This window comes from Guptibacillus hwajinpoensis (genome assembly GCF_020171785.1).
GTDB classification, from domain to species: domain Bacteria; phylum Bacillota; class Bacilli; order Bacillales; family Guptibacillaceae; genus Guptibacillus; species Guptibacillus sedimenti.
This window is the reverse complement of record NZ_JAIVAE010000018.1, coordinates 1-56,042: the sequence shown is the minus strand read 5'-3', so window position 1 is coordinate 56,042 and position 56,042 is coordinate 1. Positions and strand designations below refer to the sequence as shown.

Here is a 56,042-nt window from a genome sequence, read left to right as displayed (position 1 = left end):
TACTTGGCTTGATTCGCGAAGGGGAAGGCATTGCAGCTAAAGCTTTAACAGCTCTTGGGCTGGGCTCAGAAAAGATTCAAAAAGAAGTAGAGAAGTTGATTGGGCGAGGACAGGATTCTGTTCAATCTATTCACTATACACCAAGAGCTAAGAAAGTTATCGAGCTATCAATGGATGAAGCACGTAAGCTAAGCCATTCCTATGTTGGAACTGAGCATATCTTACTTGGTCTTATTCGTGAAGGAGAAGGTGTTGCAGCTCGTGTTCTTAACAACCTTGGTGTCAGCTTGAATAAAGCACGTCAACAGGTTCTTCAGTTGCTTGGAAGCAATGAAAGTTCTTCTTCTAGTCATCAGGGTGGTGGAGCAAGTGCCAATACGCCAACGCTCGATAGCCTAGCAAGAGACCTTACTGTCATAGCACGAGACAATGGTTTAGACCCTGTTATTGGCCGAAGCAAAGAAATTGAGCGAGTGATTGAAGTGCTTAGCCGACGTACGAAAAACAATCCGGTTCTTATTGGTGAGCCCGGTGTAGGTAAGACAGCAATTGCTGAGGGCCTTGCGCAGCAAATTATTAATAATGAAGTACCTGAGACTCTCCGTGATAAGCGTGTCATGACGCTTGATATGGGTACTGTAGTAGCCGGAACGAAATACCGTGGTGAATTCGAAGATCGTTTAAAGAAAGTAATGGATGAAATTCGTCAGGCAGGCAATATCATTTTATTCATTGATGAACTTCATACGCTAATTGGAGCTGGTGGGGCAGAAGGTGCAATTGATGCATCGAACATCCTCAAGCCGGCACTAGCAAGAGGGGAGCTTCAGTGTATTGGTGCGACAACACTTGACGAGTATCGTAAATATATTGAGAAGGATGCGGCACTTGAAAGACGTTTCCAACCAATACAGGTAAATGAACCGACAAGTGATGAATCGGCGCTTATCTTAAAAGGTCTACGTGATCGTTATGAAGCCCACCACCGCGTTACAATTACAGATGATGCTATAGAGGCTGCTGTAAAGCTTTCAGATCGTTACATTTCAGATCGTTTTCTACCAGATAAAGCGATTGACCTAATTGACGAAGCTGCTTCGAAAGTTCGTCTACGTTCTTATACAGCACCACCGAATTTGAAAGAGCTTGATAAGAAGCTGGAAGAAGTTCGAAAAGAAAAAGATGCTGCTGTTCAAAGTCAAGAATTTGAGAAAGCCGCTTCTCTTCGGGACTCCGAGCAACGCTTACGTGAGCAGCTTGAGCAAACGAAGAAAGAGTGGAAAGAAAAGCAAGGCAAAGAGAATCAAGAAGTTACGCCAGAAGATATTGCGATTGTCGTGGCCAATTGGACCGGAATCCCGGTTTCCAAACTAGAAGAGCAGGAAACAGAGCGACTATTGAAGATGGAAGAAATTCTTCATAATCGTCTGATCGGTCAAGAAGAAGCAGTTAAATCTATTTCAAAAGCAGTTCGACGTGCTCGTGCTGGGCTTAAGGATCCTAAACGCCCAATTGGTTCATTCATCTTCCTTGGACCAACTGGTGTAGGTAAGACGGAACTCGCTCGTGCAGTTGCTGAAACGCTATTCGGTGAAGAAGATTCTGTAATCCGCATTGATATGTCTGAGTACATGGAGAAACACTCAACGTCACGCCTTGTTGGTTCACCTCCAGGATATGTTGGATATGAAGAAGGTGGTCAGTTAACTGAGAAGGTAAGACGCAAACCTTATTCTGTTATCTTGCTAGATGAGATTGAAAAAGCACATCCAGATGTGTTTAATATTCTATTACAAGTGCTAGAAGATGGACGATTGACTGATTCTAAAGGGCGCGTAGTTGATTTCCGCAATACAGTAGTCATTATGACGTCAAACGTTGGGGCTAGCACGCTTAAGCGCAATAAATATGTTGGGTTCTCAACAGGATCTGAAGGTCAAGAATATAGTGATATGAAAGGTAAAGTGATGGATGATCTTAAGAAGACTTTCCGTCCGGAGTTCTTGAATCGTATTGATGAGACGATCGTATTCCATTCCCTTGAAAAGAAACACTTGAAAGAAATTATAGTCCTAATGGCCAACCAACTTAAGGCTCGGCTATCTGACCATGGAATTGATTTTGAACTAACTGACCCTGCCCTTGAGAAAATTTCTGAAGAAGGCTATGATCCAGAATATGGAGCTCGACCGCTTAGAAGAGCTCTACAGCGCCATATTGAAGATCGTCTTTCTGAAGAATTGTTAAAAGGAAATATTGAAAAAGGTCAGCGAGTGAAGATTGATTACAAAGAGAATGATTTTGTTGTCGAAACGCTCTCTGAAGCAACATCATCATAAGAAATTCAACCGGAAGTTTTATCTTCCGGTTTTTTTCTATTTGAGGAGTGGTTTGCTTCACTTAAGGGAAAGGTAATGTGATTAGAATTTTATTGATCTTTTTTGAGGAGTTCATACTCTTCAATTTAAGAGTGATTCACTGAATCGATGGAACTTTTGTAAACGGCTGATCGTTATGAGTTCATAGGAACTTATAAGGTGTGATAAAATAAATGTAGGGAATTTGTTCGGTTAATTGAAAGTGAGGATATTAGATGGCGAAGAAAAAAACGAAATTTATGTGTCAGGATTGCGGCTATGAATCTCCAAAATGGATGGGGAAATGTCCAGGATGTCATCAATGGAACACGATGGTAGAAGAAATGGTTCCAGGGGATAACGATCGTAGACGTTTTGTTACTTCAAGCAATGAAACGGCGAGCAAACCGACATCTATTAGAAGTATCCAAAAAGAAATGGAGCCTAGAATACTAACCCACATCACGGAACTTGATCGTGTATTAGGCGGTGGTGTCGTTCCAGGTTCACTCGTTCTTGTTGGGGGTGACCCGGGGATTGGTAAATCAACGCTCTTGTTACAAACATCTTCGAAGTTGGCTGATCAGGATCACCCCGTTCTGTACATCTCTGGTGAGGAGTCGGTAAAGCAAACGAAGCTTCGTGCAGATCGCTTAGGTGTTGATGCGGAAAAATTATTTGTATTAGCGGAGACGGATCTTGAGTATATTAGTAAAGCGATTGAAGAAATAAACCCGCAACTTGTCATTATCGACTCAATCCAAACGATTTTCAGATCAGAAGTTACATCTGCTCCGGGTAGTGTTTCTCAAGTTCGCGAATGTACTTCACAACTTATGCGTATAGCTAAAACAAAGGGAATTGCAGTTTTTATTGTGGGGCATGTAACAAAAGAAGGGTCGATTGCGGGTCCGAGACTTTTAGAACATATGGTAGATGCGGTGCTTTACTTTGAGGGAGAGCGTCACCACACCTTTCGGATTCTTCGCGGCGTAAAAAACCGCTTTGGATCGACAAATGAAATAGGTGTTTTTGAGATGAAGGAAGAGGGTCTTGAAGAAGTACTTAATCCTTCTGAAATTTTTCTAGAAGAACGATCTTCTGGTTCTGCAGGATCAACGGTTGTTGCATCTATGGAGGGAACGCGAACTGTTCTTGTTGAAATACAAGCACTTATATCACCTACTAGCTTTGGAAATCCACGTAGAACGGCAACAGGTATTGATCATAACCGAGTATCGTTACTAATGGCAGTTCTTGAGAAAAGAGTAGGTCTTCTTTTGCAAAACCAGGATGCTTATTTGAATGTGGCTGGTGGTGTAAGACTTGATGAGCCTGCAATTGACCTTGCTATAGCTGTTTCCATTGCTTCAAGTTTTAGAGACAAACCAACACGTCCTTCTGACATAGTAGTAGGTGAAATTGGATTGACTGGAGAAATTAGACGAGTCTCTCGTATTGAACAACGAGTCATCGAAGCCGCCAAACTAGGTTTTGAACGGGCTATTATTCCAAAGAAGAACATAGGTGGATGGACTTTTCCCGAAGGTATTCAGGTAATCGGTGTTCAAACAGTAGACGAAGCATTAAATGAAGCGCTAGGAGGGTAGAAGATGGAGATCGATAAGCAGCAGGAAATTATAAATGGCATATTAAAAATCGTTGCGCCAGGTACGCAATTAAGGCATGGGATCGATAATATTCTACGCGCGAATACCGGTGGCCTTATTGTTGTAGGATATGATGGTAAGTTGCAAGAAATTGTTGATGGAGGCTTCTCAATTGAGTGTCGCTTCACCCCTGCGTATTTATATGAATTAGCAAAAATGGACGGGGCGATTATATTAAACAAAGAAGCCTCCAAAATATTATATGCAAATACACAATTAATTCCAGAAACCTCTATTCCATCAACGGAGACCGGAATTCGTCATCGAACTGCAGAGCGGGTTGCCAAGCAAACAGGTAATCTAGTGATTTCGATCTCCCAGCGTCGTAACGTCATTACGCTTTATCAGGGAAATATTCGCTATTCATTAAAAGAAATTGGCGTTATTCTGACAAAAGCCAATCAAGCGATGCAAACGTTAGAGAAATACAAATCAGTTCTAGATCAGGGGATTACAGACCTCGGTGCGCTTGAGTTTGAAGAACTTGTCACGCTTCAAGAAGTAGCACAGGTAATTCACCGGATTGAAATGGTGTTACGCATTAAGAAAGAGATTCTTAATTACATTAACGAGCTAGGGACAGAAGGACGATTAATTAGCATGCAGATGGAAGAGCTTGTATCTAATCTTGAGTCAGAGGCAAAGTGGCTGATTGGCGATTATGTGAAGGACGTTGATGAATCTCCTGCTGATGTAATGAAACGTTTGAAGAGGCTCTCAAGTGATGATTTGCTAGAAGAAAACGCGATAATGAAGATACTTGGTTACCAGGATCAGAATGAGAATGTTACTCCAAGAGGTTACCGGATTCTGCATAAAATTCCAAGGTTACCATCTAACATTATTGAAAATTTGGTCGATAGTTTTGATAACCTAAATGCGATTTCGAAAGCTTCGATCGAGGAATTGGATCATGTCGATGGAATCGGGGCTATTCGAGCCAAGAAAATAAAAGATGGACTAAAGCGAATTCAAGAACAACTCTTTGTAGATCGCCATATATAGGGCTGTGAAATAGACATTCCATAGGGGGTGTGCTACTCTATAATTAATTTATAGTCATGCAAGCCAACCTATAATCATACTATAAAATTCGTAAACTTCAAGGAATGACGTTTCAATTTTGAGAAATTGTTTATAATGTTAAAAGGAGGTGAAAACGTCAATGATAAAGTGGATTGTACAGTTGTTTTTTATCATTTTAGGCGGAGCGCTGGGATTAGTATACTTACCAGATTTAATACAATTACTCAATATAGGGGATCTTCCATCAGTTTTTAGCAACTCTTATGCAGGTGCTGTCATTGGAGCGGTACTGTTCTTTCTAGCAACATTTTGGATAACAGATTATATTGTGGATTTTATTCGAATTATTGAAGAAAAGGTAGTTAAAGCACCTGTTGGAGACGTACTATTTGGGGCAATTGGACTGATTATTGGACTTATAATTGCATTTTTACTAACTGTACCTCTGGCTGAGATTAACTTTCCGGTTGTTAGTAACATTCTGCCGATTTTCATTACGATCCTTTTAGGATATTTTGGATTCCAGGTTGGGTTTAAAAAGCGCGATGAGCTTATTAACCTTTTCTCTAACACCAAAGGCAAGGAAAAGAAAAAAGATTCGGATGAAGATGAGATTGATTCCGGATCATCTAAATTAAAGATCCTTGATACAAGTGTCATTATTGATGGTAGAATTGCGGACATATGTCAGACTGGGTTTCTTGAAGGCACGTTAGTTATTCCCCAATTTGTCCTTGAAGAACTCCAGCATATTGCTGACTCATCTGACGTATTGAAACGTAACCGTGGTCGTCGGGGACTCGATATTCTTAATAAGATACAAAAAGAGCTTGAAATAAACGTTGAAATCTATGAAGGTGATTTTGAAGAAATTCAAGAAGTAGATAGCAAACTTGTGAAGCTCGCCAAGCTTGTCAATGGCATGGTTGTTACAAACGATTTTAACTTAAACAAAGTATGTGAACTGCAAAAAGTTCAAGTTTTGAATATCAATGATTTAGCCAATGCGGTTAAGCCGGTAGTTCTTCCTGGGGAAGAGCTTAATGTGCAAGTTATAAAAGACGGGAAAGAATACAATCAGGGCGTTGCGTATCTAGATGATGGTACAATGATTGTTGTAGAAGAAGGTAGAAACTATATAGGCAAAACGATTGATGTTCTTGTAACGAGCGTGTTGCAAACATCAGCAGGGCGGATGATATTTGCGAAGCCCAAGCTACTTGAGAAAGCACTTTAAGCGATAGACAACGGGGGTTCTAGCTTTGAAGTATTCAGTAGTCATTCCTGCGGCCGGTCAAGGTAAACGGATGAACGCGGGAAAAAACAAACAATTTATTATGCTTGAAGGAAAACCGATTATCGTTCATACGATGTCGGTTTTTCAAAGTGATCCACATTGTGAAGAAATAGTGCTTGCTATTAATGAGCGGGAGCACGACGACTTTCGGTCACTTATCGAAGAATATGGTTTAACGAAAGTAAGTCACGTAGTAACTGGTGGGCGTGAGCGGCAACAAAGTGTTTATGAAGGGCTAAAAGCCTTACAGGGAGAAAAGATCGTGTTAATTCACGACGGAGCGCGACCGTTCTTTTCACATGAAGTTGCAAACAAAGTGGCGCTGGCAGCAGCGAATTATGACGGAGCTATTGTCGCTGTTCCGGTTAAAGATACAGTGAAGCAGGTAGATCAATTACAAGTAAAGAGAACAATTGATCGCTCAAGCTTGTGGGCTGTTCAAACGCCACAGGCTTTTCGTCTATCTGTGATTAAGGATGTCCATCAATGGGCGGAAGAGAATGACGTGATTGGAACCGATGATGCAAGTCTAGTAGAAATGAATGGACAAGCGGTGCATGTTATTGAGGGTGACTATTGGAACGTGAAATTAACAACACCTGAAGACTTAATCTTTGCTAGAGCGATATTGCGAGAGAAGAAGGAGAGTGGCATTTGATGCGAGTAGGGCATGGTTTTGATGTACATAAATTAGTAGAAGGACGTCCATGTATTATTGGAGGAGTGACAATTCCGTTTGAGAAGGGTTTACTTGGACATTCCGATGCCGACGTTCTTCTTCATTCCGTTGCAGATGCTTGTCTGGGTGCAATTGGAGAAGGCGATATAGGGAAGCATTTTCCGGATACAGATGAGGCATTTAAAGATGCTGATTCCAAGGAACTCCTTCGTCATGTGTATGGCATTGTAAAAGAAAAGGGATTTGTACTAGGAAACGTGGATGGTACGATTATTGCTCAGCTTCCGAAAATGGCGCCTCACATTTCAGCGATGCGTGAAGTGATTGCTGAATTACTTGAGGCAGACATAAGTCAGGTGAATGTGAAGGCAACTACTTCTGAGAAGCTAGGCTTTACGGGTAGAGGAGAAGGAATTGCGGCTGAAGTAGTTGTGTTGCTTCAAAAAGCTTGACCGATAATTTGACTCTAATGGTAAAATAATAAGACAGTTGAAGATAATAACTAATGGTGGTGGAACAAATGGGAAATGAAGTACGTGTACGTTATGCCCCGAGCCCAACGGGTTATTTACATATTGGGAATGCCAGAACGGCGTTATTTAATTATTTATTTGCTAGAAATCAAGGCGGTAAGTTTATTATTCGCATTGAAGATACGGACCAATCTCGCAATGTAGAAGGCGGCGTTGAGAATCAGCTTGATTACTTAAAGTGGCTTGGCATGGATTGGGATGAAAGTATTGATAAAGAGGGCGAGTACGGTCCATATACTCAAATGGAGCGTCTTGACATTTATACAGAGCACACGAAAGAGCTATTGGAAAAAGATCTCGCATATAAATGTTATTGTACAGAAGATGAGCTAGAAGCGGAGCGTGAAGCACAGCGCGCACGTGGAGAAATGCCTCGATACTCTGGGAAATGCCGACACCTAACTCAAGATCAGCGTGAGAAACTAGAAGCAGAAGGTAGAGAGCCGAGCATCCGTTTTGCTGTTCCGCGCGACAAAGAATATGCATTTGATGATATTGTAAAAGACCGCGTATCTTTTGAATCTAATGGAATTGGCGACTTTGTTATTGTTAAGAAAAATGGTATTCCTACTTACAACTATGCGGTGGCGCTAGATGACTATCATATGAAAATTTCTCACGTTTTACGTGGAGATGATCACATTTCAAACACACCGAAACAGCTGATGATTTACGAAGCATTTGGCTTTGAACCACCTAAATTCGGCCACATGACCCTGATCGTTAATGATCAAAAGAAAAAACTTAGTAAGCGAGATAAGTCAATTGTGCAATACATTGAACAGTATCATGACTTAGGTTTCCTTCCAGAAGCGTTATTTAACTTTGTTACTCTTCTTGGTTGGTCTCCTAAAGGAGAAGAGGAACTATTTACAAAAGAACAGCTGGTTGAGATCTTTGATCCAGAACGCTTATCTACTTCTCCAGCGGTTTTTGATTCACAAAAACTTTACTGGATGAATAATCAATATATTAAACAGTCGAGTCTTGAGCGAGTAGTGGAACTTGCGCTTCCACACCTTGTTGAAGCAGGAAGATTCCCGCTTGAAATGACAGATGAGCAAAAAGAATGGGCTAAAGAATTGATTGCTCTCTATCAAGAGCAGCTTCATTACGGCAGAGAAATTGTTGAGCTTACTGAGTTGTTCTTTAAGCAAGAAATTCAGTATAATGAAGAAGCAATGACAGTGTTGAATGAAGAACAAATTCCTGAAGTGATGCAAGGCTTTTTAGATCAACTGAAGGAAGTTGAAGAATTCGAGCCAGCGGCTATTAAAGCAGCGATCAAGGCTACTCAAAAGGCAACTGGTCACAAAGGAAAAAAACTATTTATGCCGATCCGTGTTGCTACGACAGGTGAAACGCACGGTCCTGAACTTCCGCAGGCGATTGCCTTGCTTGGAAGAGATGCAGTTAATGCCCGTTTGAATCAAGTTCTTGCGATGAGTAAAGCATAAACGATATAGATGTCTACTAACGTTGAAGAGGAAAAGTAAATCAGTGTAATTCTTTATAGAGAGAGCTGTCTGCGGCTGAAAGCAGCTTAAGAATTCACTCATTGAAATGCCCCTCTGAGTCTTCTTTCGAAAGCCAGTATGGTGATTAGTTAGGAGCGGTGCCCCCGTTATCGGTGATAGGAGCATTTCTTGGAAATGTTCGAAGCAGAGTGGAACCACGCGAATGGCGTCTCTGTGTGATGAAAACATCACACAGAGACGCCTTTTTTAGTCCGCGGACTTACCTAGACGGTGGAAATTTCAATTTAACCTTATGGGAGTATGAGGAGAGGGGTGAACACATGTGGAAGACGTTGAAGCAGGATATTGATGTTGTATTTGATCAAGATCCTGCAGCGAGAAGTTATTTTGAAGTTATTTTAACTTATGCTGGGCTTCATGCGATCTGGTCTCATCGCGTTGCACACTGGTTTTGGAAAAAGAAATTCTTCTTCCTTGCAAGAGCTGTTTCGCAAATAAGTCGCTTTTTCACGGGTATTGAAATTCATCCAGGCGCAACAATTGGGGAACGTTGTTTTATCGACCATGGTATGGGCGTAGTAATAGGAGAAACGTGTGAAATTGGAAATAATGTAACGCTGTTTCAAGGAGTTACCCTCGGTGGGACTGGAAAAGAAAAAGGTAAACGTCATCCAACCCTTGAAGATAATACGCTTGTTGCCACTGGAGCAAAAATACTTGGATCGATAACGATTGGAGAAAATTCAAAAGTAGGTGCCGGATCGGTTGTACTTCAGGATGTTCCAGTCAATTCTACGGTTGTTGGTATTCCTGGAAAAGTCGTTATCCAAAATGGTGTTAAAGTACCTCATCATTTAGATCATCATAAAATGCCTGACCCTGTAGCTGATAAATTTAAACAAATGGAACAAGTAATGCGTGACTTACAAGAAGAAGTTCGAACGTTACGAAAGAGGAGTGAAAACGATGGCGATTAAGCTATATAACACATTGACGCAGAAGAAAGAAACATTTCAACCCATTGAAGAAGGAAAAGTAAGGATGTACGTGTGCGGTCCTACTGTTTATAACTATATACACATTGGCAACGCCCGACCTGCTATCGTCTTTGATGTTGTTCGTCGTTATCTTGAGTATCGAGATTATGACGTCCAGTATGTTTCCAACTTTACGGATGTCGATGATAAGTTAATCCGCGCAGCTAAGGAATTAGGCGACGACGTGCCAAATGTCGCTGAGCGTTTCATCACAGCTTATCATGAGGATACGGGAGCACTAGGTGTTAAAAAAGCGGATGAACATCCAAGGGTAACGGAAAACATGCAAGAAATTATCGATTTTATCACGGCTCTAATTGAGAAGAATTACGCTTACGAATCTGAAGGTGATGTGTATTTTAGAACACGTCAATTTGAAGGGTATGGAAAATTATCTCACCAATCCATTGATGAACTTAAGTTGGGCTCCCGTATTGTAGTTGGTGAAAAGAAAGAAGATCCGCTTGATTTTACTTTGTGGAAAGCAGCTAAAGAAGGCGAGATCTCCTGGGCAAGTCCGTGGGGAGAGGGACGACCAGGCTGGCATATTGAATGCTCTGCAATGGCGAAGAAATATTTAGGCGATACGATTGATATACATGCCGGCGGAAAAGACCTTGCATTCCCACATCATGAGAACGAGGTAGCGCAAACAGAAGCCTTAACGGGTCATCCTTTTGCAAATTACTGGCTGCATAATGGGTATATCAATATTAATAACGAGAAAATGTCCAAATCACTTGGGAATTTTGTGCTCGTTCATGATTTGATAAAACAACATGATCCTGAAGCCATTCGATTCTTTATGTTGTCTGTTCATTATCGCAATCCCATTAACTTCGATCATGAACTTTTAGCAAGTGCAAAAACAGGGTTGGATCGCATTAAGGATACAGTGGAGAACTTAGAGCACCGCCTGTTAAATAGCGCAGATCTTGCTGAAGATATTCAGGACTGGAAAGAGAAAATTGAGGACTATCGGAAGCGCTTTGTAACAGAGATGGACGATGATTTTAATACAGCTAATGCGATTTCCATTTTATTTGAACTCTCAAAAGAAGCAAATCTATACCTCCAAGGAACGAATTCTTCTAAAGAAGTACTTGAACAATTTATAGAACGTTTTGCTGATTTTGGGTCAGTTCTAGGTATTACCTTTAAACAGGAAAAGGCACTTCTAGATGAAGATATTGACCAGCTGATTGAAGAACGAAATGAAGCTAGAAAACAGCGTAATTTCAGTAGAGCAGACGAAATTCGCGATGAATTGAAAGAGCAGGGAATACTTCTTGAGGATACTCCTCAGGGCGTTCGCTGGAAAAGGATGTAGCCTATGAAGGAAATTGATGTAAAGCAACTAAATTCTCTTGCACTTGCGTATATGGGTGACTCTGTTATTGAGATTAATGTGCGGAAGCGATTGTTATCTCTTGGGCACATTCGCCCGAATCAGCTGCACCGCACAGCAACAACATACGTTTCTGCTAAAGCGCAAGCTGCTTTTCTTCACCACGTACTGAAGCAAGAGTGGCTATCGGAAGAGGAAGCTGGTGTTGTTCGCAGAGGTCGTAATGCAAAATCGGGAACGGTACCTAAGAATACGAGTGTAAGTACGTACAAATATTCAACTGCTCTTGAAGCGTTGTTTGGTTATCACTACTTACAGGGAAATGAACAAAGAGTCGATGAACTTTTGGAGAAGCTTTTTGAATTTGTAGAACAACCGAAGAAAGAAGTGAAGTGAGATGGAAAAAGAATTCATTGTAGGACGGAACTCTGTTCTTGAAGCGCTGCGATCAGGACATGAAATCAACAAGATTTGGATTAATGAAGGGTCCCAAAAAGGCCCCCTTCAAAATTTGATCCAAAAAGCTAAAGAGCAAAATGTACTCGTTCAGTTTGTACCTAAGCGAAAGCTTGAACAGTTATCTGGCGAAAGTAACCACCAGGGCGTAGTCGCTTCTATCGCCGCTTATGAATACGCTGACCTGGACGATTTATTCAAAAAAGCTGAAGAGTCAGGAGAAGCCCCTTTTTTTCTACTATTAGATGAGATTGAAGATCCTCATAACCTCGGCTCTATCTTAAGAACAGCTGATTCAGCAGGAGCGCATGGCGTTATTATTCCGAAAAGGAGAGCGGTTGGCTTAACATCTACAGTGGCTAAATCCTCAACGGGAGCTATAGAGTATATTCCTGTTGCACGCGTAACGAACCTTGCTAGAACGATGGATGATTTGAAGGAGCGGGGGATCTGGTTTGTGGGGACAGACGCGCAAGGTGGACAAGATTATCGTCAGGCGGATTATGACATGGGAATTGGACTTGTTATTGGAAGTGAAGGAAAGGGAATGGGTCGTCTGATTAAAGATAAATGCGACTTCCTAGTAAGCCTTCCAATGGCTGGAAAAGTAACCTCGCTCAATGCTTCGGTTGCCGCAGGATTAATGATGTATGAGGTTTATCGACAACGTCATCCTCTGGGGGAGTAAAACATGGACGTGCTGTTAGTTGATGGATACAACATAATCGGGGCATGGCCGGAATTGAGATCGTTAAAAGAAAGTGACTTTAGTAAGGCTCGTGAGCTATTGATTGAGAAAATGGCCGAGTATCAAGCTTATACCGGATATCGGGTGATCGTCGTTTTTGACGCTCACCTCTCCCACGGTATTGAAAAACGTCATAGTCAGTATCGAGTCGAAGTGATCTATACGAGGGAAAATGAGACAGCGGATGAGCGGATTGAGAAGATGGCAAGAGAACTCAAAGGAATACGAACGCAAATTCATGTTGCAACGTCAGATTATACCGAGCAATGGGCTATTTTTGGACAAGGAGCCTTAAGGAAATCAGCCCGTGAGCTTTACAATGAAATGCAGGGAATCGAAAAAGGCATCGAAAAAAGTGTCCACACTGAAAATCGGAGAAACCGTTCGCCAGGCCTGCATTTATCAGAAGAAATTAGCGAAATATTTGAAAAATGGCGAAGAGGCGGTAAATAAGCGGTTGACGATTTTTCGACACGTACTGTATAATATTTCTATATAGCGTACTGGTCGGGGGGAACGCATATTGAGTACAGTAGACCTCAAAGAAAGCACGGTAAATCAAGAACAACAGTCAGTAGACCCAAGACACCTGGAACACGTAGCATTCGATCAACTTGATGATGAACTGCTCGTCATCATGGTTCATGAAGGTCACAGTAGAGCGTTGGAACATTTGATTACGAAATACAAAAATTTCGTACGAGCTAAAGCGAGGTCGTATTTTCTCATTGGAGCAGATCGCGAAGACATCATTCAAGAAGGAATGATCGGTCTGTACAAAGCCATTCGTGATTTTAGAGGGGACAAGTTCTCATCTTTTAAAGCGTTTGCCGAACTGTGCATCACCCGGCAGATGATTACAGCTATTAAAACCGCCACAAGACAAAAGCATATTCCGCTGAATTCTTACGTATCACTTGATAAGCCAATCTATGATGAAGAGTCAGATCGGACATTGCTAGACGTCATATGCGGAACCAAAGTGACAGATCCTGAAGAATTAATTATTAATCAGGAAGAATTTGATGACATCGAACTTAAAATGTCTGAAATTTTAAGCGATTTAGAGAGAAAAGTGCTTATGCTTTATCTCGATGGACGTTCTTATCAAGAAATATCGGTTGATTTAAATCGACACGTTAAGTCAATTGATAACGCTCTACAGCGGGTGAAACGTAAGTTAGAACGTTATCTAGAACTTCGGGAAGTCAGCCTTTAATATGGACAAACCTATTAGAAATATTGGGAGAGAGTAGGGCGACGTCCCTACTCTCTTTCTATATTAGGCTCTCTTGGCCTTTATTGACATGCCGAAACGGGCTATGATAAAGTGATAAAAGTAAGAATGTCAATTTTTTGTTAGGTTTGTAAGAACGTCACAGGGTAGCTGAACGTTTTTTTATTTTGCTCTTTTTTTGATATAAGAAAGCTAATATAAATACAAACTTCACTACTGCGCGGCTTAGGAAGGTGTCATTATGCGTAAGAAGGCAGTACTAGCATGTGTTCAATGCAATAGCCGAAACTATACAACTATGAAAAACTCACAGACAAGCCCGGCCCGCATCGAAGTTAAGAAGTATTGCAAATACTGCGATGCTCATACTGTGCATCGTGAAACAAAGTAATGCCTCGCAGGGTGTTTGCTATTAGAGGCAAACGACAAAATAGATTCTCGGGGGAGTTTTCCGCCAGATTAATTGGGGGTAACAAGTAATGGCAAGTATTGTTCAACGTTCTGGTAAGTTCTTTCGTAATGTCGCAAGTGAAATGAAGCGGGTAAGCTGGCCAACGCGTAAGGAATTGACTCGCTATACAATCGTAACTGTTACAACAGTTATTTTTATAGCTGTATTCTTTGCGTTGATTGATCAGGGTATTTCCTCAATAATCCGCCTCATTTTAGGATAGAACGTTATAAAAATTCATTCTCAAGGTTAGAATGAGAGAGTAAATGAGTTGGGGAGGGAAGGACACAGTCCTGCATATATGGAAAAAAGATGGTATGTTGTTCATACGTATTCTGGGTATGAAAACAAAGTAAAGACCAACCTCGAAAAAAGGGTTGAGACAATGGGCATGACGGATAAGATCTTTCGTGTTCTCGTCCCTGTAGAAGAAGAGACAGAAGAGAAAAATGGTAAGAAAAAGACTGTTATGAAAAAGGTTTTTCCTGGCTATGTTATTACAGAAATGGTCATGACGGATGATTCATGGTATGTAGTCCGAAATACGCCTGGTGTTACTGGATTCGTAGGATCAAGTGGCGCTGGATCTAAACCGACTGCTTTGCTACCGGAAGAAGTAGAATCCCTTCTTAAGCAAATGGGAATGGAGCAGCCGAAAGCTGATGTAGACTTTGAACTTAAAGAGAAAGTCAAAGTTAAAGAAGGTCCGTTTGCTGATTTCGTAGGTTCTGTTGAAGGAATCGACATGGATAAGGGTAAAGTAAAAGTTCACGTCAATATGTTTGGTAGAGAAACTCCTGTAGAACTTAATTTCGGGCAAGTTGAAAAGTTCTAATCGAAAAGTCCTTGCTTAACTTTTCGATTAATGATAGAATTTTAATGTTTCATGAGTCTCATACTAATCGAGACATTCAATTGATATATAAGGTGGGAGGGTGTAAACACCCAAATACCACATCACGGACTTAAGGAGGTGTGTCGCGTGGCTAAAAAGGTAATCAAGGTTGTTAAATTGCAAATCCCGGCTGGGAAGGCGAATCCTGCACCACCAGTAGGACCTGCACTAGGTCAAGCTGGAGTTAACATTATGGGATTCTGTAAAGAGTTTAATGCTCGTACTTCTGACCAGGCTGGTATGATCATTCCAGTAGAAATCACGGTTTTTGAAGACCGTTCATTTACATTTATCACTAAAACTCCACCAGCTGCAGTTCTTCTTAAGAAAGCAGCAGGAATTGAGTCAGGTTCTGGTGAACCAAATCGCAACAAAGTTGCGACTGTGAAGCGTGATAAAGTGCGTGAAATCGCTGAAACAAAAATGCCAGACCTTAACGCAGCGAATGTAGATTCTGCAATGCGTATGGTTGAAGGTACTGCACGTAGCATGGGAATTACGATCGAAGATTAATGTTACACAAGCCGTTGCGATTAAAAGGGATTCCTGCCTGTGTTATACAGGTTCGCAACTTTTATTATGATGTCACATTTTGACATCATAAATAGTGGGAGGTTAATCCGCTAAACCACATTCAAGGAGGAACACAAAATGGCAAAAAGAGGTAAGAGATACCAGGAGGCTGCCAAGTTAGTTGAACGTACAACTTTCTATGAGCCTCAAGAAGCAGTTGAACTTGTGAAAAAGACTTCTGTAGGAAACTTTGATGGAACAGTTGAAGCAGCAATTCGTCTTGGAGTAGACCCTAAGAAAAACGACCAGCAGGTTCGTGGCGCGGTTGTACTTCCAAACGGAACTGGTAAAACTCAACGCGTTCTTGTTTTCGCAAAAGGCGAAAAAGCGAAAGCGGCTGAAGCGGCTGGTGCTGACTATGTTGGAGAAGCTGATTATATCGCTAAAATCAATGAAGGTTGGTTTGAGTTTGACGTAATCGTTGCAACTCCAGATATGATGGGCGAAGTTGGTAAGCTTGGTCGTGTTCTTGGACCAAAAGGCTTAATGCCAAACCCGAAAACTGGAACGGTAACGTTCGACGTTGAAAAGGCAGTTAACGAAATCAAAGCTGGTAAAGTAGAGTACCGTGTTGACCGTGCTGGTAACGTCCATGCACCGATCGGTAAAGTATCATTCGAAGCTGACAAGCTTGTAGAAAACTTAAACACACTTGTAGAAACACTTGTGAAAGTTAAGCCTGCAGCAGCAAAAGGTACGTACCTTAAAAACATTTCGGTTACATCTACTATGGGACCTGGTGTTAAAGTTAACGCATCAACTTACCGCTAATAAAATTAGCTGTTGACATTTGCGTAGCTATTAAATATACTTGTAAATGTTGTTTGATAAATTAATACTTTCTGTACCGTAGACAGCAGGGGTGCGATTGCACTTAATATCCTGCCGAGGTGTGAAGTGATTCGATACGTATGTAATCGTAAAGCCTTCATGTCTTCGGATGTGAAGGCTTTTTATATGACCTCATATTCCAGGGCGGTATAGATACATTTCTTTAGGAGGTGGAACTATGAGCAGTATAGTTGAACAGAAGAAGCAACTAGTTACAGAAATCGCAGACAAACTACGTGATAGCCAATCAACAATCTTTGTTGATTATCGCGGACTTGATGTTTCTGAAGTAACTGAGCTTCGTAAGCAATTGCGTGATGCAAACGTTGAGTTCCGTGTTTACAAGAACACAATGACTCGTCGCGCTGCAGAAGAGCTTGAACTTACTGATTTGAATGAACACCTTGTCGGTCCTACGGCAATCGCGTTCAGCAATGAAGATGTTGTTGCTCCTGCTAAAATTTTGAACAACTTCGCTAAGAATCACGAAGCTCTTGAAATCAAGACTGGTGTAATCGAAGGTGGCGTTGTATCAGTAGAAAAGATCAAAGAACTTGCGGACCTACCAAACCGCGACGGACTACTTTCTATGTTGCTATCTGTGCTACAAGCACCGATGCGCAATATGGCACTTGCTACAAAAGCTGTGGCTGATCAAAAGGAAGAACAAGGCGCGTAACATTACCGTCTATCAATTGGTATAAATAAAACAAAAATTAAGGAGGATTTACTCATGGGTAACGAGCAAATCATTGAAGCAATCAAAGAAATGACAGTTCTTGAGCTTAACGACCTAGTTAAAGCAATCGAAGAAGAATTTGGTGTAACTGCAGCAGCTCCAGTAGCAGCAGCAGGTGGCGCAGCAGAAGGTGCTGCTGAAGAGCAAACTGAATTTGATGTAGTTCTTGAAAGTGCTGGAAGCAGCAAGATCAAGGTTATCAAAGTAGTTCGCGAAATCACTGGTCTTGGCTTGAAAGAAGCTAAAGAACTAGTTGACGGCGCTCCAAGCTCTATTAAAGAAGGCGTTGCTAAAGAAGAAGCTGAAGAGCTTAAAGGCAAGCTTGAAGAAGTTGGCGCAGTAGTAGAAGTTAAGTAGTCATTTGTCTGAAACAAAAGCTCGCTTTTAAAAGCGAGCTTTTTGTTATTTGGGCTAATGATTAAGTTGCTAGTAAGGTTGGGTAAGCTGATAGAAATGGCGATAGAAAGAGGGAAAATGATGAGTGAACATTATTATACAAAAAACCCTGGCGTGAAAAGCAATCCAAACAAAATTGTAGCGGAATTGCGAGGGGAACAGTTCCAGTTCACGACCGATTCTGGTGTTTTTTCAAAAAAAGAGATCGATTTTGGGAGTAAGCTTCTAATTGAATCATTTGAAGAACCTGAAGTTGAAGGGGATATTGTAGATGCTGGATGTGGCTATGGGCCAATTGGCATTTCACTTGCTTCTGAATTTCCGAATCGCCGTTTTTATATGCTGGACGTAAATGAGCGGGCTACTGAGCTTGCGACGAAGAACGCAATTAAAAATCGGGTTCATAATGTAATCGTTATGGAGAGTGATCAGTTAAGTGCGGTGAAGGGCAGCATGTTCGCATCCGTCCTTACAAATCCACCTATACGAGCAGGGAAAGATATAGTCCATGGCATACTTGAAGATGCTTATGAAGTATTGAAAGAACAGGGTACGCTTTGGGTTGTGATTCAAAAGAAACAGGGAGCTCCCTCAGCAATTACTAAGCTAGAAGAAATGTTCCAACAAGTTGAAACTGTCGTCAAAAAGAAAGGATACTATATTCTTAAAGCAGTCAAGTAAATTATGAAATTATCCTTTGACTTCATGGACGGCCTATGCTAATATAATATAATGCCAATGATGGATTTTCCAGGCCTTTTTCGCATTCGTGTGCAAAGAGGTATAAAATGCCGTCGTCTGGAAAAACTAATATAATCGTTTATAGTTAAGGGGAAATTTTTATCAATGCCCTTTTTCTTTTTTTGTCCAACGATAGATTCGAATTAACAGAATCTAATTGGACTAAGAAAATAAATACGCTGGATTTGAGGGGTGAATCATTTGACAGGCCAACTAGTTCAGTATGGACGCCACCGCCAAAGAAGAAGCTACGCGCGAATCAAAGAAGTGTTGGATTTGCCAAATCTAATTGAGATTCAAACGGCTTCTTATCAATGGTTTCTTGATGAGGGTTTACGAGAAATGTTCCAGGATATTTCTCCAATCGAAGATTTCACAGGTAATCTTGTGCTGGAATTTATTGATTACAGCCTCGGTGAACCTAAGTATCCCGTGGAAGAAACCAAAGAGCGAGATGTAACCTATTCTGCACCTTTACGAGTAAAAGTACGCTTGATCAATAAAGAAACAGGCGAAGTAAAGGAACAGGAAGTGTTCATGGGTGACTTCCCATTAATGACTGAAACAGGTACGTTTGTAATTAATGGGGCAGAACGCGTAATCGTATCTCAGCTCGTGCGTTCTCCAAGTGTCTACTATAGTGAAAAGATCGATAAGAACGGCAAAAAAGGATATACAGCTACTGTCATTCCAAACCGAGGAGCATGGCTGGAATTTGAAACTGATGCCAAAGATATTGTCTATGTGCGAATTGATCGTACTAGAAAGCTACCAATTACGGTGCTGCTCAGAGCGTTAGGGTTTGGGTCTGATCAAGAAATCATAGATCTCCTAGGTGAAGATGAGTATCTTCGCAATACCCTGGAAAAAGACAACACGGACGGCACAGAAAAAGCGCTTCTAGAAATCTACGAACGCTTACGTCCTGGCGAGCCTCCGACTGTCGACAACGCCAAAAGCTTACTTGATTCCCGCTTTTTTGATCCAAAGCGCTATGATCTTGCAAACGTAGGACGTTACAAGATTAACAAGAAGCTTCACATTAAAAATCGTCTATTCAATCAACGTCTTGCAGAGACACTTGTTGATCCTGAAACAGGCGAAGTGATTGCAGAAGAAGGTGCGATTCTTGATCGTCGCTTACTTGACAGAATTCTTCCTGCCCTTGAGACAAACGTCGGTTTTAAAGATGTTGAGCCTCATGGCGGCGTAATTGAGGATGAGTCAATCGGTTTGCAATCAATTAAAGTTTATGCTCCTGATGATCCTGAAGGAGAAAGAGTAATTAATGTAATCGGGAATGGTGGAGTTGAAACAGGCGTGAAAAACATCACACCTGGCGATATCATTTCTTCTATTAACTACTTCTTTAACCTTCTACATCAAGTAGGAAACACAGATGACATTGACCATCTTGGTAACCGTCGTTTGCGTTCTGTTGGTGAACTTCTTCAGAACCAATTCCGAATCGGTCTATCTCGTATGGAACGTGTTGTTCGTGAACGTATGTCAATCCAGGATACGAACGTTATCACGCCACAAGCGCTAATCAACATTCGTCCTGTTATTGCATCGATTAAAGAGTTCTTTGGTAGCTCACAGCTATCCCAGTTCATGGACCAGACTAACCCGCTAGCTGAGCTAACTCACAAGCGTCGTTTATCTGCTCTTGGACCAGGTGGTTTAACACGTGAACGTGCAGGGTTCGAAGTTCGTGACGTACACTATTCCCACTATGGTAGAATGTGTCCGATCGAAACGCCGGAGGGACCAAACATTGGACTTATTAACTCGTTGTCTTCTTATGCAAGAGTTAATAAATTTGGCTTTATTGAGACGCCTTATCGCAGAGTAGATCCTGAAACAGGTAAAGTGACGGAGTATATTGACTACCTAACTGCCGATGAACAGGATAACTACGTTGTGGCACAGGCTAACGCAAAGCTGCACGAGGATGGTTCATTCCAGGACGAAGATATCGTTGCTCGTTTCCGTGACGAGAACATTATCATCGCTCGTGAAAAGATTGATTACATGGACGTATCACCGAAACAGGTTGTTTCGGCCGCAACGGCTTGTATTCCGTTCCTTGAGAACGATGACTCCAACCGTGCGCTTATGGGTGCGAACATGCAGCGTCAAGCTGTACCATTGATGGTTCCTGAAGCACCAATTGTCGGAACAGGTATGGAGCATGTTAACGGAAAAGATTCCGGTGCTGCTGTTATTTGTAAACATGACGGTTTAGTCGAGTTTGCATCTGCTGCAGAAATTCATGTCCGTCGTATTTCTGTCATTGATGGCCAGGAAGTTAAAGGTGATCTTGACCGCTACAAATTGCTTAAATTCATTCGTTCCAACCAGGGAACGTGCTATAACCAAAAGCCGATTGTTTCAGAAGGCGATCGCGTAGTTAAAGGTGAAATCCTCGGCGACGGCCCTTCAATGGAAAAAGGTGAAATGGCCCTTGGACGTAACGTTCTAGTCGGTTTCATGACTTGGGAAGGTTACAACTACGAGGATGCTATTATTATGAGCGAACGTCTCGTAAAAGATGACGTTTATACGTCAATCCATATCGAGGAGTATGAATCAGAAGCTCGCGATACAAAGCTTGGACCTGAAGAGATCACTCGTGACATTCCGAACGTCGGGGAAGACGCGCTGCGTAACCTTGATGAACGCGGAATTATTCGCATGGGTGCTGAAGTTAAAGACGGAGATATCCTTGTTGGTAAAGTGACGCCAAAAGGTGTTACTGAGCTAACAGCGGAAGAGCGTCTCCTTCATGCTATCTTTGGTGAAAAAGCTCGTGAAGTTCGTGATACCTCGCTCCGTGTACCGCATGGTGGAGATGGAATTGTACTTGACGTGAAGATTTTTAACCGTGAAGACGGCGATGAGCTTCCACCGGGAGTCAATCAACTTGTTCGTGTTTATATTGTACAGAAGCGTAAAATTCATGAAGGAGATAAAATGGCGGGTCGCCATGGTAACAAAGGTGTTATTTCAAGGATTCTTCCTGAAGAAGACATGCCTTACCTACCAGACGGCACACCAATCGATATCATGTTGAACCCACTAGGTGTTCCTTCACGTATGAACATTGGACAGGTACTAGAGTTGCACATCGGTATGGCAGCACGTGCACTCGGTATTCATGTAGCAACACCAGTATTTGATGGAGCACGTGAGGAAGATGTATGGGAAACGTTAGAAGAAGCAGGTATGCCACGTGATGGTAAGACTGTTCTCTACGATGGTCGTACAGGTGAACCATTTGACAACCGTATTTCTGTCGGTGTCATGTATATGATCAAACTTGCTCACATGGTCGATGACAAGCTTCACGCACGTTCTACTGGACCATATTCACTTGTTACACAGCAACCGCTTGGTGGTAAAGCACAATTCGGTGGACAGCGTTTCGGTGAGATGGAAGTATGGGCACTCGAAGCATATGGTGCTGCATACACCCTTCAAGAGATTTTGACTGTAAAGTCGGATGATGTTGTTGGACGTGTTAAAACTTACGAAGCAATCGTAAAAGGCGAAAATGTTCCTGAGCCTGGTATTCCAGAATCGTTTAAAGTTCTAATCAAAGAACTGCAATCACTTGGTATGGATGTCAAAATGCTAGCAAGTGATGAGCAAGAGATTGAGATGAAAGAGTTAGACGATGAAGAAGACCAATCCAGTGAGAAATTAAACTTGAATGTTGGGTCAAATCAGGCGAGTGAGTAAGGGTTAAACCTGAATTCTAAAGGGAGGTAGGCCCCTTGATAGATGTCAATAAATTTGAGTATATGAAAATCGGTCTGGCGTCACCGGATAAAATCCGCTCTTGGTCAAGAGGAGAAGTTAAGAAGCCAGAAACCATTAACTACCGTACCTTGAAGCCAGAGAAAGATGGACTTTTCTGTGAGCGTATCTTCGGACCCACAAAAGACTGGGAATGTCATTGTGGGAAGTACAAGCGTATCCGTTATAAAGGCGTCGTTTGTGACCGTTGCGGAGTTGAAGTAACACGTGCGAAAGTCCGTCGTGAGAGAATGGGGCACATTGAGCTAGCTGCTCCTGTCTCTCACATCTGGTACTTTAAAGGCATTCCAAGTCGTATGGGACTTGTTCTTGACATGTCGCCACGTGCACTTGAAGAAGTCATTTATTTTGCTTCTTACGTTGTCACTGAAGCTGGTGACACACCACTTGAGAAGAAACAACTTCTTTCTGAGAAAGAATACCGCGCATACCGTGAAAAGTATGGCAAAACATTCTCTGCAGAAATGGGTGCGGAAGCAATCCGCAGACTTCTATTTGATATCGATCTTGATAAAGAGGTAGATATTCTAAAAGAAGAGCTTAAAACAGCACAAGGTCAACGTAGAACACGTGCAATCAAGCGCTTAGAAGTACTTGAGGCATTCCGTGGCTCAGGAAATAACCCTTCATGGATGATCTTAGATGTTCTTCCGGTTATTCCACCAGAGCTTCGTCCGATGGTACAACTAGACGGTGGACGGTTTGCAACTTCAGACTTAAATGATCTGTATCGTCGCGTTATTAACCGTAATAATCGTTTGAAGCGTTTGTTGGATCTTGGAGCACCTAGCATTATCGTGCAGAATGAGAAGCGTATGCTTCAAGAAGCTGTCGATGCCCTTATTGATAACGGCCGTCGTGGTCGTCCAGTAACAGGTCCTGGTAACCGTCCTTTAAAATCTCTTTCTCACATGCTGAAAGGGAAACAAGGTCGTTTCCGTCAGAATCTACTAGGTAAGCGTGTTGACTATTCAGGTCGTTCCGTTATCGTTGTAGGTCCTCACTTGAAGATGTATCAATGTGGACTTCCAAAAGAAATGGCGCTTGAATTGTTCAAACCTTTCGTAATGAAAGAGCTTGTATCAAAAGGCCTTGCACACAACATTAAGAGTGCGAAACGTAAAGTAGAAAAAGTTCACCCTGAAGTTTGGGACGTTTTGGAAAACGTAATTAAAGAACATCCAGTTCTTCTAAACCGTGCACCAACGCTTCACAGACTTGGAATTCAGGCGTTTGAACCAATTCTAGTTGAAGGGCGCGCAATTCGTCTTCATCCACTCGTATGTACAGCTTACAATGCTGACTTCGATGGTGACCAAATGGCCGTCCACGTACCGTTATCAGCTGAAGCGCAAGCTGAAGCACGTATCTTAATGCTTGCAGCACAGAACATTCTTAACCCGAAAGATGGTAAACCAGTTGTTACACCATCACAGGATATGGTTCTAGGTAACTACTACCTAACAATGGAACGTGAAGGAGCAGTTGGTGAAGGGTCTGTTTATAAAGATACTAACGAAGCGTTAATTGCTTACCAGAATGGATTTGCACATCTTCATTCTCGCGTAGCGATCCCTGCTGCATCTTTAAATAAATCTGCCTTTACTGAAGAGCAGAACAAGCAATTGCTTGTGACGACGGTAGGTAAGTTGATTTTCAACGAAATTCTTCCGGAGTCATTCCCGTATATCAATGAACCGACGACGAATAACCTTGAAATTGCGACACCAGAGCATTACTTCCTTCCTCACGGAGTGAATGTAAAAGAAGAAATTGCTCAACGCGAACTGATCGCACCATTTAAGAAGGGTATTCTTGGTAAGATTATCGCTGAGGTGTTCAAGCGTTTTAAAGTAACAGAAACGTCTCGCATGCTTGACCGCATGAAAGATCTTGGCTTCAAGTTTTCAACTAAAGCCGGTATTACCGTTGGTGTAGCTGACGTAGTGGTACTTGCTGAGAAGCAAGAAATTGTTCAAGAAGCAGAAGAAAAAGTTGAAAAAGTTCTTAAGCAATTCCGTCGTGGTCTTATTACCGACGATGAGCGTTATGATCGTGTTATTGCGATCTGGAGTAGCGCAAAAGATCGTATCCAGGAAAAACTAATGAATCGTCTCGAAAAAGATAACCCAATCTTTATGATGAGTGATTCTGGTGCTCGTGGTAACGCATCTAACTTTACTCAGCTCGCAGGTATGCGTGGATTGATGGCTAACCCATCTGGACAGATCATTGAACTTCCAATCAAATCCAGCTTCCGTGAAGGTCTAACGGTACTTGAGTACTTTATTTCAACACACGGTGCGCGTAAAGGTCTTGCCGATACGGCACTTAAAACAGCTGACTCAGGTTACCTTACTCGTCGTCTAGTTGACGTGGCACAGGATGTCATCGTACGTGAAGACGATTGTGGTACGGATCGTGGTCTTGAAGTTAGTGCCATTAAAAATGGCAATGAATTAATCGAGGGATTATACGACCGACTTGTAGGCCGTGTTGCCTTTAAGAAAGTTAGGCATCCTGAGACAAATGAAGTACTTGTTGAGAAAAACAACCTAATTACTGAAGACATTGCTACTGAAATCGTGGAAGCAGGTATTGAAAATGTTTATATCCGCTCTGCCTTCACATGTAGCACAAGTCATGGCGTATGTAAGAAGTGTTATGGACGTAACCTTGCAACAGGTACTCGTGTTGAAGTTGGTGAGGCAGTCGGAATCATCGCTGCTCAATCAATCGGTGAACCAGGTACACAGTTGACAATGCGTACATTCCACACAGGTGGGGTTGCCGGAGACGATATTACTCAAGGTCTTCCGCGTATCCAAGAGCTATTTGAAGCACGTAACCCGAAAGGTCAGGCCGTAGTGTCTGAGCTAGACGGAAAAGTGATTGATTTAGCTGAGGTTAAAGAGAAGAAAGAGATTGTCGTTCAAGGTGAAACTGAAACAAGAAATTACCCTGTACCATATGGCGCACGTCTGAAAATTGTTGTCGGAGATGAAGTAAAGGCTGGTCAACCTCTTACAGAAGGTTCGATTGACCCTAAACAACTCTTAACAATTAGCGGTATTGACGGAGTGCAAGAGTATCTTCTAGCTGAGGTACAAAAAGTTTACCGTATGCAGGGTGTTGAAATTGGTGATAAGCACGTTGAAGTAATGGTTCGTCAGATGATGCGTAAGATTCGCGTGATTGATGCGGGCGATACTGAAGTGTTGCCAGGATCCCTTATCGACATTCACCAGTTTAAAGGTGTTAACCGTAAAGTTCTTAGACAAGGCGGTTTGCCTGCAACGGGTCGACCAGTTCTTCTTGGTATTACGAAAGCATCTCTTGAAACCGAATCATTCTTATCTGCTGCATCCTTCCAGGAAACGACTCGTGTCCTAACTGATGCTGCTATAAAAGGTAAGCGTGATGAGCTACTTGGTCTTAAGGAAAATGTTATTATCGGTAAACTTGTTCCGGCGGGTACTGGTATGCAACGTTACCGTAGAATCAATGTAGCAGGCGAAGCTCAAGAGGCTGAACAGCTTTTGGAGCAAGAAGAAACTGCATTAGTTAGTCAAGAATAAACAGGGGAAGTGTTGACATCGGGAGTGCAGGGTGATATTATATCCAAGGTGCTCCCGATAATCCTGTTACTTTGGAGGATATGTTCGTGTCTTATGAAAAAGTATCACAGGCAGATGAATTAATTATTGGGACGAAACAAACTCTAAAGGCCCTCCAGATTGGAGAAGCGAAGGAAGTTTTCATTGCTGACGACGCTGATCGCAGGGTAACTTCTAAAGTTGTTGCACTCGCCGAAGAGAAAAGCATACCTGTTCATCGAGTTGATTCTATGAAGAAACTCGGTAAGGCATGCGGGATTGAAGTCGGCGCTGCAACAGTTACGATAAAAGCATAACCGTTTTTGCCGGGCGAGGCATGCCCTGCCAGGCAAAAACTTTCCTTTTATCTATACATGAACCACCTGGATGTGTGGGCTTGCTATTAACAAAAGAAGGGAGGAAAACAAAATGCCAACTATTAACCAACTTGTTCGTAAAGGTCGCGTTTCTAAAACAAAGAAATCCGATTCTCCAGCATTGAACAAAGGGTATAACAGCTTCAAAAAGTCTCATACAGACCTTTCATCTCCACAAAAACGTGGTGTATGTACTCGTGTAGGTACGATGACTCCTAAGAAGCCGAACTCCGCATTGCGTAAATACGCTCGTGTTCGTCTTACTAACGGAATTGAAGTAACAGCTTATATCCCTGGTATCGGGCACAACCTTCAGGAGCACAGTGTCGTGCTTATCCGTGGAGGACGTGTTAAGGATTTACCGGGTGTACGTTACCACATCGTTCGTGGTGCGCTTGACACTGCAGGTGTTAACGATCGTAGACAAGGTCGTTCTAAATACGGTACTAAGAGACCGAAAGAAGCTAAGAAATAATAGCTATCATTTTATTAAATAATGAAAGGGGGTTAACCCATGCCACGTAAAGGTCCAGTAGAACGTCGTGACGTATTACCAGATCCAATTTACAAATCCAAGCTAGTTACTCGCCTGATCAACCGCCTTATGGTAGACGGTCAGAAAGGTAAAGCTCAGCAGGTGCTATACAAAGCATTCGATCTTATCCAAGAGCGCACAAACACAGAGGCTATGGAAGTATTTGACCAGGCGTTGAAGAACGTTATGCCAGTACTTGAAGTACGCGCTCGTCGTGTTGGTGGTGCAAACTACCAGGTGCCGGTTGAAGTTCGTCCAGAACGTCGTACAACTCTAGGTCTTCGTTACCTTGTGAACTATTCCCGTCTTCGCGGTGAAAAAACTATGGTAGAAAGACTTGCTAACGAAATCATGGATGCAGCTAACAACACAGGTGCTTCTGTTAAGAAGCGTGAAGAACAGCACAAAATGGCTGAAGCAAACAAAGCGTTTGCTCACTATCGCTGGTAATCAGCACACAACCCAAATCCCTTTATAAAAGGAAGGAGAAATACTAATGGCAAGAGAATTCTCCTTAAGAGATACACGTAATATCGGTATCATGGCTCACATCGATGCTGGTAAAACAACAACTACTGAGCGTATTCTTTTCTACTCAGGTCGTATCCACAAAATTGGTGAAACTCACGAAGGTGGATCACAGATGGACTGGATGGAGCAGGAGCAAGAACGTGGAATCACGATCACTTCTGCTGCTACCACTGCCCAGTGGAAAGATCACCGTGTTAACATCATTGACACGCCTGGTCACGTAGACTTCACAGTAGAAGTTGAACGTTCGTTGCGTGTATTGGATGGAGCAGTTGCAGTACTTGATGCACAATCTGGTGTTGAACCACAAACAGAAACTGTTTGGCGTCAAGCTACTAACTACGGCGTACCTCGTATTGTATTCATTAACAAAATGGATAAACTAGGAGCAGACTTCCTTTACTCTACAGGTACACTAAATGAGCGTCTACAAGCTAACGCGCACCCTGTTCAGCTCCCAATCGGTGCTGAAGATGAATTCGAAGGAATCATTGATCTCATCACAATGGAAGCTTTCTATTATCTTGATGATCTTGGTTCACGTACTGAATCACGCGAAATTCCTGCTGAATACAAGGAACAAGCTGAAGAGTACCGTACGAAGCTTATTGAGGCTGTTGCTGAGCTTGAAGAAGACCTTATGATGAAATATCTTGAAGGTGAAGAACTAACAGTTGAAGAAATCAAAGCTGCAATCCGTAAAGGAACTTGTAACGTTGAATTCTACCCTGTACTTTGTGGTTCTGCATTTAAGAACAAAGGCGTTCAGCTCGTTCTTGATGCTGTACTAGACTACCTTCCTTCACCACTAGATGTTCCAGCAATTAAAGGTCATCTAAAAGATTCTGAAGAAGAAGTTATTCGTACTGCTGACGATAATGGTCCTTTCTCTGCACTTGCATTTAAAGTAATGACTGACCCTTACGTTGGTAAGCTTACTTTCTTCCGTGTTTACTCAGGAACGCTTTCTTCTGGTTCTTATGTTAAGAACTCAACAAAAGACAAGCGTGAACGTGTAGGACGTATCCTTCAGATGCACGCTAACTCTCGTGAAGAAATCTCTACTGTATACGCAGGAGATATCGCAGCGGCAGTTGGTTTGAAAGATACTTCAACTGGTGATACTCTATGTGATGAAAAGGATACAGTTATCCTTGAATCTATGGACTTCCCAGATCCGGTTATTTCAGTAGCAATCGAGCCTAAGACTAAGAGTGACCAAGATAAAATGGCTGTAGCTCTAGCTAAGCTTGCTGAAGAGGATCCAACTTTCAAAACTGAAACTAATGAAGAAACTGGACAAACGATTATTTCTGGAATGGGTGAACTTCACCTTGATATCATCGTTGACCGTTTACGTCGTGAGTTTAAAGTTGAAGCAACGGTTGGTGCACCTCAGGTTGCATACCGCGAATCAATCCGTAAAGCTGGTAAGGTTGAAGGTAAATTCGTACGTCAATCCGGTGGTCGTGGACAATTCGGACACGTATGGGTTGAATTTGAACCTAACGAAGAAGGCGCAGGATTTGAGTTTGAAAACAAAATTGTCGGTGGTGTTGTTCCTCGTGAATACATCCCTGCAGTTGAAGCGGGTCTTCGCGATTCAATGGCTAATGGTCTTCTTGCAGGCTATCCACTAATCGACGTAAAAGCTCGTCTTGTTGATGGATCTTACCATGACGTTGACTCCAACGAAATGGCATTTAAGATCGCAGCATCTATGGCTTTGAAAAAAGCTAAAACTGTCTGTGACCCAGCTCTTCTTGAGCCTATGATGAAAGTTGAAGTTGTAGTGCCAGAAGAATATATGGGAGACATCATGGGCGACGTAACTAGCCGTCGTGGACGTGTTGAAGGTATGACTGCACGCGGAAACGCTCAAGTTATCAACGCATTCGTTCCACTATCAGAAATGTTTGGTTATGCAACAACACTTCGTTCTCGTACGCAAGGTCGTGGTACTTACACGATGACTTTCGATCATTACGAGCAAGTGCCTAAATCAATTTCTGAAGAAATCATTAAAAAAGCTACAGGCGAATAATTGTAGCAAACCAACTTTTGTTGTAATCTAAGATAGGCGAGATTGATTTATTCATACGCCTATCTTGGCATAGATAATTTCTTGGTAATCAAAGGAGGAAACACTAATGTCTAAAGAAAAATTCGACCGCTCCAAGCCCCACGTTAACATTGGTACAGTTGGACACGTTGACCATGGTAAAACTACTCTAACAGCTGCGATCACTTCAGTGCTTCACAAGCGTTCTGGTAGCGGTACTGCTATGGCTTACGACCAAATCGATGGTGCTCCTGAAGAGCGCGAACGTGGAATCACAATCTCAACTGCACACGTTGAGTACGAAACTGAAAACCGTCACTATGCACACGTTGACTGCCCAGGTCACGCTGACTATGTTAAAAACATGATCACTGGTGCTGCACAAATGGACGGAGGAATCCTAGTAGTTTCTGCTGCTGACGGCCCAATGCCACAAACTCGTGAGCACATCCTTCTTTCTCGTCAAGTTGGTGTACCTACTCTTGTTGTATTCTTGAACAAGTGTGACATGGTTGACGACGAAGAACTACTTGAACTAGTTGAAATGGAAGTTCGTGATCTTCTATCTGAATACGACTTCGATGGCGACGAAGTTCCTGTAATCAAAGGTTCTGCACTTAAAGCTCTAGAAGGCGACGCTGACTATGAAGCGAAAATCTTCGAACTTATGGATGCAGTTGATGAGTATATCCCAACTCCAACTCGTGACACTGACAAGCCATTCATGATGCCAGTTGAGGACGTATTCTCAATCACTGGTCGTGGTACTGTAGCAACAGGCCGTGTTGAGCGTGGACAAATCAAAGTTGGTGACGAAGTTGAAATTCTTGGTCTTGCTGAAGAGAACAAGAAGACAACAGTTACTGGTGTTGAAATGTTCCGTAAGCTTCTTGATTATGCTGAAGCTGGTGACAACATTGGTGCACTTCTTCGTGGTGTATCCCGCGATGACATTCAGCGTGGACAAGTTCTTGTTAAGCCAGGAACTGTAAAAGCTCACACTAAGTTCCAAGCTGAAGTTTACGTACTTTCTAAAGAAGAGGGTGGACGTCACACTCCATTCTTCGCTAACTACCGTCCTCAGTTCTACTTCCGTACAACTGATGTAACTGGTACTATCGCTCTTCCAGAAGGCGTTGAAATGGTTATGCCTGGAGACAACATCGAAATGACAGTTGAACTTATCGCTCCAATCGCTATCGAAGATGGAACTAAGTTCTCTATCCGTGAAGGTGGACGTACTGTAGGCGCAGGCGTTGTAGCAACAATCACTGAGTAATCTCTTTGATTAACCAAAACACCCGGATTTTTCCGGGTGTTTTTTATTTGGGATTTATGTTAGATTAGAAAAATGAGTTCATTGCAGGTTGATCGGTAACCTCTTGAGAATTCACGAATAGTCTGAAATTGCTTTTAGGCCTTGCATTTTGTGGCTCTGGCCGTTATACTATTAAAAGTGTGCGATCGACATACTTTCTAGATGGACTATCCCTTGCAATTAGGCGATAGGTTTAGTATAATAAGAATGTTGGTCATAAACAGCGATGATGTGGAAGGTTGCTGACACACCCGGCCCCTTTGCCATGGCGAGTGTGTTGGGTTTATTTTCACGGAGAACTGTCTATAACAATATGGGCGATAAAGGAGGGGAAATAATGGCAAAGCAAAAGATTCGTATTCGTTTAAAAGCATATGATCACCGTATTCTAGATCAGTCTGCTGAGAAAATTGTAGAAACAGCAAAACGTTCAGGTGCACAAGTATCCGGACCGATCCCGTTGCCGACGGAAAAATCTGTTTACACAATTCTACGTGCTGTACACAAGTACAAAGATTCTCGTGAGCAGTTTGAAATGCGTACGCATAAGCGTCTAATTGACATCATCGAGCCTACACCACAAACGGTTGACTCGTTAATGCGTTTGGACCTACCGTCTGGCGTTGACATTGAAATTAAACTTTAATATAACGCTAAATAAATTATTTAAAAACAATTAGGAGGTGTGACGAATGACCAAAGGAATCTTAGGAAGAAAAGTAGGCATGACACAAGTCTTTGCTGACAACGGAGATATTATCCCGGTAACTGTAATTGAAGCAGAACCAAACGTTGTCCTTCAAAAGAAAGTTGTTGATACAGACGGCTATGAAGCAATTCAAGTTGGTTTTGCTGACAAAAAGAAGTCTCGCTTCAACAAGCCTGAAGAAGGCCATGCTACAAAAGCTAGCACAACACCTAAGCGCTTCGTGAAAGAAATTCGTAACGCAGAAGGTAGTTACGAAATTGGTCAGGAAGTCAAGGTTGATATCTTTAACGAAGGTGACGTAGTTGATGTAACTGGTACGTCTAAAGGGAAAGGTTTCCAAGGTGCAATTAAGCGCCATAACCAATCTCGCGGACCAATGACTCACGGTTCTCGTTATCACCGTCGTCCAGGTTCAATGGGACCTATCGATCCAATGCGTGTTATGAAAGGTAAACTTCTACCTGGTCGCATGGGTGGCGAACGTGTAACTGTACAAAACCTAGAGATCGTTAAAGTTGATGTAGAACGTAATGTGATTCTAGTAAAAGGTAATGTTCCTGGAGCTAAGAAGAGCTACGTAACTATCCAAAGCGCGGTTAAAGCAAAAGAAGCTAAGTAAGAAGGGAGGATATCCAAGTGCCTAAAGTAACAATGTTCAACCAAACCGGAGCACAAGTCGGCGACATCGAACTCGCTGAAGCAATCTTCGGGATCGAACCAAACGAAAGTGTTATGTATGATGCGGTTATCATGCAGCAAGCATCTTTGCGTCAAGGTAATCATGACGTAAAAAATCGTTCAGAAGTACGCGGTGGTGGAGCTAAACCATGGCGCCAAAAAGGAACAGGTCGTGCTCGTCAGGGCTCAATCCGTTCACCACAATGGGTTGGCGGTGGAGTAGTATTTGGTCCGACACCAAGAAGCTATTCTTATAAGCTACCTAAAAAAGTTCGCCGTTTGGCAATCCGTTCTGCTTTGTCTTCTAAAGTGCAAACAGAGGATATGATCATCGTGGACAGCATTTCTTTTGATGCTCCAAAAACAAAAGAAATGAAATCAGTATTATCAAGCCTTTCTGCAGAGAAAAAGGCGCTTATCGTTACAGGAGACTATAACGAAGCAGTTGCATTATCTGCACGCAATATTCCTGGTGTTACTGTTGTAACTACAGCTGGACTTAACATCCTTGATGTCCTTAAAGCTGATAAACTAGTTATGACAAAAGACGCTGTGGAAAAAGTAGAGGAGGTGCTAGCGTAATGAACGCTCGTGATATCATCAAGCGCCCCGTTATTACTGAAGCTACTACAGACGTAATGGCAGACAAAAAATATACTTTCGAAGTAGATACTCGTGCTAACAAAACTCAAATCAAGCTTGCTCTTGAAGAGATTTTCGGAGTTAAAGTTGCTGGAGTAAATACTCAGAACTATATGGGTAAAAAGAAACGTGTTGGCCGCCACAGCGGATTTACACCACGTCGCAAAAAAGCTATCGTGACGCTTACACCAGAAAGCAAAGAATTGGACTTCTTTGAAGGCGTCTAAAAAATAATAGTGAAGGAGGGAAATAAGAATGGCGATTAAAAAGTATAAACCGACCACAAACGGTCGTCGTGGTATGTCAGTATCTGACTTTGCTGAAATCACTACTGACCAACCGGAAAAATCGTTGCTAGCACCGCTTCATAAAAAAGGCGGACGTAACAACCAAGGTCGCTTGACTGTTCGTCACCAAGGTGGCGGTCATAAGCGTAAATACCGTGTTATCGACTTTAAACGAGATAAAGATGGAATACCAGGACGCGTTGCTACGATCGAATATGATCCAAACCGTTCTGCAAACATTGCTCTTATCAACTATGCTGATGGAGAGAAGCGTTACATTCTTGCTCCAAAAGGACTTAAAGTAGGAACTGAAATTATGTCTGGCGTAGAAGCTGACATTAAAGTAGGAAACACTCTTCCACTTATCAACATTCCAGTTGGTACAACAATTCATAACATTGAACTTAAGCCAGGCCGTGGCGGACAGCTTGTTCGTTCTGCAGGTGCGGAAGCTCAGCTTCTTGGTAAAGAAGGTAGATACGTACTAGTACGTCTTCGTTCTGGAGAAACTCGTATGATTCTTTCTACTTGCCGTGCTACTATCGGTCAGGTTGGTAACCTTGAACACGAGCTTATCAACATTGGTAAAGCTGGTCGTTCTCGCTGGTTGGGCATTCGTCCTACAGTTCGTGGTTCTGTAATGAACCCTGTTGATCACCCACACGGTGGTGGTGAAGGTCGTGCACCGATCGGACGTAAATCACCAATGTCACCATGGGGCAAACCAACCCTTGGATTTAAGACTCGTAAGAAAAACAAAGACTCCGACAAGTACATTGTACGCCGTCGCAAAAAATAACGGGATTTACCTACGGTTCCGCGGAGCCGTAGCATAATCTCAAAAGGGAGGTTCACAAATGGGTCGTAGTTTGAAAAAAGGACCTTTTGTCGACGATCATTTAATGAAAAAGGTCGAAGACTTAAATGAAAAGAGCGACAAAAAAGTTATCAAAACTTGGTCTCGTCGTTCAACAGTATTCCCAGAATTTATTGGACACACTTTTGCAGTATATGATGGACGCAAGCACGTACCGGTTTATGTTACAGAAGACATGGTCGGCCACAAGCTTGGTGAATTTGCTCCAACTCGCACATATCGCGGGCATGCTGCAGATGACAAAAAAACTAGACGTTAATTTGAGGGGAGGTACAACGAATGCAAGCTAAAGCTGTTGCAAAACACGTGCGTATTGCTCCTCGTAAAGCACGCTTAGTCGTAGATCTCATTCGAGGAAAGCAAGTCGGTGAAGCTATTGCGATTTTGCGCAACACAAACAAAGCTGCTTCTCCAGTAGTTGAGAAAGTGCTTAACTCTGCGATCGCTAATGCAGAGCACAATCTTGAGTTAGAACCGAACAATCTTACGGTTTCTCAAGTGTTTGTGGACGAAGGAGTAACAATGAAACGTTTCCGCCCACGTGCTATGGGTAGAGCTAGTCGCATCAACAAGCGCACTAGCCACATCACAGTCGTGGTATCAGAAAAGAAGGAGGGATAACGAGTGGGTCAGAAAATTAATCCGGTAGGACTTCGAATTGGTGTCATTCGTGATTGGGAGTCTAAATGGTACGCAGACAAAGATTACGCTAACCTTTTACACGAAGATATTAAAATTCGTGAATATATTGAAAAACGTTTGAAAGATGCATCTGTTTCAGCTGTTGAAATCGAACGTGCAGCAAACCGAGTGAATGTAACAGTGAAAACTGCTAAGCCTGGTATGGTAATCGGTAAGGGTGGTTCTGAAGTTGAGTCTCTTCGTAAGTCTCTCGCGGAACTAACAGGTAAGAAAGTTCACGTTAACATTTTCGAAATTAAACAAGCTGACATCGACGCAACTCTAGTTGCTGATAACATCGCTCGTCAACTTGAAAACCGAGTTTCATTCCGTCGCGCTATGAAACAAACAATTCAACGCGCTATGAGATCTGGAGCTAAAGGTATTAAAACGCAAGTATCTGGCCGTCTAAACGGTGCTGATATTGCTCGTTCTGAATCATACAGTGAAGGTACTGTACCTCTTCACACACTTCGTGCTGACATCGATTATGGTACTGCAGAAGCAGATACTACTTACGGTAAGCTTGGTGTGAAGATTTGGATCTATCGTGGTGAAGTCCTTCCAACGAAAGGAACGCAAAAAGAGGAAGGGGGAAAATAAATCATGTTGTTACCTAAACGTGTTAAATACCGCAGAGAACATCGCGGAAAAATGCGCGGACGTGCTAAAGGTGGCACTGAAGTAGCATTCGGCGAATACGGTCTACAAGCTCTTGAAGCTAGCTGGATCACTAACCGTCAAATCGAGGCAGCTCGTATTGCTATGACTCGTTACATGAAACGTGGCGGTAAAGTTTGGATTAAAATTTTCCCATCAAAGCCTTACACTGCTAAACCACTTGAAGTACGAATGGGTTCCGGTAAAGGTGCTCCTGAAGGCTGGGTAGCTGTAGTAAAGCCAGGGAAAATCTGTTTTGAAATTGCAGGCGTATCTGAAGAAGTAGCGCGCGAAGCACTTCGCCTTGCTTCTCACAAATTGCCTATTAAAACTAAGTTCGTAAAACGCGAAGAAGTGGGTGGTGACACAAATGAAAGCTGAGGAAATTCGTAACTTGACCACTGCCGAAATCGAGCAGAAAGCGAAATCGTTTAAAGAAGAACTTTTCAATCTTCGCTTTCAACTTGCTACAGGTCAACTGGAAAACCCAGCCCGCATTCGTGAAGTCCGTAAATCAATCGCTCGCGCAAACACTGTTTTGCGTGAAAGAGAGTTAGGAATCACAAACGGTTAATATGAGGGGAGGTTTGCGAAATGAGCGAACGCAATAATCGCAAAGAATACACTGGGCGTGTTGTCTCTGACAAAATGGATAAAACAATTACTGTTTTAGTTGAGACTTACAAAATGCACCCTTTATACGGTAAACGTGTTAAGTATTCTAAAAAGTTTAAAGCACATGACGAAAACAACACTGCAAAAATCAACGACGTGGTAACAATCATGGAAACTCGTCCACTTTCTAAAGATAAGCGTTTCCGTCTTATGGAAGTAGTTGTAGAAGCAGTTATTATCTAAATGAACTCGGATCATTGAATAATGTCCGAAGGGAGGTCTTTCTAGATGATTCAACAGGAATCTCGTTTAAAATCAGCTGACAACTCTGGTGCACGTGAATTGCTTTGTATTAAGGTACTAGGTGGTTCTGGTCGCAAAACAGCTAATATCGGTGATGTAATTGTTTGTTCGGTGAAACAAGCAACACCTGGTGGCGTTGTTAAGAAGGGTGAAGTCGTAAGAGCTGTTATTGTACGCAGTAAGTCTGGCGTTCGTCGTCAAGATGGTTCATACATCAAATTTGACGAAAACGCAGCGGTTGTTATCCGTGATGACAAAGGACCGCGCGGAACACGTATTTTCGGACCAGTTGCACGCGAACTACGCGACAACCAGTTCATGAAAATCGTTTCTCTAGCTCCAGAAGTTCTTTAATCATTTGAAAATAGATGCCTTGTAAGGAGGTGCGCGACCTTATGCACGTAAAAAAGGGAGATAAAGTAAAAGTTATTTCTGGTAAGGATAAAGGTAAACAAGGTGTGATCCTTGAAGCTTACCCGAAAAAAGAAAGAGTTATCGTTGAAGGTGTAAACCTTGTTAAGAAACACTCAAAACCATCCCAGGCTAATCCTCAAGGTGGAATTATTGAGCAGGAAGCTGCGATTCACGTTTCTAACGTAATGGCGCTTGATCCGAAGTCTGGTGAACCTACTCGCGTTGGATACAAAGTAGACAACGGGAAAAAAGTTCGTATCTCAAAAAAATCCGGTGAAGTACTCGATAAGTAGTTCGTAGCGAAAGGAGGTCAATCCGATGAATCGTTTCCAAGAAAAGTATCAAAATGAAACTAAACCTGCATTGATGGAGAAATTTAATTATTCCTCTGTTATGGAAGTTCCAAAACTTGATAAAATCGTAATCAACATGGGTGTTGGTGACGCTGTACAGAACCCGAAAGCTCTTGATACAGCTGTTGAGGAGCTTGAGTTAATCTCAGGTCAAAAACCACTAATTACTCGTGCGAAGAAGTCTATCGCTGGCTTTAAGCTTCGTGAAGATATGCCAATTGGTGCAAAAGTTACTTTGCGCGGCACACGTATGTTTGAATTCCTAGACAAACTTATTTCTGTATCACTTCCACGTGTACGTGATTTCAGAGGTGTGTCTAAGAAAGCATTCGACGGTCGTGGTAACTACACACTCGGTATTAAAGAACAGTTGATTTTCCCTGAAATTGATTACGATAAAGTGAATAAAGTACGCGGAATGGACATCGTTATCGTAACAACAGCTAATACGGACGAAGAGAGCCGTGAAATGTTGACTAACCTAGGTATGCCATTTCAAAAGTAAGTAAGGAGGGAAAATTGTGGCGAAAAAATCAATGATCGCGAAACAACAGCGTCAAGCTAAGTTTAAAGTTCAGGAATATACTCGTTGTGAACGTTGCGGACGTCCTCATTCAGTTATTCGTAAATTTAAACTATGCCGTATTTGTTTCCGGGAACTTGCACACAAAGGTCAAATCCCAGGCGTTAAAAAGGCTAGCTGGTAAACCCGAAATAGGGAAGGAGGTAATTACTAATGGTCATGACTGATCCAATTGCAGATATGCTTACAAGAATTCGTAATGCGAACACGGTTCGCCACGAAAAACTAGAGTTGCCTGCATCGAATTCGAAAAGAAACATCGCTGAAATCCTCAAACGTGAAGGTTTTGTACGTGATGTTGAAATGATCGAAGACAACAAACAAGGAATCATCCGTATCTTCTTAAAGTACGGTTCAAATAACGAACGCGTTATCACTGGATTAAAGCGAATCAGTAAACCTGGTCTTCGCGTATACGCTAAAGCAGACGAAGTACCTCGCGTACTTGGCGGCTTAGGAATCGCTCTTGTTTCTACTTCTAAAGGAATTATGACGGACAAAGAAGCTCGTCAACAGCAAGTAGGCGGAGAAGTTCTAGCGTACGTTTGGTAATTCTTAAAGCAGAATGGAGGTGTCAATATGTCACGTGTCGGACTTAAACCGATTGAAATCCCAAGTGATGTAACAATCGATATCAAAGGAGACGTTGTAACGATCAAAGGACCTAAAGGGGAACTTTCTCGTTCATTCAGCCCTGATATCAAAGTAAACATTGAAGAGAACGTGCTAACTGTAGCTCGTCCTTCTGATCATAAAGAGCACCGTGCACTTCACGGAACTACTCGCAGCCTGATCGCTAACATGGTTGAAGGTGTGACTAAAGGCTTTGAAAAAGGTCTTGAAATCATCGGTGTTGGTTACCGTGCAAGTAAATCTGGTCAAAAATTAATCCTTAACGTAGGGTACTCTCACCCAGTTGAGATGGTACCTGAAGAAGGCATTGAAATTGAAGTACCTTCTAACACTAAAGTTGTTGTTAAAGGTATTGATAAAGAACGAGTTGGAGCTGTTGCAGCAAACATCCGTTCAGTACGTACTCCAGAACCTTACAAAGGCAAAGGAATTCGTTACGAAGGCGAATATGTACGTCGTAAAGAAGGTAAAACAGGTAAATAGGTAAAAACCTAGCGGAAAGGAGTGACGTTTAATGATCACTAAGGCCGATAAAAACAAAGCGCGTCAAAAAAGACACGCTCGCGTACGCCGCACAGTTACCGGCACTACTGAACGTCCGCGTCTAAACGTATTCCGTTCTAACAAGAACATCTATGCTCAGCTTATCGATGACACTAAAGGTGTTACAATCGTTGGAGCTTCAAGTATGGAACAAGGAATTGACGTTGAACACGGCGGTAACACAGAAGCAGCTGTGAAAGTCGGAGAAGCTATCGCAAAGCGTGCTGTTGAAGCAGGTTATTCAGAAGTGGTTTTCGACCGCGGAGGATACCTCTATCACGGACGTGTAAAAGCTCTTGCAGACGCAGCGCGTGAAGCAGGACTGAAATTTTAATAAAAAGGAGGTTAACTCATGCCTAGCATTGATGCTAACAAACTAGAACTTGAAGAACGCGTAGTTACCGTTAACCGCGTAGCGAAAGTTGTTAAAGGTGGACGTCGTTTCCGCTTCGCAGCAATCGTAGTTGTCGGAGATAAAAACGGTCACGTTGGATTCGGAACTGGTAAAGCACAGGAAGTTCCTGAAGCTATTCGCAAAGCTATTGAAGATGCGAAAAAGAACTTAATTACTGTTCCTGTTGTAGGAACTACAATCCCTCACCAAATCACAGGTCACTTTGGAGCTGGTAACGTACTATTGAAGCCTGCTTCTGAAGGTACTGGAGTTATCGCTGGCGGACCCGTTCGTGCGGTACTTGAACTTGCTGGTGTAGGTGACATTCTATCGAAGTCTCTTGGATCTAACAATCCGATTAACATGGTGCGTGCAACTCTTAATGGCCTTGAAAACCTTAAGCGCGCTGAAGACGTGGCGAAGCTTCGTGGAAAATCTGTAGAAGAGCTACTAGGTTAAGGGAGGGAAATTAGATGGCTAAGCAATTAGAAATCACCCTCACACGTAGTGTGATTGGTCGCCCTCAAGACCAACGCGTGACGGTAAAAACACTTGGACTTAAGAAAATGCATCACACGGTTGTTCATAACGACAATCCTGCGATTCGCGGTATGATCAACAAGGTATCTCACCTTGTAACTGTTAACGAAATTGATGCATAAAAAATCTATACATTGAGGAGGTGCCCACAATGAAACTACACGAACTAAAACCATCTGAAGGTTCTCGTAAAGAACGCAACAGACTTGGTCGCGGTATTGCTACTGGTAACGGTAAGACATCTGGCCGTGGTCAAAAAGGTCAAAAAGCTCGTTCTGGCGGCGGTGTACGCGTCGGTTTCGAAGGAGGACAACTTCCAATCTTCAAACGTCTACCGAAACGTGGATTTACAAACATGAACCGTAAAGAGTTCGCGATTGTTAATCTTGATTCGTTGAACCGTTTTGAAGATGGAACTGAAGTTTCTCCAGAACTTCTTTTAGAATCTGGCGTAGTTAGCAAAGAAAAAGCTGGAATTAAGATTCTAGGTAATGGTAAGCTTGAGAAAAAGCTTACCGTGAAAGCCCACAAGTTCTCTGCTTCTGCAAAAGAGGCGATTGAAGCGGCAGGCGGAAATACTGAGGTGATCTAATGTTCCAAGCAATCTCCAACATTATGCGCGTAGGTGATATTAGAAACAAGATTATCTTCACCCTACTCATGCTTGTCGTGTTCCGAATCGGAACATTCATACCGGTTCCTGGTGTGAACAGAGATGTATTACAATTCCAAGATCAAATGAGTCTCTTCGGAGTTCTCAACACCTTTGGCGGTGGAGCGTTGCAAAACTTCTCCATCTTTGCCATGGGAATTATGCCTTATATCACTGCTTCTATCATTGTGCAGCTTTTGCAAATGGACGTTGTTCCGAAGTTTACCGAATGGTCTAAACAAGGAGAAGCCGGACGTAAAAAGCTAACACAAGTTACTCGTTATGGAACGATTGTACTTGGACTTGTTCAGGGTATTGGTCTTTCCATCGGGTTTAACAATATTGTTGGTGGTCAGTTGATTAGTAATCCCGGTGTACTAACGTATCTAAATATTTCTCTAGTTTTAACAGCCGGAACGGCTTTTTTGATGTGGTTAGGCGAACAGATCACAGCAAAAGGTGTTGGAAATGGAATCTCAATAATAATCTTTGCTGGGATTGTAGCTGCAATTCCTCCAGGGCTTAATCAGCTTTACGCTCAGATGTTTGAGGGTTCTCAGGATGAGTTGTTCATTAACATCGTCACTCTTGCAATTATTGCACTTGCAGCACTTGCAATTGTTGTTGCTGTTATCTTTGTTCAACAAGGTCTTCGCAAAATTCCAATTCAATATGCAAAACGAACTGTTAACCGCAGACAAGTAGGTGGTCAATCCACTCACTTACCGATTAAAGTTAATGCAGCAGGTGTTATTCCAGTTATCTTTGCGATATCACTGATCATTACTCCACCAACGATCGCCAGGTTGTTCGGAGATAATACGGTAACGGAATGGATCATCAGGGTGTTTGACTATACACAACCTATTGGTATGGTCGTGTATGCGTTACTCATCATTGGATTTACGTATTTCTATACGTTCGTCCAGGTTAATCCGGAGAAGATGGCTGAGAATCTGAAGAAACAGGGTGGATACATTCCTGGTATTCGTCCGGGTAATGCAACGGAAACGTACATTACTCGTATTCTCTACCGTTTAACGTTTGTAGGAGCACTTTTCCTTGCTGTTATATCGATTATTCCGGTATTTTTCACAACCGTAGCAGGACTGCCGCAGACGCTGCAAATCGGCGGAACAAGCTTGCTGATCGTTGTTGGGGTAGCGCTTGATACGATGAAGCAAATTGAAAGTCAATTAATTAAACGTCATTATAAAGGCTTTATTAAATCTTGAGGATAAATTGGGAAGAACTTTCTTCCCCTCCTTCATCCTCGATTGGGTGACGTGCGGAGGGATTAGATGAATCTAGTATTAATGGGGCTTCCGGGTGTCGGAAAAGGAACCCAGGCAGAAAAGATTGTCGAAAAGTATGGCATCCCTCATATCTCTACTGGAGATATGTTCCGAGCAGCGATCAAAGAAGGAACGCCTCTTGGTCTAAAAGCGAAAGAGTACATGGATTCTGGAAACCTCGTACCTGACGAAGTAACAATCGGTATAGTACGGGAGCGTTTAGGAAAAGATGATTGCGAAAAAGGTTTTCTCCTCGATGGATTTCCAAGAACTGTCGCACAGGCTGATGCACTCGAAACGATCTTATCCGATCTCGGAAAAAAACTTAACTATGTGATTAACATTTCAGTTGAGGAAGATCAGCTCATGCAGCGTTTGACTGGACGACGCGTTTGCCGAAATTGTGGAGCAACCTATCATGCAGTATTCAATCCTCCTAAGGAAGAAGGAGTTTGTGATAAGTGCGGTGGAGAACTTTATCAACGTGATGATGATAAAGAAGAAACTGTACGCACTCGCCTCGAAGTCAACAAGCAGCAACAGCAGCCATTGTTGACCTTTTATGAAGGCAAAGGCTATCTTAAAACGATTGATGGCAATAGAGACATCAACGAAGTTTTTGAAGATGTCGATCAACTCCTCAAAGGGTTGTCGTAATGATTATTTGCAAGACTCCTCGTGAACTTGATATTATGCGAGAAGCAGGCAGAATTGTCGCGTTAACACATCAAGAACTACAGAAGCAAATCAAGCCTGGAGTTACGACAAAAGAGCTGGATACGATTGCCGATCGGTTTATTCGTCAGCTTGGTGCAATTCCTTCCTTTAAGGGTTACAATGGATTTACTGGAAGTATATGCGCTTCAGTTAATGAAGAGCTTGTACATGGTATTCCAGGGGATCGCGTGTTGGCGGAAGGAGATATAATTAGCATCGACATTGGTGCTAAGTATAACGGTTATCATGGAGATTCAGCATGGACCTATCCTGTTGGCACTATCTCAGAAAAAGACGAACGGTTGTTAAAAGTTACCGAGGAATCGTTATATAAAGGATTGGATGAGGCGAAGGCTGGTAGGAGGCTTTCAGATATCTCTCATGCGATCCAAGCATATGCCGAAGCTGAGGGTTTTTCGATTGTACGAGAATATGTTGGTCATGGTGTAGGTCAGGACCTTCATGAAGATCCTCAAATTCCCCATTACGGTCCTCCAGGAAAAGGGCCGCGGCTTAAGCAGGGGATGGTCCTTGCGGTAGAGCCAATGGTGAATATGGGCTCTCGCTACGTTCGAACACTTTCGGATAATTGGACTGTAGTAACAACTGACGGTAAGAACTGCGCTCATTTCGAGCACACGATTGCCGTTACGGAAGAAGGATATGAAATACTAACAAAGGCCTAAGTGAAGGTGATGGTTCGTGAAAGAGTCGGATACCGTTCCCGAGATCGGTCAGATCGCTCGGAATAAACGGGGAAGAGACGCTGATCAATATAGCGTGATTGTAGGGATTGTAGATGAACGTTATGTTTTCCTAGCGGACGGAGATAAACGAAAGTTTGATCGCCCTAAGCGGAAGAACCTCGCACACCTTGAGCTGGTAGAGTATATATCTCCTGAGGTAAAGCGAAGTCTTGAAGAAACGGGCCGTGTCACAAATGGCAAGCTACGTTTCGCGATCTCAAAGTATTTGAGTGAACACGTCATTGATTTAAAGGAGGGAGAGCAAGTAGATGGCTAAAGAAGAAGTAATTGAAATGGAAGGCACGGTTATCGAACCTCTACCGAATGCAATGTTTCGAGTAGAACTCGAAAACGGTCATAAGATTCTTGCTCACGTATCCGGAAAGATACGCATGCATTACATTCGTATTTTACCAGGTGACAAAGTAACTGTTGAGCTTTCTCCATACGACCTATCACGTGGACGTATCACGTATCGTTATAAATAAGAAATTAATCTCCGAATACAAGGAGGGTTAAAATAATGAAAGTAAGACCGTCAGTAAAACCAATGTGTGAAAAATGTAAAGTTATTCGCCGTAAAGGTAAAGTTATGGTTATCTGTGAAAATCCAAAGCATAAGCAAAAACAAGGCTAATATATAAGGAGGTGCAACGTAATGGCACGTATTGCTGGTATTGATGTTCCACGCGAAAAGCGCATCGTAATCGCGTTAACTTACGTTTATGGAATCGGTAAAACAACTGCGAAACAAGTTCTAGTTGACGCTGGTGTTTCTGAAGACACTCGTGTACGCGACTTAACTGAAGAAGAGCTCGGAAAAATCCGTGAAGTAGTAGACAAAATTAAAGTTGAGGGTGATCTTCGTCGTGAAATCTCACTTAACATTAAACGTCTAATCGAAATCGGTTCTTATCGTGGTATCCGCCACCGTCGTGGTCTTCCTGTCCGAGGTCAACATACGAAGAACAACTCTCGTACTCGTAAAGGCCCTCGCCGTACAGTAGCTAACAAGAAGAAGTAAGGGAGGTAATTAACAAATGGCTAAACAACGTAAAGCAAATACGCGCAAAAAGCGCGTGAAAAAGAATGTTGAGAGTGGAGTAGCTCATATCCGTTCTACTTTTAACAACACTATTATTACGATTACTGACACTCACGGAAATGCGATTTCTTGGGCAACTTCCGGTAACATGGGCTTCAAAGGTTCTCGTAAGTCAACTCCATTCGCTGCTCAAATGGCTGCTGAAACTGCAGGTAAAACTGCACAGGAGCATGGCATGAAAACTGTAGAAGTTTCTGTTAAAGGCCCTGGAGCTGGTCGTGAAGCTGCTATCCGTGCACTTCAAGCTGTAGGTCTAGAAGTTACTGCGATCCGTGACGTAACTCCAGTACCTCATAACGGCTGCCGTCCACCAAAACGTCGTAGAGTCTAAGGTAGTAGAGAGTTCAAAAACGTAGATATTCCCCTTCGGGAGAATGCCTGGTTTTGAACAATCTCTTATGGAAAGATTCAATCTATCGGTATACAATTGATGAACATGTCAATAATGATAATGTATAAATTGTTGACGGTTGACGAATCATAATTAGGTTGTTGGTATTTTGACCGCCTAAGGGGATTATTCGGTTAGACAGCATGTCTAACCGAAGTTCGACGTTTTGAAGGAGGGTTTGTTGGATGATCGAAATCGAAAAGCCAAAAATTGAAGCGGTAGCTATCAACGAGGATGCTAAATACGGAAAGTTTGTTGTAGAACCATTAGAGCGTGGTTATGGAACTACCCTGGGTAATTCCCTTCGTCGTATCCTGTTATCTTCACTACCTGGTGCTGCTGTTACATCTGTACAAATTGAAGGAGTACTTCACGAGTTCTCTACGATTGAAGGCGTACATGAAGATGTAACAACTGTCATTCTTAATCTTAAGAAATTGGCTATGAAAGTTTACTCTGAAGAAGAGAAAACACTAGTAGTTGATGTGCAAGGCCCAGGTACGGTAACAGCTGGAGATATTACTCATGACAGCGACGTGGAGATCTTAAACCCTGACCTTCATATTGCTACCCTTTCTGCAAATGCACGTTTCCAAATGCGAGTTACTGCAATTCGCGGAAGAGGCTATGTACAAGCGGAAGGAAACAAAAATGATGAACAGCCAATCGGTGTGATTCCGGTTGACTCGATCTTCACTCCTGTTTCTCGTGTTAACTACCAGGTTGAAAACACTCGCGTTGGCCAGGTAACTAATTATGACAAACTAACCCTTGATGTTTGGACAGATGGAAGCATTCGTCCTGAAGAAGCTGTTTCGCTAGGTGCAAAGATTTTAAATGAGCATTTAAACATCTTTGTAGGCTTAACAGATCAGGCACAAAATGCTGAAATCATGGTCGAAAAAGAAGAGGATCAAAAAGAGAAAGTGCTTGAGATGACTATCGAAGAGCTCGATCTCTCAGTTCGTTCATATAACTGCCTGAAGCGTGCTGGCATTAATACTGTTCAAGAACTAACTCAGAAGTCTGAAGAAGACATGATGAAAGTTCGTAACCTTGGACGTAAATCACTTGAAGAGGTACAAGAGAAGCTTGAAGAGCTTGGACTTGGACTTCGTAACGAAGAATAGATATTTAAGTTGTTGATTTTATAAACAACAAAGGAGGGAATACTTCATGGCATACCAAAAGTTAGGTCGTACGAGTGATACGCGTAAAGCGCTATTCCGTGACCTTGTTACAGATTTGATCATCAATGAACGTATTGAAACGACAGAATCGAAGGCGAAAGAGCTTCGTTCTTTCATCGACAAAATGATTACGCTTGGTAAACGCGGGGATCTTCACGCACGTCGTCAAGCAGCTTCTTTCATCCGTAACGAAGTAGCGGATCAAGAAAGCGGTCAAGATGCAGTTCAAAAGCTATTCAGCGATATCGCTCCTCGTTATGCAGAGCGTCAAGGCGGTTACTCTCGTATCCGTAAACTTGGACCACGCCGCGGTGACGGTGCTGAAATGGTTATCATCGAGCTAGTATAAGACGCACTTGATTAAAAGGGCGGGACAGGATCTCGACATTGGATACTGATTCTATGCCCTTTTTTCGTGCGTTTTTTTGTTTAAACGCACATCTTCAAGTGGTTGCATGCTGCTAGCCATTAAAGAAAGCCTGGCAGATGCCGGGCTTTTTTTATAGGATTAAGCATTTCTAGAGGCGTTGCCACAATCGATATGCTGATAGGAAAAAGTGGCGGTTTGGTTGCCCGCCTTTTTTTCGCACCAGTATTATGTATCTGAGGCGATGACCGCTTGAATTTAGCAGAGGTAGGAGGAACGAGTATGGAAGAACTTATCACCGTTCAAGGTGTATCCTTTCGATATCACGAAGATCAGCCACACGTGTTACGTGACGTGTCTCTGTCCGTTTATAAAGGGGAATGGTTAGCCATTGTGGGACACAATGGGTCAGGGAAGTCTACCTTAGCCAAACTTTTAAACGGATTGCAACTTCCGGAGCAAGGTGATGTTCTCGTTGAAGGGTACAATAGCCGAGATGAGGAAAGTATTTGGGAGATTAGAAGAAGAGTTGGGATCGTTTTTCAGAATCCAGATAATCAGTTTGTCGGCACTTCTGTTCGGGATGATGTTGCATTTGGACTTGAGAATAGTGGGATGGCTAGAGAACTAATGTTAGAGCGCATCAGTGAGAGCGTTCTGAAGGTCCGAATGGAAGATTACCTTGACCAGGAGCCACATCGTCTTTCTGGTGGACAAAAACAGCGTGTAGCCATTGCTGGTATTATTGCACTAAGGCCTTCAATTGTTATTTTAGATGAGGCAACATCAATGCTTGATCCAGCAGGACGTAAAGAAGTGTTGCAGACAATGCGTAAGCTGAAAGAAGAAGAAGGCATGACTGTTATCTCAATTACCCATGATCTTGAAGAAGCGGCACAGGCCGATCGCCTTGTAGTAATGAATGCAGGTGAAGTTATTGACGAGGGGCTTCCTGTGGAAGTTTTTAAAAAAGGGGACATGCTCGAGCAAATCGGTTTAGATCTACCGTTTCCACTTCAGGTGCAGCGAGCACTTAGTGAGAAAGGATACGATTTCTCAAGGCTTACTTTATCTCAGGAGGAATTGGTGAACGAGTTATGGACATTACAATTAAAGGTTTAGAGCATTCGTACAGTAAAGGAACACCATTTGAACGAAAAGCTCTTTCAAACATAAATCTATCGATTCCATCAGGGACGTTTCAAACCATTATTGGGCACACGGGATCAGGAAAGTCGACGTTAATTCAGCATTTAAATGGCCTTCTTAAGCCTACGCAGGGTAGTATTCAAATTGGCGACTTTAAAATTCAAGCGGGTGTAAAAGAGAAAAGGTTAAAAGCATTGAGAAAACATGTCGGGATTGTTTTTCAATATCCCGAACATCAGCTTTTTGAAGAAACCATTGAGAAAGACATTCTTTTTGGCCCGCTAAACTTTGGTGTGCCAGAAGAAGAAGCGAAGAAGCGTGCAGCAAGACTTATTCAACAGGTCGGTCTCGATGAATCGTATCTTAGTCGCTCTCCGTTTGATTTAAGTGGCGGCCAAATGAGACGGGTAGCCATTGCGGGTGTGCTGGCGATGAAACCATCCATTCTTATACTAGATGAGCCCACCGCCGGACTCGACCCACGGGGAAGACGCGAGATTATGGATCTCTTTTATCGTCTCCATGAAGAAGAGGGGTTAACGACGATTCTTGTCACTCACAGCATGGAAGATGCAGCGCGCTTTTCGGATGACATTCTAATTATGGAAAAGGGTGGCATCGCCCTGCAAGGTGGGCCAGAGACTATTTTTTCAAATCCTGAAGCTTTAAAGAAACTAAGCCTTGATGTCCCAGAAACGGTACAGTTCATTCATCGCTTGGAAGAGCGTTTTACTAAAAATCTTCCTCACAGTGTTTTTACACTTGAAGCAGCGGTAGATGCAGCGTTATCGATTTTGCAGAAGGGAGAGGAGAATTCCTAATGCAAAATATCATTATTGGACAATACGTACCGGGACAATCCTTTATTCATAAACTTGATCCGAGAGCTAAGCTTATAACTGCGTTTCTTTTTGTCATTATCGTCTTTTTAGCGAACAATTGGATTACCTATGCTTTGCTTGGTGCTTTTACCTTACTGGCGATTTTTGTCTCTCGACTACCTCTTCGCTATATTTATAATGGTCTAAAGCCCATTTTGCTCGTTATCATCCTAACGTTTCTCCTTCATGTATTTTTAACGAAGGAAGGGCCGTTGCTATTTGATTGGGGATTTCTTGAAATATATGAAGGTGGAGTGAAGCAGGGGGTTTTTATCTCGCTTCGTTTATTGTTTTTAATTATGATTACGTCACTCTTAACGCTAACTACGACACCAATTGATATTACGGTAGGGATTGAAACGTTGCTTGGCCCAATGAAAAAAGTGGGCTTACCAGTTCATGAATTTGCCCTGATGATGTCGATCGCGCTAAGGTTCATTCCTACCCTTCTGGAAGAGACGGAGAAGATCATGAAAGCTCAATCTGCCCGTGGTGCCCAATTCTCAAGCGGTCCGATTAAAGAACGTTTGAAAAGCATCGTGCCACTTCTTGTACCACTCTTTGTTAGTGCGTTCAAAAGAGCAGAAGATCTTGCTATGGCGATGGAAGCGAGAGGTTACCGTGGCGGAGAGGGTAGAACGAGCATACGTTTACTAAAATGGTCTGGAAAAGATACTACCCTATTTGTGATTCTTCTCCTGCTCTGTATTAGTTTACTACTGCTAAGAAGTTAGGAGAGAATGTGTGATGCAACGTATAAAAATGACGCTCACTTACGATGGGACAGCTTTTAATGGTTATCAGGTGCAGCCAAATGGACGTACCGTTCAGGAGGAACTGCAGCGTGCCTTAAAGCAAATGCACAAAGGTGAAGCTGTCCAGGTTACTGGTTCTGGAAGAACAGACGCAAGGGTGCATGCATTTGGTCAGGTGATTCATTTTGATACAACCCTGTCGATTCCTCTTGAAAATTGGACGAAAGCGTTAAATGCGCAGCTTCCTGATGACGTGAGGGTTTTGCATTCAGAAGCTGTATCAAGTGATTTTCATGCCAGATATGACGTTGTTCGAAAAACCTACCAGTATCGGGTGCACAATCGTGTAGCGGTTGACGTTTTTAGAAGAAACTATGCGGTGCATGAGCCACAGACGCTTGATATCATGGAGATGAAGCGTGCAGCTGCTTATCTTAGTGGTGAGCATGACTTCACATCTTTTTGTGCTAGTAAGACAGATGTGAAGAATAAAGTAAGGACGATCTATCGAATTGAGATTGAGCAAGTGCAAGATGAACTTGTTTTTACGTTCGAAGGGAGCGGATTTCTATATAATATGGTCCGCATTCTAATGGGCACGTTGTTTGAGATTGGAAAAGGCCGCCGTTCAGCTGATGACATTCCGAGGATCCTTGAAGCAAAGGATCGAAACAAGGCAGGAAAAACGGCTCCTCCCCATGGCCTCTATTTATGGAAAGTCTCTTATTCTTAAAAAACGAAAGAAAGTTATCAAACACTTGACATTTGTCTCCCAATATTATAAGATATTCTTTGGTATTTCTACATCCACTTGCCCCGGATTTAGAAATCTGACTGACAACTGACAATGAATATTCTGTGGTAGTTTTAAAATAAATTGGATTGATTTTAGGAGGGAAACTCATGCGTACAACATTTATGGCTAAAGGCCACGAAGTCGAGCGCAAATGGTACATCGTTGATGCTGAAGGTCAAACACTTGGCCGTCTTGCTAGTGAAGTAGCAGCGATCCTACGCGGTAAAAATAAAGTAACTTTCACACCTCACGTTGACACTGGTGATCATGTGATCATCCTTAACGCTGAGAAAATTGAACTAACTGGTAACAAACTTAATGACAAGATGTACTACCGTCATAGTGGACACCCAGGTGGTTTGAAATCAAGAAATGCTCTTGAAATGCGTACTAACCGTTCTGAGCAAATGCTTGAACTTGCAATCAAAGGTATGCTTCCAAAGAACAGCCTTGGTCGTCAAATGATTAAAAAGCTTCATGTATTCGCTGGTAGCGAGCACAATCACCAGGCTCAACAGCCTGAAAAATACGAACTAAGAGGATAATTAAAAGGAGGGAATCAACTTGGCACAAGTACAATACAACGGCACTGGCCGACGTAAACACTCTGTAGCACGCGTACGTTTACTTCCTGGTAACGGACGTATGGTTATTAACAACCGTGAGATCGATGACTATTTCGATCTAGAAACACTTAAGCTTATCTCTAAGCAACCACTAGTTGAAACTGGCACTGAAGGCACTTACGATATTTTCGTAAATGTTAGCGGTGGTGGATTCACTGGACAAGCAGGCGCGATCCGTCACGGTATCGCTCGTGCACTTCTACAAGCTGATCCGGAATCACGCGCAACACTTAAGAGCGCTGGCTTCCTAACTCGTGATGCTCGTATGAAAGAACGTAAAAAATACGGTCTTAAAGCAGCACGTCGTGCACCTCAGTTCTCAAAACGTTAATTTGTTTTTTCAAAACCTCTGGCTTCCAGCCGGAGGTTTTTTTGTGTTGTTTTTGACATGAGGAATCGGAATGAGGTTCTACAAACTGAAGGAATTACCAGTTCTCGATTCGTATACTCCCTGATGCTTGAGTGAGACTAAAAGCAAACGAGTCGAGAGGATGGGTGAGATGAACAATGTGATTACCGTATTCAAAGAACGTCAGCGTCATAAGCGCCTTGAATTCGAACGAAGGGTTTTAATCGAAATATCGCTGAAAGAGCTATCTGATAACATTAGAGATATGTTTTCTCCATTTTTCTCTGAGGCTATTCTCTATAAAGGAGATGTTGAGAATGTTTGTATGGATATTGCGATTGAAGCGTATTTGCTAGGCGCAGAGTATAGCAAGTTCTCCTATTATGGAGAATCTATGACGATGGTCCATAAGCGTTGTTTTAAATTGGAGAAAGCGCTCATCGAAGCTCTCTTTGACTATTGGCTTTTTTGGAAAACGTCAGAGGGGTATGAAGAGTCCTTACAAATTACGTGTGATGTTTTTGTTTCAAGTTGGTGGAAAGCAGGGTGTGAAAAAGGGATGATGAGACGTCGTCTCCGCTTGCAGTAATCCATAAATTTTGATGACTAATTCCTTCACCTGTCCCATATAGATAATGTAGGACAAAATAAGGGGCGGTGTTGGAAAAGAATGAAGAAGTGGTATAAGCGATTTGGCGTTGCCACTGGTATTATCGTGCTGCTATTTATTATTAATTACAAATTTGCGATTGATTCTTCATGGGATGCCTGGCATCTACCTTTATCAGGTCAGGTTATTGTGATTGATCCAGGTCACGGAGGCGCTGATGGAGGAGCGGTAGGTGATAATGTTGTTGAAAAAGACATTGCACTTAAAATATCTCTAAAGCTAAGGGACTATCTTCAGGAAGCAGGAGCACTTGTTATTATGACGAGGGAGACGGATACGGATTTAGCATCTGAAGGAACGAAAGGACTAAGCAATCGAAAAGCTGAAGATTTAAGAAATCGGGTTGAGCTTATTAACGAAGGAAGCCATCATTTTTTTGTTAGTATTCATTTAAATGCAATTCCATCGTCTCAATGGAGTGGCGCCCAAACTTTTTATAATCCTGTAAATAAAGAAAGCGAGGCATTATCTCGTTTTATTCAAGATGAAATTAAACGGAATTTAGAAAATACCAATCGACTCGCTAAGAATATGGACAGTGTCTATTTGCTTCGAGAAGCTGAAATTCCAGGATCTCTTGTTGAGGTAGGATTCCTTTCAAATCCCTCGGAGAGAGAACTATTGAATACGGATACCTATCAGAACAAAGTAGCCGCTTCAATTTATCAAGGGATTATTCGCTATGCGACAAACGAGTCAGTGCCAGAAGAATAAGTACTGACTCGTTTAGGTATTTAAAGTTCATGCATTTCACGTGAAGCACCGTAGTCAAAACTCTCTGAATGATATGTTATACTAGCAATGTAATCGAATTCAGAGAAGGTGGTGCCTCCATGTTAACGAAAGATCAGGTCGTTGAATTACTACAAAAGGTGCAAGATCCTATTTTACATAAAAGTATCACGATTCGTGATGTGAAAACGAAGGAAGGCTATGTCAGTGTGAAGGTAGCCCTTGCTCAAACGGAATCAGCTGAGCAAATGAAGGTTCAGCAGGAAATTGTCACCACGCTAAAAGGCGCTGGAGCGGAGTCTGTTGGGTTACGATTTGAACAATTAGCAGACGAAGAACTTCCTGAGGGAACTTCAGCTAATCCTGACCTTCCTCCATTGCTTTCTCCAGAAAGTAAAACACAGTTTATTGCGGTAGCAAGTGGTAAAGGTGGAGTAGGGAAATCAACGGTTACAGTAAACCTTGCAACGTCACTTGCCCGTCTCGGAAAAAAAGTTGGTATTATTGATGCGGATATTTACGGATTTAGCGTTCCGGATATGATGGGAATTGAAACGAGGCCAAAAGTAGAAAATGAAAAAATCTACCCCGTTGAGCGTTTTGGCGTTAAAGTGATGTCGATGGCCTTCTTTGTAGAAGATAATGCTCCTGTTATTTGGCGCGGGCCGATGCTTGGGAAAATGTTAAATAACTTCTTTAGTGAAGTTGATTGGGGAGAACTAGATTACCTTCTACTTGATTTACCACCTGGAACAGGTGATGTGGCGCTGGATGTTCATACGATGCTTCCTGCTTCAAAAGAGATCATTGTAACAACACCGCATGCAACGGCTGCTTTCGTTGCAGCTCGAGCGGGTGCAATGGCGCTTAAGACGAAACATGAAGTCCTTGGCGTCGTGGAAAACATGTCTTATTTTGAAAGCAAAGTCACTGGTGAGAGAGAGTATGTATTTGGTCAGGGTGGCGGAGATAAGTTAGCTTCAGAATTATCTACTGATATTCTTGGCAGACTTCCTCTCGGGCAACCAGACTTCGATGAAGCTGAATTTGCTCCTTCTGTTTACCAAGAAGAACATCCGATTGGCATGCAGTACCTCCAAATTGCTAATGAGATTATCAAAAGAACTGCAGAATAAAAAGAAAGGACGTGCCTTGTGGCATGTCCTTTCCTTTCGTTTGGCTATTCCTGTCCAGTATTTGAGCTCTCTCCATTCTTTGAATCAGAATTACCATTGCCTTCTTCCTTACCACCACCGGAAGATTTCAGTTGCTCTGACGTAATTCCTGTAAGCATCTCCTGAATCTTAGCTTGGAATAATGGGCTTTCAAAAGTTTCGGAAATCAAGTCTTTGATTTGTTGGCGCGATTGGTTGCTTTCAAGGAGTTGTAAATAGTGCTTTTCCATGACTGGATCTTGCAATAGATCCATCATCTTTTCCTGAAAGTCAGGATCATCCATCAGGGATTTGAACAATTCCTTATTCTCTTCCTGAATGTTTTTAGCAAAGTTTTCAACGAAAGTAGGGTCTTTCAACATTTCCTGCCAGTATGCTTTTCCTTCTTCAGTTGTAAGCACCTTTTGTATGGTTTCTTTCACAAATGGTTGTTCCATAACAAGTTGTTTCTTTATTTCTGCGTCTGACAGTACTTCTTGAATGGCTTTCTTGCCTTCGTCCGACTTCAGAAGATCGACAAGCATTTTCTTCGTTTCTTCATAATTGGCTTGAGATCCTTCAGCAGAACCTGTGGCACATCCTGCCATCAGAAGAATAACGAAGCATAGTGTGAGTAGTTTGAAACGCTGATACATATAGATGCGCTCCTTTCTCAAAATCTTATTCTTAATATTAGGCGAAACTGTGAATTTATACCCGGTGAATAAAGGAAGGGTGGCAATTTAAAAGTGGCATTGGTACAATTCAACATAGAAGCACCATTAACGTTCACGGGGGTTTGATTTTGAAAACAAGAAATCTTGTTTATTTATTTTTTACAACCCTTCTGATTGGATCAACAGCTGGTATGCTTACAGGTCTTGTTTTAGACTGGTCACAGTACTGGGCAGATCTGAAAAATGGAGAAATATTATCGTTCCTAATCGTCATACTTTGGTTATTAGGAGTATCGAGCATCTTTAGTTTGATTAGTCAGATGGGTTTTTTTGCGTATTTAACGATTCATCGATTTGGTCTTGGTATTTTCAAATCAGTTAAACTCTGGAATACAATCCAGGTAGTGTTGATTGCAGTAGCTTTATTTGATTTAGTTTATTTCCGCTATGAGGTCTTTGCAGAAGAGGGAGAAAGTGTGATTAGCTACATACTCATTGCGTTATTTCTTTTAGCCGTCGGACTTGTTACGGCATATGTGAAGCAAAAAGAAACAAATAAGCAGGCGTTTATCCCAGCTCTTTTCTTTATTGTCGTTGTCACCATCCTCGAATGGATTCCAGGACTACAAAGCAATGATCCAAAATGGCTCTGGCTTATTTTGATCCCTCTCTTAGTAAGTAATGTATGGCAATTGCTAACACTTCATCGTTTAATTCAAAAAGACGCATAAACGAAAGCCGCTTTCCAATTGGAAAGCGGCTTATTTTACTTCTTTACTATTAATGTTGGCGTTAGAAACAAGTTCACTCACCGTTGCGAAAGAATAGCCTTTCTTCTTCAAAGCAGCAATCATTTCTGGAAGAGCTTCTGCCGTCTGTTTTGCTGAATCGGATGCATGCATAAGAATAATGTCACCTGGGTCAATTTTTTTCGTTACATTTTCCACGATGTTCTCTACCCCTGGGTTTTTCCAATCTTCAGAATCAAGACTCCAGTGAATAAGGGTATAGTTAAACTTGTCTGAAATCGTGAGAACTCGCTTATCGAAGTTTCCGTTAGGTGGTCTTAGCAATTGTGGTTCTTCATCGGTTACTTTTTTTATAGCTTCGCTCGAACGAATGATATCTTTCTTGATCTCCTCATCTTTCATGGTTGTGTAGTTTTCGTACCGATAACCAAGGTTACCAATTTCGTGGCCGTCTTTTGCTATTTGTTGGACTACTTCAGGATGACGCTCCGCCCAAGCACCAGAAATAAAAAAAGATGCTTTAACTTTGTGTTGTTTCAATTCTTCAAGTATCGGCAGTGCTTTTGTTTCACCCCAACTAATGTCAAAGGTTAAGGCAAGGCGTTTATCATCGCTCTTTACTTGATCCACGGCGAGCGGAACATCATTATTTGTAAACACAGCGAGGTCTCCACCTTCGACAAAAAGAATAATGGCAGCAAAGAAAGCAGCCGCTACAATAATAAGGCCTTGTTTAATTTTAATTCCATTCCAAATCCAAAAAAACTTCATGATGCACCCCCTTTGTCCCATTCATATGCGAAAAGTTTCTTAACTATGTACAAACTGTTACGGATACACATAAACTACAAATTACCTGGTCATACTGGTGTGAGGAAGGAGTGGTTTTAGATGATGGGCTTTTTAGTTAACTTTAAAGAAATGAAAGAAATAGAGTATTTGCTAAAGCGAGAAATGGAAGAGCTACTGTTAGATTTGGATAACAGTCGGATTGATGGTTTAATCAAAAGAGCGATGGAAGAACGTTATCAACTTCTACTAGGGATCTATAAAAGAACCGCTACACAAGCTGAAATAGCGAAGTACGTGCGCATTTTGAAAAAAAGTTCAAATTAATTTAAAATACCTCTTGTCAAATAGAGAAACTACCTGTATATTTATATAGGTCGCCGCAACAACGCGGTTGACACGAAAAACAATTTAAAAAAAGTTGTTGACGCCAACTGAGTTAATGTGTTACATTAATAAAGTCGCTGAAAACGACATTGAAAGAAACGAATTGCTCTTTGAAAACTGAACGAAACGCCATGTAAGTAGTTGTTTCTACGGAAACAAAACATTGTTTTAAAAGCTAGATTAAGCTTTCTATCGGAGAGTTTGATCCTGGCTCAGGACG

Annotated in this window: 72 protein-coding genes and 2 other annotated features (1 of these 74 running past the window's edge); of the genes, 70 read left to right on the top strand and 2 right to left on the bottom strand. The window is 42.2% G+C overall.

The features are described from left to right. The 68 genes from clpC to LCL91_RS20305 form a co-directional block, all read left to right on the top strand. Positions 1-2,339, top strand: the 3' portion of a protein-coding gene (gene clpC, locus LCL91_RS20640) for an ATP-dependent protease ATP-binding subunit ClpC (RefSeq protein ID WP_224885206.1). Its footprint begins 103 nt before the window's first position; 2,339 of the gene's 2,442 nt are visible here — the last part of the coding sequence; the start codon falls outside the window, past its left edge; the stop codon is at positions 2,337-2,339. A 254-nt stretch (positions 2,340-2,593) separates the two neighbouring features. Next, positions 2,594-3,967: a DNA repair protein RadA gene (radA, locus tag LCL91_RS20635; protein ID WP_224885204.1), complete on the top strand. Its 1,374-nt coding sequence runs from the start codon at positions 2,594-2,596 to the stop codon at positions 3,965-3,967. Between the two features lie 3 nt (positions 3,968-3,970). Continuing rightward, positions 3,971-5,032 (top strand): DNA integrity scanning diadenylate cyclase DisA, encoded by a 1,062-nt coding sequence (gene disA / locus LCL91_RS20630; RefSeq protein WP_098445950.1) that lies wholly within the window; start codon positions 3,971-3,973, stop codon positions 5,030-5,032. Between the two features lie 160 nt (positions 5,033-5,192). Further along, a complete protein-coding gene (locus LCL91_RS20625; protein ID WP_098445951.1) occupies positions 5,193-6,290 on the top strand; it encodes a PIN/TRAM domain-containing protein in 1,098 nt (365 codons plus the stop codon). A 25-nt stretch (positions 6,291-6,315) separates the two neighbouring features. Further along, complete coding sequence (ispD, locus tag LCL91_RS20620; RefSeq protein ID WP_224885202.1) at positions 6,316-7,008, top strand: 2-C-methyl-D-erythritol 4-phosphate cytidylyltransferase; 693 nt, start codon at positions 6,316-6,318, stop codon at positions 7,006-7,008. After that, the gene (gene ispF / locus LCL91_RS20615; RefSeq protein WP_224885200.1) at positions 7,005-7,481 is read left to right on the top strand and encodes a 2-C-methyl-D-erythritol 2,4-cyclodiphosphate synthase; all 477 of its coding nucleotides are present in this window, start codon (positions 7,005-7,007) and stop codon (positions 7,479-7,481) included. The genes ispD and ispF overlap by 4 nt, the downstream gene beginning before the upstream one ends. Before the next feature lie 68 nt (positions 7,482-7,549). Beyond that, positions 7,550-9,019 carry a glutamate--tRNA ligase gene (gene gltX, locus LCL91_RS20610; protein ID WP_224885198.1) on the top strand — a complete coding sequence of 490 codons (1,470 nt, stop codon included), beginning with the start codon at positions 7,550-7,552 and terminating at the stop codon, positions 9,017-9,019. Between the two features lie 13 nt (positions 9,020-9,032). Next, positions 9,033-9,256: a binding site (T-box leader), on the top strand. Between the two features lie 104 nt (positions 9,257-9,360). Then, the gene (gene cysE / locus LCL91_RS20605; RefSeq protein ID WP_224885196.1) at positions 9,361-10,017 is read left to right on the top strand and encodes a serine O-acetyltransferase; all 657 of its coding nucleotides are present in this window, start codon (positions 9,361-9,363) and stop codon (positions 10,015-10,017) included. Continuing rightward, entirely contained in the window at positions 10,007-11,407 is a 1,401-nt protein-coding gene (gene cysS / locus LCL91_RS20600; protein WP_224885194.1) for a cysteine--tRNA ligase, read from the top strand. The genes cysE and cysS overlap by 11 nt, the downstream gene beginning before the upstream one ends. Positions 11,408-11,410: 3 nt before the next feature. Beyond that, positions 11,411-11,821, top strand: coding sequence for a Mini-ribonuclease 3 (locus tag LCL91_RS20595; RefSeq protein ID WP_224885193.1), 411 nt, complete (start codon positions 11,411-11,413; stop codon positions 11,819-11,821). 1 nt (position 11,822) lies between these two features. Then, positions 11,823-12,569: a 23S rRNA (guanosine(2251)-2'-O)-methyltransferase RlmB gene (rlmB, locus tag LCL91_RS20590; RefSeq protein WP_098445958.1), complete on the top strand. Its 747-nt coding sequence runs from the start codon at positions 11,823-11,825 to the stop codon at positions 12,567-12,569. Between the two features lie 3 nt (positions 12,570-12,572). Continuing rightward, a complete protein-coding gene (locus LCL91_RS20585) occupies positions 12,573-13,082 on the top strand; it encodes an NYN domain-containing protein (RefSeq protein WP_098445959.1) in 510 nt (169 codons plus the stop codon). 136 nt (positions 13,083-13,218) lie between these two features. Further along, positions 13,219-13,848: an RNA polymerase sporulation sigma factor SigH gene (sigH, locus tag LCL91_RS20580; RefSeq protein WP_098446597.1), complete on the top strand. Its 630-nt coding sequence runs from the start codon at positions 13,219-13,221 to the stop codon at positions 13,846-13,848. A 259-nt stretch (positions 13,849-14,107) separates the two neighbouring features. Beyond that, positions 14,108-14,257: a 50S ribosomal protein L33 gene (gene rpmG / locus LCL91_RS20575; RefSeq protein ID WP_098445960.1), complete on the top strand. Its 150-nt coding sequence runs from the start codon at positions 14,108-14,110 to the stop codon at positions 14,255-14,257. An 88-nt stretch (positions 14,258-14,345) separates the two neighbouring features. Then, on the top strand, positions 14,346-14,540 hold the full coding sequence (gene secE, locus LCL91_RS20570; RefSeq protein WP_098445961.1) for a preprotein translocase subunit SecE: 195 nt from the start codon (positions 14,346-14,348) through the stop codon (positions 14,538-14,540). 78 nt (positions 14,541-14,618) lie between these two features. Further along, complete coding sequence (gene nusG / locus LCL91_RS20565; RefSeq protein WP_098445962.1) at positions 14,619-15,152, top strand: transcription termination/antitermination protein NusG; 534 nt, start codon at positions 14,619-14,621, stop codon at positions 15,150-15,152. Between the two features lie 147 nt (positions 15,153-15,299). Further along, entirely contained in the window at positions 15,300-15,725 is a 426-nt protein-coding gene (gene rplK / locus LCL91_RS20560; protein ID WP_048313309.1) for a 50S ribosomal protein L11, read from the top strand. Between the two features lie 138 nt (positions 15,726-15,863). Then, positions 15,864-16,556 carry a 50S ribosomal protein L1 gene (gene rplA, locus LCL91_RS20555; protein ID WP_224885189.1) on the top strand — a complete coding sequence of 231 codons (693 nt, stop codon included), beginning with the start codon at positions 15,864-15,866 and terminating at the stop codon, positions 16,554-16,556. Positions 16,557-16,614: 58 nt separating this feature from the next. Beyond that, positions 16,615-16,750, top strand: a sequence feature (ribosomal protein L10 leader region). A 44-nt stretch (positions 16,751-16,794) separates the two neighbouring features. Next, positions 16,795-17,295: a 50S ribosomal protein L10 gene (gene rplJ, locus LCL91_RS20550; protein ID WP_160921565.1), complete on the top strand. Its 501-nt coding sequence runs from the start codon at positions 16,795-16,797 to the stop codon at positions 17,293-17,295. Between the two features lie 54 nt (positions 17,296-17,349). Then, entirely contained in the window at positions 17,350-17,712 is a 363-nt protein-coding gene (gene rplL / locus LCL91_RS20545; protein WP_098445965.1) for a 50S ribosomal protein L7/L12, read from the top strand. A gap of 120 nt (positions 17,713-17,832) precedes the next feature. After that, entirely contained in the window at positions 17,833-18,432 is a 600-nt protein-coding gene (locus LCL91_RS20540; RefSeq protein ID WP_224885187.1) for a class I SAM-dependent methyltransferase, read from the top strand. A gap of 261 nt (positions 18,433-18,693) precedes the next feature. Continuing rightward, positions 18,694-22,236, top strand: a complete 3,543-nt coding sequence (gene rpoB / locus LCL91_RS20535) for a DNA-directed RNA polymerase subunit beta (protein ID WP_224885185.1) — start codon at positions 18,694-18,696, stop codon at positions 22,234-22,236. Positions 22,237-22,271: 35 nt separating this feature from the next. Next, entirely contained in the window at positions 22,272-25,892 is a 3,621-nt protein-coding gene (rpoC, locus tag LCL91_RS20530) for a DNA-directed RNA polymerase subunit beta' (protein WP_224885183.1), read from the top strand. A gap of 86 nt (positions 25,893-25,978) precedes the next feature. After that, positions 25,979-26,227, top strand: coding sequence for a 50S ribosomal protein L7ae-like protein (locus LCL91_RS20525; protein ID WP_098445969.1), 249 nt, complete (start codon positions 25,979-25,981; stop codon positions 26,225-26,227). A gap of 112 nt (positions 26,228-26,339) precedes the next feature. Beyond that, a complete protein-coding gene (rpsL, locus tag LCL91_RS20520) occupies positions 26,340-26,762 on the top strand; it encodes a 30S ribosomal protein S12 (protein WP_048313317.1) in 423 nt (140 codons plus the stop codon). Between the two features lie 39 nt (positions 26,763-26,801). Beyond that, entirely contained in the window at positions 26,802-27,272 is a 471-nt protein-coding gene (rpsG, locus tag LCL91_RS20515; RefSeq protein ID WP_098445970.1) for a 30S ribosomal protein S7, read from the top strand. Positions 27,273-27,318: 46 nt separating this feature from the next. Further along, a complete protein-coding gene (gene fusA, locus LCL91_RS20510) occupies positions 27,319-29,397 on the top strand; it encodes an elongation factor G (RefSeq protein WP_224885181.1) in 2,079 nt (692 codons plus the stop codon). Between the two features lie 106 nt (positions 29,398-29,503). Continuing rightward, positions 29,504-30,694: an elongation factor Tu gene (gene tuf / locus LCL91_RS20505; RefSeq protein WP_224885179.1), complete on the top strand. Its 1,191-nt coding sequence runs from the start codon at positions 29,504-29,506 to the stop codon at positions 30,692-30,694. A gap of 376 nt (positions 30,695-31,070) precedes the next feature. Further along, positions 31,071-31,379, top strand: a complete 309-nt coding sequence (gene rpsJ, locus LCL91_RS20500) for a 30S ribosomal protein S10 (protein ID WP_098445973.1) — start codon at positions 31,071-31,073, stop codon at positions 31,377-31,379. Positions 31,380-31,425: 46 nt separating this feature from the next. Next, positions 31,426-32,061 (top strand): 50S ribosomal protein L3, encoded by a 636-nt coding sequence (rplC, locus tag LCL91_RS20495; protein ID WP_159780818.1) that lies wholly within the window; start codon positions 31,426-31,428, stop codon positions 32,059-32,061. Between the two features lie 17 nt (positions 32,062-32,078). Next, complete coding sequence (gene rplD, locus LCL91_RS20490) at positions 32,079-32,702, top strand: 50S ribosomal protein L4 (RefSeq protein ID WP_224885177.1); 624 nt, start codon at positions 32,079-32,081, stop codon at positions 32,700-32,702. Further along, positions 32,702-32,989, top strand: a complete 288-nt coding sequence (rplW, locus tag LCL91_RS20485; protein WP_224885175.1) for a 50S ribosomal protein L23 — start codon at positions 32,702-32,704, stop codon at positions 32,987-32,989. Before rplD ends, rplW begins: the two co-directional genes overlap by 1 nt. A 28-nt stretch (positions 32,990-33,017) precedes the next feature. Next, complete coding sequence (rplB, locus tag LCL91_RS20480; RefSeq protein WP_165999152.1) at positions 33,018-33,848, top strand: 50S ribosomal protein L2; 831 nt, start codon at positions 33,018-33,020, stop codon at positions 33,846-33,848. A 58-nt stretch (positions 33,849-33,906) separates the two neighbouring features. Further along, positions 33,907-34,185 (top strand): 30S ribosomal protein S19, encoded by a 279-nt coding sequence (rpsS, locus tag LCL91_RS20475; RefSeq protein ID WP_048313326.1) that lies wholly within the window; start codon positions 33,907-33,909, stop codon positions 34,183-34,185. 20 nt (positions 34,186-34,205) lie between these two features. After that, entirely contained in the window at positions 34,206-34,547 is a 342-nt protein-coding gene (rplV, locus tag LCL91_RS20470) for a 50S ribosomal protein L22 (protein WP_048313327.1), read from the top strand. Between the two features lie 3 nt (positions 34,548-34,550). Continuing rightward, positions 34,551-35,210 carry a 30S ribosomal protein S3 gene (gene rpsC, locus LCL91_RS20465; protein ID WP_098445978.1) on the top strand — a complete coding sequence of 220 codons (660 nt, stop codon included), beginning with the start codon at positions 34,551-34,553 and terminating at the stop codon, positions 35,208-35,210. 3 nt (positions 35,211-35,213) lie between these two features. Next, a complete protein-coding gene (gene rplP / locus LCL91_RS20460; protein ID WP_048313329.1) occupies positions 35,214-35,648 on the top strand; it encodes a 50S ribosomal protein L16 in 435 nt (144 codons plus the stop codon). Next, positions 35,638-35,841, top strand: a complete 204-nt coding sequence (rpmC, locus tag LCL91_RS20455; RefSeq protein WP_048313330.1) for a 50S ribosomal protein L29 — start codon at positions 35,638-35,640, stop codon at positions 35,839-35,841. Before rplP ends, rpmC begins: the two co-directional genes overlap by 11 nt. 20 nt (positions 35,842-35,861) lie before the next feature. Then, complete coding sequence (rpsQ, locus tag LCL91_RS20450; protein WP_224885173.1) at positions 35,862-36,125, top strand: 30S ribosomal protein S17; 264 nt, start codon at positions 35,862-35,864, stop codon at positions 36,123-36,125. A 45-nt stretch (positions 36,126-36,170) separates the two neighbouring features. Continuing rightward, entirely contained in the window at positions 36,171-36,539 is a 369-nt protein-coding gene (gene rplN, locus LCL91_RS20445) for a 50S ribosomal protein L14 (RefSeq protein ID WP_098445980.1), read from the top strand. 41 nt (positions 36,540-36,580) lie between these two features. Further along, positions 36,581-36,892: a 50S ribosomal protein L24 gene (rplX, locus tag LCL91_RS20440; protein ID WP_224885170.1), complete on the top strand. Its 312-nt coding sequence runs from the start codon at positions 36,581-36,583 to the stop codon at positions 36,890-36,892. A 25-nt stretch (positions 36,893-36,917) separates the two neighbouring features. Then, on the top strand, positions 36,918-37,457 hold the full coding sequence (gene rplE / locus LCL91_RS20435; protein WP_224591386.1) for a 50S ribosomal protein L5: 540 nt from the start codon (positions 36,918-36,920) through the stop codon (positions 37,455-37,457). A gap of 16 nt (positions 37,458-37,473) precedes the next feature. Then, positions 37,474-37,659, top strand: a complete 186-nt coding sequence (rpsN, locus tag LCL91_RS20430; protein ID WP_098445982.1) for a 30S ribosomal protein S14 — start codon at positions 37,474-37,476, stop codon at positions 37,657-37,659. Between the two features lie 29 nt (positions 37,660-37,688). Then, positions 37,689-38,087, top strand: coding sequence for a 30S ribosomal protein S8 (gene rpsH / locus LCL91_RS20425; protein ID WP_098445983.1), 399 nt, complete (start codon positions 37,689-37,691; stop codon positions 38,085-38,087). 27 nt (positions 38,088-38,114) lie between these two features. Then, positions 38,115-38,651 carry a 50S ribosomal protein L6 gene (gene rplF / locus LCL91_RS20420; protein ID WP_224885168.1) on the top strand — a complete coding sequence of 179 codons (537 nt, stop codon included), beginning with the start codon at positions 38,115-38,117 and terminating at the stop codon, positions 38,649-38,651. A 31-nt stretch (positions 38,652-38,682) separates the two neighbouring features. Then, entirely contained in the window at positions 38,683-39,045 is a 363-nt protein-coding gene (rplR, locus tag LCL91_RS20415; protein WP_159780820.1) for a 50S ribosomal protein L18, read from the top strand. An 18-nt stretch (positions 39,046-39,063) separates the two neighbouring features. Continuing rightward, entirely contained in the window at positions 39,064-39,564 is a 501-nt protein-coding gene (rpsE, locus tag LCL91_RS20410; RefSeq protein ID WP_098445986.1) for a 30S ribosomal protein S5, read from the top strand. Positions 39,565-39,578: 14 nt separating this feature from the next. Further along, a complete protein-coding gene (gene rpmD / locus LCL91_RS20405) occupies positions 39,579-39,767 on the top strand; it encodes a 50S ribosomal protein L30 (protein ID WP_098445987.1) in 189 nt (62 codons plus the stop codon). 29 nt (positions 39,768-39,796) lie between these two features. Beyond that, positions 39,797-40,237 (top strand): 50S ribosomal protein L15, encoded by a 441-nt coding sequence (rplO, locus tag LCL91_RS20400; RefSeq protein ID WP_098445988.1) that lies wholly within the window; start codon positions 39,797-39,799, stop codon positions 40,235-40,237. Continuing rightward, positions 40,237-41,532: a preprotein translocase subunit SecY gene (gene secY / locus LCL91_RS20395; RefSeq protein ID WP_159780821.1), complete on the top strand. Its 1,296-nt coding sequence runs from the start codon at positions 40,237-40,239 to the stop codon at positions 41,530-41,532. The genes rplO and secY overlap by 1 nt, the downstream gene beginning before the upstream one ends. 66 nt (positions 41,533-41,598) lie before the next feature. After that, positions 41,599-42,249: an adenylate kinase gene (locus tag LCL91_RS20390; protein WP_098445990.1), complete on the top strand. Its 651-nt coding sequence runs from the start codon at positions 41,599-41,601 to the stop codon at positions 42,247-42,249. Continuing rightward, positions 42,249-42,995, top strand: a complete 747-nt coding sequence (gene map / locus LCL91_RS20385) for a type I methionyl aminopeptidase (protein WP_224885166.1) — start codon at positions 42,249-42,251, stop codon at positions 42,993-42,995. Before LCL91_RS20390 ends, map begins: the two co-directional genes overlap by 1 nt. A 16-nt stretch (positions 42,996-43,011) precedes the next feature. After that, entirely contained in the window at positions 43,012-43,332 is a 321-nt protein-coding gene (locus LCL91_RS20380) for a KOW domain-containing RNA-binding protein (RefSeq protein ID WP_098445992.1), read from the top strand. Further along, the gene (gene infA, locus LCL91_RS20375; RefSeq protein WP_098445993.1) at positions 43,325-43,543 is read left to right on the top strand and encodes a translation initiation factor IF-1; all 219 of its coding nucleotides are present in this window, start codon (positions 43,325-43,327) and stop codon (positions 43,541-43,543) included. Before LCL91_RS20380 ends, infA begins: the two co-directional genes overlap by 8 nt. A 35-nt stretch (positions 43,544-43,578) precedes the next feature. Then, positions 43,579-43,692, top strand: coding sequence for a 50S ribosomal protein L36 (rpmJ, locus tag LCL91_RS20370; protein WP_003720928.1), 114 nt, complete (start codon positions 43,579-43,581; stop codon positions 43,690-43,692). A 21-nt stretch (positions 43,693-43,713) separates the two neighbouring features. Further along, positions 43,714-44,079, top strand: coding sequence for a 30S ribosomal protein S13 (gene rpsM / locus LCL91_RS20365; RefSeq protein WP_048313347.1), 366 nt, complete (start codon positions 43,714-43,716; stop codon positions 44,077-44,079). A 16-nt stretch (positions 44,080-44,095) separates the two neighbouring features. After that, positions 44,096-44,491, top strand: coding sequence for a 30S ribosomal protein S11 (rpsK, locus tag LCL91_RS20360; protein WP_048313348.1), 396 nt, complete (start codon positions 44,096-44,098; stop codon positions 44,489-44,491). A gap of 245 nt (positions 44,492-44,736) precedes the next feature. Next, positions 44,737-45,681, top strand: a complete 945-nt coding sequence (locus LCL91_RS20355; RefSeq protein WP_098445994.1) for a DNA-directed RNA polymerase subunit alpha — start codon at positions 44,737-44,739, stop codon at positions 45,679-45,681. Positions 45,682-45,727: 46 nt separating this feature from the next. Further along, positions 45,728-46,090: a 50S ribosomal protein L17 gene (gene rplQ, locus LCL91_RS20350; RefSeq protein WP_098445995.1), complete on the top strand. Its 363-nt coding sequence runs from the start codon at positions 45,728-45,730 to the stop codon at positions 46,088-46,090. A gap of 300 nt (positions 46,091-46,390) precedes the next feature. Continuing rightward, positions 46,391-47,230, top strand: a complete 840-nt coding sequence (locus LCL91_RS20345) for an energy-coupling factor ABC transporter ATP-binding protein (RefSeq protein WP_224885164.1) — start codon at positions 46,391-46,393, stop codon at positions 47,228-47,230. Then, positions 47,206-48,078: an energy-coupling factor ABC transporter ATP-binding protein gene (locus LCL91_RS20340; protein WP_224885162.1), complete on the top strand. Its 873-nt coding sequence runs from the start codon at positions 47,206-47,208 to the stop codon at positions 48,076-48,078. Before LCL91_RS20345 ends, LCL91_RS20340 begins: the two co-directional genes overlap by 25 nt. Beyond that, positions 48,078-48,872, top strand: coding sequence for an energy-coupling factor transporter transmembrane component T family protein (locus LCL91_RS20335; protein ID WP_224885160.1), 795 nt, complete (start codon positions 48,078-48,080; stop codon positions 48,870-48,872). The genes LCL91_RS20340 and LCL91_RS20335 overlap by 1 nt, the downstream gene beginning before the upstream one ends. Positions 48,873-48,885: 13 nt before the next feature. Then, positions 48,886-49,626: a tRNA pseudouridine(38-40) synthase TruA gene (truA, locus tag LCL91_RS20330; RefSeq protein ID WP_224885157.1), complete on the top strand. Its 741-nt coding sequence runs from the start codon at positions 48,886-48,888 to the stop codon at positions 49,624-49,626. 170 nt (positions 49,627-49,796) lie between these two features. Beyond that, positions 49,797-50,234, top strand: a complete 438-nt coding sequence (gene rplM / locus LCL91_RS20325; protein ID WP_048313355.1) for a 50S ribosomal protein L13 — start codon at positions 49,797-49,799, stop codon at positions 50,232-50,234. Between the two features lie 19 nt (positions 50,235-50,253). Next, positions 50,254-50,646, top strand: coding sequence for a 30S ribosomal protein S9 (gene rpsI / locus LCL91_RS20320; RefSeq protein WP_098446000.1), 393 nt, complete (start codon positions 50,254-50,256; stop codon positions 50,644-50,646). Positions 50,647-50,815: 169 nt separating this feature from the next. Beyond that, positions 50,816-51,253 carry a DUF2521 family protein gene (locus LCL91_RS20315; RefSeq protein WP_224885156.1) on the top strand — a complete coding sequence of 146 codons (438 nt, stop codon included), beginning with the start codon at positions 50,816-50,818 and terminating at the stop codon, positions 51,251-51,253. A gap of 81 nt (positions 51,254-51,334) precedes the next feature. Further along, a complete protein-coding gene (gene cwlD / locus LCL91_RS20310; RefSeq protein WP_224885155.1) occupies positions 51,335-52,048 on the top strand; it encodes an N-acetylmuramoyl-L-alanine amidase CwlD in 714 nt (237 codons plus the stop codon). Positions 52,049-52,167: 119 nt separating this feature from the next. Then, the gene (locus LCL91_RS20305; protein WP_224885154.1) at positions 52,168-53,202 is read left to right on the top strand and encodes a P-loop NTPase; all 1,035 of its coding nucleotides are present in this window, start codon (positions 52,168-52,170) and stop codon (positions 53,200-53,202) included. 44 nt (positions 53,203-53,246) lie between these two features. Here LCL91_RS20305 and gerD read toward each other — a convergent pair whose 3' ends face one another. Further along, positions 53,247-53,876, bottom strand: a complete 630-nt coding sequence (gene gerD, locus LCL91_RS20300; protein ID WP_224885152.1) for a spore germination lipoprotein GerD — start codon at positions 53,874-53,876, stop codon at positions 53,247-53,249. A gap of 149 nt (positions 53,877-54,025) precedes the next feature. Here gerD and LCL91_RS20295 point away from each other — a divergent pair, with 149 nt between their 5' ends. After that, a complete protein-coding gene (locus LCL91_RS20295; RefSeq protein ID WP_159780831.1) occupies positions 54,026-54,628 on the top strand; it encodes a KinB-signaling pathway activation protein in 603 nt (200 codons plus the stop codon). 30 nt (positions 54,629-54,658) lie between these two features. On the opposite strand, the gene pdaB is transcribed toward LCL91_RS20295, so the two are convergent. Beyond that, entirely contained in the window at positions 54,659-55,417 is a 759-nt protein-coding gene (gene pdaB, locus LCL91_RS20290) for a polysaccharide deacetylase family sporulation protein PdaB (protein ID WP_224885150.1), read from the bottom strand. A 120-nt stretch (positions 55,418-55,537) separates the two neighbouring features. On the opposite strand from pdaB, the gene LCL91_RS20285 reads away from it, so the two are divergent. Further along, on the top strand, positions 55,538-55,762 hold the full coding sequence (locus tag LCL91_RS20285) for a hypothetical protein (RefSeq protein ID WP_159780833.1): 225 nt from the start codon (positions 55,538-55,540) through the stop codon (positions 55,760-55,762). Positions 55,763-56,042 lie beyond the last annotated feature (280 nt).

Bases quoted from the DNA above. Each gene is read 5' to 3' on its own strand.
- rplQ (WP_098445995.1), top strand. From the start codon at position 45,728: ATGGCATACCAAAAGTTAGGTCGTACGAGTGATACGCGTAAAGCGCTA.
- rpsS (WP_048313326.1), top strand. From the start codon at position 33,907: ATGGGTCGTAGTTTGAAAAAAGGACCTTTTGTCGACGATCATTTAATG.
- LCL91_RS20390 (WP_098445990.1), top strand. From the start codon at position 41,599: ATGAATCTAGTATTAATGGGGCTTCCGGGTGTCGGAAAAGGAACCCAG.
- radA (WP_224885204.1), top strand. From the start codon at position 2,594: ATGGCGAAGAAAAAAACGAAATTTATGTGTCAGGATTGCGGCTATGAA.
- rpsE (WP_098445986.1), top strand. From the start codon at position 39,064: ATGCCTAGCATTGATGCTAACAAACTAGAACTTGAAGAACGCGTAGTT.
- rplO (WP_098445988.1), top strand. From the start codon at position 39,797: ATGAAACTACACGAACTAAAACCATCTGAAGGTTCTCGTAAAGAACGC.
- rplW (WP_224885175.1), top strand. From the start codon at position 32,702: ATGAACGCTCGTGATATCATCAAGCGCCCCGTTATTACTGAAGCTACT.
- LCL91_RS20285 (WP_159780833.1), top strand. From the start codon at position 55,538: ATGATGGGCTTTTTAGTTAACTTTAAAGAAATGAAAGAAATAGAGTAT.
- tuf (WP_224885179.1), top strand. From the start codon at position 29,504: ATGTCTAAAGAAAAATTCGACCGCTCCAAGCCCCACGTTAACATTGGT.
- rpsG (WP_098445970.1), top strand. From the start codon at position 26,802: ATGCCACGTAAAGGTCCAGTAGAACGTCGTGACGTATTACCAGATCCA.
- LCL91_RS20345 (WP_224885164.1), top strand. From the start codon at position 46,391: ATGGAAGAACTTATCACCGTTCAAGGTGTATCCTTTCGATATCACGAA.
- cwlD (WP_224885155.1), top strand. From the start codon at position 51,335: ATGAAGAAGTGGTATAAGCGATTTGGCGTTGCCACTGGTATTATCGTG.
- LCL91_RS20540 (WP_224885187.1), top strand. From the start codon at position 17,833: ATGAGTGAACATTATTATACAAAAAACCCTGGCGTGAAAAGCAATCCA.
- LCL91_RS20335 (WP_224885160.1), top strand. From the start codon at position 48,078: ATGCAAAATATCATTATTGGACAATACGTACCGGGACAATCCTTTATT.
- LCL91_RS20595 (WP_224885193.1), top strand. From the start codon at position 11,411: ATGAAGGAAATTGATGTAAAGCAACTAAATTCTCTTGCACTTGCGTAT.
- LCL91_RS20340 (WP_224885162.1), top strand. From the start codon at position 47,206: ATGGACATTACAATTAAAGGTTTAGAGCATTCGTACAGTAAAGGAACA.
- rplV (WP_048313327.1), top strand. From the start codon at position 34,206: ATGCAAGCTAAAGCTGTTGCAAAACACGTGCGTATTGCTCCTCGTAAA.
- infA (WP_098445993.1), top strand. From the start codon at position 43,325: ATGGCTAAAGAAGAAGTAATTGAAATGGAAGGCACGGTTATCGAACCT.
- rplN (WP_098445980.1), top strand. From the start codon at position 36,171: ATGATTCAACAGGAATCTCGTTTAAAATCAGCTGACAACTCTGGTGCA.
- cysS (WP_224885194.1), top strand. From the start codon at position 10,007: ATGGCGATTAAGCTATATAACACATTGACGCAGAAGAAAGAAACATTT.
- rpsJ (WP_098445973.1), top strand. From the start codon at position 31,071: ATGGCAAAGCAAAAGATTCGTATTCGTTTAAAAGCATATGATCACCGT.
- LCL91_RS20585 (WP_098445959.1), top strand. From the start codon at position 12,573: ATGGACGTGCTGTTAGTTGATGGATACAACATAATCGGGGCATGGCCG.
- cysE (WP_224885196.1), top strand. From the start codon at position 9,361: ATGTGGAAGACGTTGAAGCAGGATATTGATGTTGTATTTGATCAAGAT.
- secY (WP_159780821.1), top strand. From the start codon at position 40,237: ATGTTCCAAGCAATCTCCAACATTATGCGCGTAGGTGATATTAGAAAC.
- rplA (WP_224885189.1), top strand. From the start codon at position 15,864: ATGGCAAAAAGAGGTAAGAGATACCAGGAGGCTGCCAAGTTAGTTGAA.
- rplL (WP_098445965.1), top strand. From the start codon at position 17,350: ATGGGTAACGAGCAAATCATTGAAGCAATCAAAGAAATGACAGTTCTT.
- fusA (WP_224885181.1), top strand. From the start codon at position 27,319: ATGGCAAGAGAATTCTCCTTAAGAGATACACGTAATATCGGTATCATG.
- rpsM (WP_048313347.1), top strand. From the start codon at position 43,714: ATGGCACGTATTGCTGGTATTGATGTTCCACGCGAAAAGCGCATCGTA.
- rplR (WP_159780820.1), top strand. From the start codon at position 38,683: ATGATCACTAAGGCCGATAAAAACAAAGCGCGTCAAAAAAGACACGCT.
- rplE (WP_224591386.1), top strand. From the start codon at position 36,918: ATGAATCGTTTCCAAGAAAAGTATCAAAATGAAACTAAACCTGCATTG.
- gltX (WP_224885198.1), top strand. From the start codon at position 7,550: ATGGGAAATGAAGTACGTGTACGTTATGCCCCGAGCCCAACGGGTTAT.
- rplJ (WP_160921565.1), top strand. From the start codon at position 16,795: ATGAGCAGTATAGTTGAACAGAAGAAGCAACTAGTTACAGAAATCGCA.
- LCL91_RS20305 (WP_224885154.1), top strand. From the start codon at position 52,168: ATGTTAACGAAAGATCAGGTCGTTGAATTACTACAAAAGGTGCAAGAT.
- gerD (WP_224885152.1), bottom strand. From the start codon at position 53,876: ATGTATCAGCGTTTCAAACTACTCACACTATGCTTCGTTATTCTTCTG.
- rplP (WP_048313329.1), top strand. From the start codon at position 35,214: ATGTTGTTACCTAAACGTGTTAAATACCGCAGAGAACATCGCGGAAAA.
- rpsK (WP_048313348.1), top strand. From the start codon at position 44,096: ATGGCTAAACAACGTAAAGCAAATACGCGCAAAAAGCGCGTGAAAAAG.
- map (WP_224885166.1), top strand. From the start codon at position 42,249: ATGATTATTTGCAAGACTCCTCGTGAACTTGATATTATGCGAGAAGCA.
- secE (WP_098445961.1), top strand. From the start codon at position 14,346: ATGGCAAGTATTGTTCAACGTTCTGGTAAGTTCTTTCGTAATGTCGCA.
- rlmB (WP_098445958.1), top strand. From the start codon at position 11,823: ATGGAAAAAGAATTCATTGTAGGACGGAACTCTGTTCTTGAAGCGCTG.
- pdaB (WP_224885150.1), bottom strand. From the start codon at position 55,417: ATGAAGTTTTTTTGGATTTGGAATGGAATTAAAATTAAACAAGGCCTT.
- rpmC (WP_048313330.1), top strand. From the start codon at position 35,638: ATGAAAGCTGAGGAAATTCGTAACTTGACCACTGCCGAAATCGAGCAG.
- rplX (WP_224885170.1), top strand. From the start codon at position 36,581: ATGCACGTAAAAAAGGGAGATAAAGTAAAAGTTATTTCTGGTAAGGAT.
- rplM (WP_048313355.1), top strand. From the start codon at position 49,797: ATGCGTACAACATTTATGGCTAAAGGCCACGAAGTCGAGCGCAAATGG.
- rpmG (WP_098445960.1), top strand. From the start codon at position 14,108: ATGCGTAAGAAGGCAGTACTAGCATGTGTTCAATGCAATAGCCGAAAC.
- rplC (WP_159780818.1), top strand. From the start codon at position 31,426: ATGACCAAAGGAATCTTAGGAAGAAAAGTAGGCATGACACAAGTCTTT.
- rplF (WP_224885168.1), top strand. From the start codon at position 38,115: ATGTCACGTGTCGGACTTAAACCGATTGAAATCCCAAGTGATGTAACA.
- nusG (WP_098445962.1), top strand. From the start codon at position 14,619: ATGGAAAAAAGATGGTATGTTGTTCATACGTATTCTGGGTATGAAAAC.
- LCL91_RS20355 (WP_098445994.1), top strand. From the start codon at position 44,737: ATGATCGAAATCGAAAAGCCAAAAATTGAAGCGGTAGCTATCAACGAG.
- truA (WP_224885157.1), top strand. From the start codon at position 48,886: ATGCAACGTATAAAAATGACGCTCACTTACGATGGGACAGCTTTTAAT.
- rplB (WP_165999152.1), top strand. From the start codon at position 33,018: ATGGCGATTAAAAAGTATAAACCGACCACAAACGGTCGTCGTGGTATG.
- disA (WP_098445950.1), top strand. From the start codon at position 3,971: ATGGAGATCGATAAGCAGCAGGAAATTATAAATGGCATATTAAAAATC.
- rpsQ (WP_224885173.1), top strand. From the start codon at position 35,862: ATGAGCGAACGCAATAATCGCAAAGAATACACTGGGCGTGTTGTCTCT.
- LCL91_RS20315 (WP_224885156.1), top strand. From the start codon at position 50,816: ATGAACAATGTGATTACCGTATTCAAAGAACGTCAGCGTCATAAGCGC.
- rpsH (WP_098445983.1), top strand. From the start codon at position 37,689: ATGGTCATGACTGATCCAATTGCAGATATGCTTACAAGAATTCGTAAT.
- rpmD (WP_098445987.1), top strand. From the start codon at position 39,579: ATGGCTAAGCAATTAGAAATCACCCTCACACGTAGTGTGATTGGTCGC.
- rpsL (WP_048313317.1), top strand. From the start codon at position 26,340: ATGCCAACTATTAACCAACTTGTTCGTAAAGGTCGCGTTTCTAAAACA.
- rpmJ (WP_003720928.1), top strand. From the start codon at position 43,579: ATGAAAGTAAGACCGTCAGTAAAACCAATGTGTGAAAAATGTAAAGTT.
- LCL91_RS20625 (WP_098445951.1), top strand. From the start codon at position 5,193: ATGATAAAGTGGATTGTACAGTTGTTTTTTATCATTTTAGGCGGAGCG.